43 protein-coding genes, 3 tRNA genes, 3 rRNA genes and 1 other annotated feature (2 of these 50 only partly in view) are annotated in these 57,671 nt (G+C 44.2%); of the genes, 24 read left to right on the top strand and 25 right to left on the bottom strand.

Going from position 1 to position 57,671, the window contains the following annotated elements; all coding sequences use genetic code 11:
* Positions 1–1,166, top strand: partial view of a HAMP domain-containing methyl-accepting chemotaxis protein gene (locus tag AC3CH4_RS02760; RefSeq protein WP_065206953.1) — the 3' portion only. Its footprint begins 775 nt before the window's first position; the window shows 1,166 of its 1,941 coding nt (coding positions 776–1,941); the start codon falls outside the window, past its left edge; the stop codon is at positions 1,164–1,166.
* A gap of 111 nt (positions 1,167–1,277) precedes the next feature.
* On the opposite strand, the gene AC3CH4_RS02755 is transcribed toward AC3CH4_RS02760, so the two are convergent.
* A complete protein-coding gene (locus AC3CH4_RS02755) occupies positions 1,278–2,183 on the bottom strand; it encodes a hydrogen peroxide-inducible genes activator (RefSeq protein WP_004735078.1) in 906 nt (301 codons plus the stop codon).
* 209 nt (positions 2,184–2,392) lie between these two features.
* On the opposite strand from AC3CH4_RS02755, the gene AC3CH4_RS02750 reads away from it, so the two are divergent.
* The 5 genes from AC3CH4_RS02750 (at position 2,393) to AC3CH4_RS02730 (ending at position 6,426) form a co-directional block, all read left to right on the top strand.
* Positions 2,393–3,001: a peroxiredoxin C gene (locus AC3CH4_RS02750; protein WP_004735077.1), complete on the top strand. Its 609-nt coding sequence runs from the start codon at positions 2,393–2,395 to the stop codon at positions 2,999–3,001.
* Between the two features lie 305 nt (positions 3,002–3,306).
* Positions 3,307–4,059: a copper homeostasis protein CutC gene (locus AC3CH4_RS02745; RefSeq protein ID WP_488543612.1), complete on the top strand. Its 753-nt coding sequence runs from the start codon at positions 3,307–3,309 to the stop codon at positions 4,057–4,059.
* A 92-nt stretch (positions 4,060–4,151) separates the two neighbouring features.
* Positions 4,152–5,081 (top strand): LysR family transcriptional regulator, encoded by a 930-nt coding sequence (locus tag AC3CH4_RS02740; RefSeq protein WP_488526914.1) that lies wholly within the window; start codon positions 4,152–4,154, stop codon positions 5,079–5,081.
* Positions 5,082–5,205: 124 nt separating this feature from the next.
* Positions 5,206–5,769: a porin family protein gene (locus tag AC3CH4_RS02735; protein ID WP_488543258.1), complete on the top strand. Its 564-nt coding sequence runs from the start codon at positions 5,206–5,208 to the stop codon at positions 5,767–5,769.
* A 165-nt stretch (positions 5,770–5,934) separates the two neighbouring features.
* The gene (locus AC3CH4_RS02730) at positions 5,935–6,426 is read left to right on the top strand and encodes a hypothetical protein (protein WP_488543257.1); all 492 of its coding nucleotides are present in this window, start codon (positions 5,935–5,937) and stop codon (positions 6,424–6,426) included.
* Positions 6,427–6,435: 9 nt separating this feature from the next.
* On the opposite strand, the gene phoU is transcribed toward AC3CH4_RS02730, so the two are convergent.
* The 4 genes from phoU to AC3CH4_RS02710 form a co-directional block, all read right to left on the bottom strand.
* Positions 6,436–7,134, bottom strand: coding sequence for a phosphate signaling complex protein PhoU (gene phoU, locus AC3CH4_RS02725; protein WP_004735072.1), 699 nt, complete (start codon positions 7,132–7,134; stop codon positions 6,436–6,438).
* Between the two features lie 88 nt (positions 7,135–7,222).
* The gene (pstB, locus tag AC3CH4_RS02720) at positions 7,223–8,041 is read right to left on the bottom strand and encodes a phosphate ABC transporter ATP-binding protein PstB (protein ID WP_004735071.1); all 819 of its coding nucleotides are present in this window, start codon (positions 8,039–8,041) and stop codon (positions 7,223–7,225) included.
* The gene (gene pstA / locus AC3CH4_RS02715; protein WP_488543611.1) at positions 8,042–9,751 is read right to left on the bottom strand and encodes a phosphate ABC transporter permease PstA; all 1,710 of its coding nucleotides are present in this window, start codon (positions 9,749–9,751) and stop codon (positions 8,042–8,044) included.
* Positions 9,752–9,861: 110 nt separating this feature from the next.
* Positions 9,862–12,078, bottom strand: coding sequence for an ABC transporter permease subunit (locus tag AC3CH4_RS02710; protein ID WP_488543256.1), 2,217 nt, complete (start codon positions 12,076–12,078; stop codon positions 9,862–9,864).
* A 200-nt stretch (positions 12,079–12,278) separates the two neighbouring features.
* Between AC3CH4_RS02710 and ppk1 the strand changes: the two genes are divergently transcribed.
* A complete protein-coding gene (gene ppk1 / locus AC3CH4_RS02705) occupies positions 12,279–14,375 on the top strand; it encodes a polyphosphate kinase 1 (RefSeq protein WP_488543255.1) in 2,097 nt (698 codons plus the stop codon).
* Entirely contained in the window at positions 14,366–15,877 is a 1,512-nt protein-coding gene (gene ppx / locus AC3CH4_RS02700; RefSeq protein WP_171329535.1) for an exopolyphosphatase, read from the top strand. Before ppk1 ends, ppx begins: the two co-directional genes overlap by 10 nt.
* 89 nt (positions 15,878–15,966) lie before the next feature.
* Here ppx and AC3CH4_RS02695 read toward each other — a convergent pair whose 3' ends face one another.
* The 3 genes from AC3CH4_RS02695 to phoB are packed head-to-tail and all read right to left on the bottom strand — an operon-like array spanning position 15,967 to position 18,962.
* Positions 15,967–16,944 carry a PstS family phosphate ABC transporter substrate-binding protein gene (locus tag AC3CH4_RS02695; RefSeq protein WP_171309463.1) on the bottom strand — a complete coding sequence of 326 codons (978 nt, stop codon included), beginning with the start codon at positions 16,942–16,944 and terminating at the stop codon, positions 15,967–15,969.
* Positions 16,941–18,239 (bottom strand): phosphate regulon sensor histidine kinase PhoR, encoded by a 1,299-nt coding sequence (gene phoR, locus AC3CH4_RS02690; RefSeq protein ID WP_017106503.1) that lies wholly within the window; start codon positions 18,237–18,239, stop codon positions 16,941–16,943. Before phoR ends, AC3CH4_RS02695 begins: the two co-directional genes overlap by 4 nt.
* 33 nt (positions 18,240–18,272) lie before the next feature.
* On the bottom strand, positions 18,273–18,962 hold the full coding sequence (gene phoB, locus AC3CH4_RS02685) for a phosphate regulon transcriptional regulator PhoB (RefSeq protein WP_004735064.1): 690 nt from the start codon (positions 18,960–18,962) through the stop codon (positions 18,273–18,275).
* A gap of 193 nt (positions 18,963–19,155) precedes the next feature.
* Here phoB and rdgC point away from each other — a divergent pair, with 193 nt between their 5' ends.
* From rdgC to AC3CH4_RS02670, 3 genes are all read left to right on the top strand, one after another.
* Entirely contained in the window at positions 19,156–20,070 is a 915-nt protein-coding gene (gene rdgC / locus AC3CH4_RS02680; protein ID WP_171317036.1) for a recombination-associated protein RdgC, read from the top strand.
* A 206-nt stretch (positions 20,071–20,276) separates the two neighbouring features.
* On the top strand, positions 20,277–21,695 hold the full coding sequence (gene trhP, locus AC3CH4_RS02675; protein WP_017087856.1) for a prephenate-dependent tRNA uridine(34) hydroxylase TrhP: 1,419 nt from the start codon (positions 20,277–20,279) through the stop codon (positions 21,693–21,695).
* Between the two features lie 32 nt (positions 21,696–21,727).
* Entirely contained in the window at positions 21,728–21,982 is a 255-nt protein-coding gene (locus tag AC3CH4_RS02670; RefSeq protein WP_004735061.1) for a YfhL family 4Fe-4S dicluster ferredoxin, read from the top strand.
* A gap of 41 nt (positions 21,983–22,023) precedes the next feature.
* On the opposite strand, the gene AC3CH4_RS02665 is transcribed toward AC3CH4_RS02670, so the two are convergent.
* From AC3CH4_RS02665 to rluD, 11 genes are all read right to left on the bottom strand, one after another.
* On the bottom strand, positions 22,024–22,332 hold the full coding sequence (locus AC3CH4_RS02665) for a hypothetical protein (RefSeq protein WP_054548116.1): 309 nt from the start codon (positions 22,330–22,332) through the stop codon (positions 22,024–22,026).
* Positions 22,333–22,603: 271 nt separating this feature from the next.
* Positions 22,604–23,443, bottom strand: coding sequence for a penicillin-insensitive murein endopeptidase (gene mepA / locus AC3CH4_RS02660; RefSeq protein ID WP_171317038.1), 840 nt, complete (start codon positions 23,441–23,443; stop codon positions 22,604–22,606).
* Between the two features lie 582 nt (positions 23,444–24,025).
* Positions 24,026–24,102 (bottom strand) — tRNA-Trp (locus AC3CH4_RS02655).
* 34 nt (positions 24,103–24,136) lie between these two features.
* Positions 24,137–24,213, bottom strand: a tRNA-Asp gene (locus tag AC3CH4_RS02650).
* A gap of 67 nt (positions 24,214–24,280) precedes the next feature.
* Positions 24,281–24,396: ribosomal RNA gene (gene rrf, locus AC3CH4_RS02645) — 5S ribosomal RNA — on the bottom strand.
* A gap of 98 nt (positions 24,397–24,494) precedes the next feature.
* Positions 24,495–27,387, bottom strand: a 23S ribosomal RNA gene (locus AC3CH4_RS02640).
* A 375-nt stretch (positions 27,388–27,762) separates the two neighbouring features.
* Positions 27,763–27,838: transfer RNA gene (locus tag AC3CH4_RS02635), tRNA-Ala, on the bottom strand.
* 77 nt (positions 27,839–27,915) lie between these two features.
* Positions 27,916–29,470: ribosomal RNA gene (locus AC3CH4_RS02630) — 16S ribosomal RNA — on the bottom strand.
* Together the 16S, 23S and 5S rRNA genes with 3 tRNA genes alongside form the textbook arrangement of a ribosomal RNA operon.
* Before the next feature lie 647 nt (positions 29,471–30,117).
* Positions 30,118–32,691 (bottom strand): ATP-dependent chaperone ClpB, encoded by a 2,574-nt coding sequence (gene clpB, locus AC3CH4_RS02625; protein ID WP_017077748.1) that lies wholly within the window; start codon positions 32,689–32,691, stop codon positions 30,118–30,120.
* A 142-nt stretch (positions 32,692–32,833) separates the two neighbouring features.
* Positions 32,834–33,568, bottom strand: a complete 735-nt coding sequence (pgeF, locus tag AC3CH4_RS02620; RefSeq protein WP_054548365.1) for a peptidoglycan editing factor PgeF — start codon at positions 33,566–33,568, stop codon at positions 32,834–32,836.
* An 8-nt stretch (positions 33,569–33,576) separates the two neighbouring features.
* Entirely contained in the window at positions 33,577–34,551 is a 975-nt protein-coding gene (rluD, locus tag AC3CH4_RS02615) for a 23S rRNA pseudouridine(1911/1915/1917) synthase RluD (RefSeq protein WP_054548366.1), read from the bottom strand.
* Between the two features lie 137 nt (positions 34,552–34,688).
* Between rluD and AC3CH4_RS02610 the strand changes: the two genes are divergently transcribed.
* The 6 genes from AC3CH4_RS02610 (at position 34,689) to yjjX (ending at position 42,422) form a co-directional block, all read left to right on the top strand.
* On the top strand, positions 34,689–35,417 hold the full coding sequence (locus AC3CH4_RS02610) for an outer membrane protein assembly factor BamD (RefSeq protein WP_004735032.1): 729 nt from the start codon (positions 34,689–34,691) through the stop codon (positions 35,415–35,417).
* A gap of 137 nt (positions 35,418–35,554) precedes the next feature.
* Positions 35,555–36,979 carry an MltF family protein gene (locus AC3CH4_RS02605; RefSeq protein WP_488543254.1) on the top strand — a complete coding sequence of 475 codons (1,425 nt, stop codon included), beginning with the start codon at positions 35,555–35,557 and terminating at the stop codon, positions 36,977–36,979.
* A 456-nt stretch (positions 36,980–37,435) separates the two neighbouring features.
* Positions 37,436–37,771, top strand: a complete 336-nt coding sequence (gene hpf, locus AC3CH4_RS02600) for a ribosome hibernation-promoting factor, HPF/YfiA family (protein WP_004735034.1) — start codon at positions 37,436–37,438, stop codon at positions 37,769–37,771.
* A 110-nt stretch (positions 37,772–37,881) separates the two neighbouring features.
* Positions 37,882–38,003, top strand: a sequence feature (Phe leader region).
* 12 nt (positions 38,004–38,015) lie between these two features.
* Positions 38,016–39,191, top strand: coding sequence for a prephenate dehydratase (gene pheA, locus AC3CH4_RS02595; protein ID WP_004735035.1), 1,176 nt, complete (start codon positions 38,016–38,018; stop codon positions 39,189–39,191).
* 368 nt (positions 39,192–39,559) lie between these two features.
* Positions 39,560–41,938 carry a putative bifunctional diguanylate cyclase/phosphodiesterase gene (locus AC3CH4_RS02590; protein ID WP_488543253.1) on the top strand — a complete coding sequence of 793 codons (2,379 nt, stop codon included), beginning with the start codon at positions 39,560–39,562 and terminating at the stop codon, positions 41,936–41,938.
* Positions 41,901–42,422 (top strand): inosine/xanthosine triphosphatase, encoded by a 522-nt coding sequence (gene yjjX / locus AC3CH4_RS02585; protein WP_488543252.1) that lies wholly within the window; start codon positions 41,901–41,903, stop codon positions 42,420–42,422. Before AC3CH4_RS02590 ends, yjjX begins: the two co-directional genes overlap by 38 nt.
* Before the next feature lie 124 nt (positions 42,423–42,546).
* On the opposite strand, the gene trpR is transcribed toward yjjX, so the two are convergent.
* Both trpR and sltY read right to left on the bottom strand, forming a co-directional pair.
* Positions 42,547–42,840 carry a trp operon repressor gene (gene trpR, locus AC3CH4_RS02580; RefSeq protein WP_017084809.1) on the bottom strand — a complete coding sequence of 98 codons (294 nt, stop codon included), beginning with the start codon at positions 42,838–42,840 and terminating at the stop codon, positions 42,547–42,549.
* A 172-nt stretch (positions 42,841–43,012) separates the two neighbouring features.
* Positions 43,013–44,962: a murein transglycosylase gene (gene sltY, locus AC3CH4_RS02575; RefSeq protein WP_488543251.1), complete on the bottom strand. Its 1,950-nt coding sequence runs from the start codon at positions 44,960–44,962 to the stop codon at positions 43,013–43,015.
* 264 nt (positions 44,963–45,226) lie between these two features.
* Between sltY and ettA the strand changes: the two genes are divergently transcribed.
* From ettA to AC3CH4_RS02560, 3 genes are all read left to right on the top strand, one after another.
* Positions 45,227–46,894, top strand: coding sequence for an energy-dependent translational throttle protein EttA (gene ettA, locus AC3CH4_RS02570; protein WP_488543250.1), 1,668 nt, complete (start codon positions 45,227–45,229; stop codon positions 46,892–46,894).
* A gap of 90 nt (positions 46,895–46,984) precedes the next feature.
* On the top strand, positions 46,985–47,353 hold the full coding sequence (locus AC3CH4_RS02565; protein WP_280533184.1) for a PilZ domain-containing protein: 369 nt from the start codon (positions 46,985–46,987) through the stop codon (positions 47,351–47,353).
* Between the two features lie 50 nt (positions 47,354–47,403).
* Positions 47,404–48,414: a M23 family metallopeptidase gene (locus AC3CH4_RS02560; protein ID WP_237300706.1), complete on the top strand. Its 1,011-nt coding sequence runs from the start codon at positions 47,404–47,406 to the stop codon at positions 48,412–48,414.
* A 164-nt stretch (positions 48,415–48,578) separates the two neighbouring features.
* On the opposite strand, the gene tyrA is transcribed toward AC3CH4_RS02560, so the two are convergent.
* The 3 genes from tyrA to nagZ all read right to left on the bottom strand — a co-directional run bounded on the left by tyrA (position 48,579) and on the right by nagZ (position 52,133).
* On the bottom strand, positions 48,579–49,706 hold the full coding sequence (gene tyrA, locus AC3CH4_RS02555) for a bifunctional chorismate mutase/prephenate dehydrogenase (protein ID WP_017072892.1): 1,128 nt from the start codon (positions 49,704–49,706) through the stop codon (positions 48,579–48,581).
* Between the two features lie 117 nt (positions 49,707–49,823).
* The gene (locus AC3CH4_RS02550; protein ID WP_237291130.1) at positions 49,824–50,897 is read right to left on the bottom strand and encodes a 3-deoxy-7-phosphoheptulonate synthase; all 1,074 of its coding nucleotides are present in this window, start codon (positions 50,895–50,897) and stop codon (positions 49,824–49,826) included.
* A 246-nt stretch (positions 50,898–51,143) separates the two neighbouring features.
* A complete protein-coding gene (gene nagZ, locus AC3CH4_RS02545; protein WP_171308534.1) occupies positions 51,144–52,133 on the bottom strand; it encodes a beta-N-acetylhexosaminidase in 990 nt (329 codons plus the stop codon).
* Between the two features lie 121 nt (positions 52,134–52,254).
* Here nagZ and AC3CH4_RS02540 point away from each other — a divergent pair, with 121 nt between their 5' ends.
* On the top strand, positions 52,255–53,370 hold the full coding sequence (locus AC3CH4_RS02540) for an anhydro-N-acetylmuramic acid kinase (protein WP_488543249.1): 1,116 nt from the start codon (positions 52,255–52,257) through the stop codon (positions 53,368–53,370).
* An 83-nt stretch (positions 53,371–53,453) separates the two neighbouring features.
* Complete coding sequence (gene murQ, locus AC3CH4_RS02535) at positions 53,454–54,374, top strand: N-acetylmuramic acid 6-phosphate etherase (RefSeq protein ID WP_065207256.1); 921 nt, start codon at positions 53,454–53,456, stop codon at positions 54,372–54,374.
* Positions 54,375–54,483: 109 nt separating this feature from the next.
* Here the strand turns inward: murQ and AC3CH4_RS02530 are convergent, their stop codons facing one another.
* Positions 54,484–54,834, bottom strand: coding sequence for a DUF2799 domain-containing protein (locus tag AC3CH4_RS02530; protein WP_017091341.1), 351 nt, complete (start codon positions 54,832–54,834; stop codon positions 54,484–54,486).
* 252 nt (positions 54,835–55,086) lie between these two features.
* On the opposite strand from AC3CH4_RS02530, the gene AC3CH4_RS02525 reads away from it, so the two are divergent.
* Both AC3CH4_RS02525 and AC3CH4_RS02520 read left to right on the top strand, forming a co-directional pair.
* The gene (locus AC3CH4_RS02525) at positions 55,087–56,577 is read left to right on the top strand and encodes a carbon starvation CstA family protein (RefSeq protein WP_171328922.1); all 1,491 of its coding nucleotides are present in this window, start codon (positions 55,087–55,089) and stop codon (positions 56,575–56,577) included.
* A gap of 284 nt (positions 56,578–56,861) precedes the next feature.
* Positions 56,862–57,671: the 5' end (the start) of a sensor histidine kinase gene (locus AC3CH4_RS02520; RefSeq protein ID WP_114632993.1), read on the top strand. It continues 861 nt past the right edge of the window; only the first 810 of its 1,671 coding nucleotides appear in the window; its start codon is at positions 56,862–56,864; the stop codon falls past the right edge of the window.

Here is a 57,671-nt window from a genome sequence, read left to right as displayed (position 1 = left end):
GTAGCAATGCGGCGAAAACAATTGAAGAAATAAAGCTATCTACCAAGTCAAAACAAGACTCTGTCGGACCAAGCATGGTTGAACGATTTTCAAACGCTCAATTTATCTTAGGTGTGCTTTCAATTATTGTTATCGCGATTGCCCTTGGCATTGCCATCTCGATTTATCGTAGCGTCTGGAAAGTCGTAGGGGGAGAGCCTAGCGACATTCAAGCCATTGTAGAGGAAGTCGCTTCCGGTGACCTTTCAAAACAGATTCCAATAACAGGCAAAGAAACGGGTATATACGCAAACATTTTAGAGATGCGCCAAGAACTACGTCGTATCATCGATGGCTTCCACCAAATTTCAGACAATGTTTCAGCGGCTTCAGTCGAGTTAACGGCCGTGATGAGTCAAACAGAAGGGAACGCTCAACAAGAACTGAGCCAAATGGAGCAAATAGCAACGGCCATCAATGAGCTTTCTAGTACTGCGAATGAGGTTAGCCATAATGCAGCTAGTGCTGAGAACGCGGCAACTGGTGCTACTTCCAATGTTAAAAAGGGCGGCGTTTCACTTGATGCCTCAGATGATATATCTCGCAAGGTTGAAGATTCAATCGAAGAGACATCAAATATCGTCAATCAACTGCAAGAGTACTCGGTAGAGATCGGTACTGTTATTGAAGTGATCAACTCCATCTCTGAGCAAACGAACTTGCTAGCACTCAACGCAGCCATTGAGGCTGCACGAGCTGGTGAGCAAGGGCGTGGTTTTGCTGTCGTTGCTGATGAAGTTCGTTCTCTGGCGGCTAAAACACAACAATCAACTGTCGATATTCAAGAGATAATCTCTCGACTTCAAGCACAAGCAAAAGATGCCAACCAGTTCATGCAATCTAACCTATCGTTAGCCGTAGAGTCGCGTCATTACAGCGAACAGCTTAGAACGGCATTCGCATCAATAACGGAGTCTGTTGGCCTGATTTCAGATATGAATACACAAGTAGCAACAGCATCTGAAGAGCAATCAGGAGTCACACAGGATATTTCACAAAATGTTTCTTTGACCTTTGATATCGTTCACCAAAATGTTTCAGGAATTGAGCAGAGCAAACAAGCGAGTGAAGAGCTATCTTCATTAGCGGTGAAACAAAAAGACTTACTGAGCTTTTTCAAAATCTAACGCTATTGATAAATTTCCAACGCCACATTTTGTGGCGTTTTTCTTCTCAAATGAACAAACAAAAAGAGCGGCTAAAATGGCCGCTCTTTTTGTTTTGATGTTCTAGATTTTTTATAACAACTCAGAAACCACATCCGCTAATTGATGGAATGTCTCGAGACGCGAAGAGCTCGGGCGCCACACCAGACCAATATCTCGGTACGCCTGTTGGCCTGGAGGATCGATCACCACTAGGTTTTGATTTTCCAGCAAACCATGATCGATCGCCATTTGTGGAATAAAGGTAGTTCCTAAACCATTCGCCACCATTTGTACCAATGTATGTAGGCTTGTGGCGGTGAACGGGTTTATCTTCTCTTTGTCGGTTAGCTTACAGGCTGATACCGCGTGCTCGGTTAAGCAGTGCTCGTTCTCCAACAAAAATACAGACTCATCTGGCAGGTCATCGTATTTAATCGGAACACGAATGCCATCAGCTTGATTACGACTGATCACCATTCTAAAAGGATCTTGCCCAACAACTTTACTCTCCATGTTGTCGATATCGACAGGCAGAGCCAGAATCAACACATCTAACTCACCATGACGTAATGCAGCCAATAAGTTAGTCGTCGTGTCTTCACGTAACAGTAAGTTCAACTGAGGAAAACGATGATTGGCTTCTTGAACCAAATCACACAGAAGGAATGGCGCTATGGTAGGGATACACCCGACTCTTAGCTGCCCTTGCATCGCGTCTCCATTACATAGATTTCCAAGTTCGACAAGATCTTGCCCTTTCGCCAATAGCTCTCGACCGTGCTTAACCACCAGCTCACCCGCTTGCGTAAATACTAATGGGCTCTTTTTATCTTTCTTCTCATAGAGAGGACAACCAATCAGCTCTTCGAGATTTTGAATACCTTTACTTAGCGTGGATTGGCTGACGAAACAGCGATCAGCAGCATCGCTAAAGTGACGGGTTTCGTGAAGGGTAACAAGATAATGAAGCTGCTTTAGACTTGGCCATTTATTCATGAAATTACTTTGTAATATGAGTAGGATAAGTTACGTAAAGGTCAGTAGACCTAAAGACTGGGCAAAGATTAAGCTCATCGCTTTTTTCGATTAACTTAATCTATTTAATTCGCTTTTTTCTATAGTACCGATTGTACTATAGTTTGTCCCGTAGAAACGGAGCCCAAACAAAGATGTGTTGGGCCAACTAATTTTTTAGGAGATTCCAAATGGTACTAGTAGGTCGTCAAGCCCCTGACTTTACTGCAGCAGCTGTTCTAGGTAACGGCGAGATCGTTGATAACTTCAACTTCGCAGAATTCACTAAAGGTAAGAAAGCGGTAGTTTTCTTCTACCCACTAGACTTCACTTTCGTTTGTCCTTCAGAGCTAATCGCTTTCGACAACCGTCTAGAAGATTTCCAAGCTAAAGGCGTTGAAGTAATTGGTGTTTCTATCGATTCACAATTCTCTCACAACGCATGGCGTAACACTGCTATCGCTGATGGCGGTATCGGTCAAGTTAAATACCCTCTAATTGCTGACGTTAAGCACGAGATCTGCAAAGCATACGATGTTGAGCACCCAGAAGCAGGCGTTGCTTTCCGTGGTTCTTTCCTAATCGACGCTGACGGCCTTGTACGTCACCAAGTAGTTAACGATCTTCCACTAGGTCGTAACATCGACGAAATGCTACGCATGGTAGACGCACTAAACTTCCACGAGAAGAACGGTGAAGTTTGTCCTGCACAATGGGAAGAAGGCAAAGCAGGTATGGACGCATCACCAACAGGTGTTGCTGCGTTCCTATCTGAGCACGCTGACGACCTAAGCAAGTAATTACCTCTTAAGCCTGAACTCAACGCGGGTTAATGGTTGGAAGACTCTCTATAAAGAGAAATAAAGCATAAGCTAATAGCGCAAAGCGCACCGCCAATCAGTTAAGAAGTAAAGTCCTATTAAAAGCCCGAAGTTAACGCTTCGGGCTTTTTGTTTTTACACGACCTCACCACTCCCCTACCTGAAAGTGAATTGGGGTAGCGACAAAGCAAAAGTTTACCCCTATTTCCCTCTGCTAACACCTATTCAAAATCATACCTAGATTGCTATTATTTAGTCAGTATCTCTTTAAATGAGTAAACATGATGAACATCGAAATTGAAGTCTGTATCGATAACTTAGAATCTCTACACAACGCGCTGTCTGGCGGCGCGAATCGAATTGAGCTTTGCTCTTCATTGGCACTTGGCGGGTTAACTCCAAGCTTCGGAATGATGAAACAAGCGGCAAAAATTTCGTCCGTTCCTGTCTACGCGATGATACGACCAAGACAAGGCGACTTCATTTTCGATAATGACGATATGCTATGTATGCTTGAAGATATTGAAGCTTGTGCAAGTGCTGGGTTGGATGGAGTCGTACTTGGTGTATTAGCGCCGAACGGAAGTATTGATATGCCAAAAATGCATCAACTGGCTGACAAAGCGCACTCATTGAATCTTGGAATGACGTTTCATAGAGCCATAGATCAATGTACCGATTACCAAGTTGCTTTAGAACAGGTCATAGCGCTCGGCTGTGAACGGATCCTAACGTCAGGGATTGCTGCCAATGCAGAGCAAGGAATCCATGTATTAGCAGATATGGTCAAACAAGCCGATGGAAGAATCGACATCATGGCTGGGGCTGGCGTCAACGCAACGAATGCTAAGATGATTCGAAGCAATACCCAAGTGCCTGCACTTCATCTTTCAGGTAAATCGACAAGACCAAGTCTAATGGAAAGCAACTCAAGTGCTCAAATGGGCAGTGATGATATTGATGATTATCAGATCCCCGTGACGGATGCGAATAAGATATCCGATGTAAGAGCTGCCCTCACCGCTTTAGGACAATAGTCGCTACCAAAAATCGAAGAGAACCACACTGACTAATCTAACTGACTGACGTATATTAGATTAAATAGCACAGAAAATTTTCATGGATAGATATGGCTAAAGACTTATTCAGCTCTCTTGATTTAAACCTGTTACGAACATTTCTTATTGTTTATCAAGAAAAAAACACCAGAAAGGCTGCGGAACGTTTATTCGTTTCTCAGCCAGCGGTTAGCCAAGCCCTACAAAAGCTAAGACACCACTTCAATGACGACCTTTTCGTAAAGGTTCATGGAGGCTTACAACCTACGGCATTTTCAGAGCAGCTCACGAATCAAATCAAACCGTTCATGGACGGTCTATCTATCGCGATTAATACATCGAACGCTTTTGACCCGAAAGAGATTGATTACACGTTGAAAATCGCCCTATCTCCAGTGGTGCTTTCTTGTCTGTCTGGCTCACTTTTTAAAGATATAAGAGCACAAGCACCAAACGCTAAATTAAAGCTTGTTCCATGGTCAAACTCGTCTGTCTCAGATATACAAAAAGATGAGGTTTTGATGGGAGTAAGCTACCTGGGAGAAAAGACAAGTAAAGAAGTCTATACAAGGCAGCTCATTGAATTAACAGGACGTATATTTGTTAGGAAAGAGCACCCTTTAAAGCAAGACACCATAACTCCATATGACATGGCAGGGTACGAAATCGCATCATTAGTAACACCAGGTTGGAATGACAATTTTAGCTTGGCGTCTCAGATTTTAACTGACCTCTCCATCGAGCATAGTATCGGTTTTCGCAGTGAGTTGGTCATGGCTCTGATCGACGTCATTCAACATACTGATATGTACATGCCCCACTCCAACCTTTTCCCAGTAGAAAACTATCCGACATTACGCGGGATAGATGTCTCAGTCGACGGAAAAACGCTGAAGACTCCGGTCTACAGTTATTTGCACGCAAAGAATCGAAACTCACCTTTAACCAACTGGCTGTTTGACATCATACAGCGAGCTCTATTGGCTCAGAATAATAAGTAAAAATTATCAGTGAAATAAAAACAGCTACTTAGCCTAAAAGTAAAACACGGTTTAATATTAGCTCTATCAAAACGGATACTGAACTACGAAGGATCGTGCAGTTAAACCCTAAATAGAGACTAATATGAAAATTGCACTTACTACCCTTATTTCAGCTTCACTTCTTTCTGTTCCTGCTCTTGCTCTTGCTCTTGCAAACAACTTTGACAGCCAACACCGTGTTGGTATCGGTTACAACAAAACTCAAGTTGCCGACTGGCTAACAGACGACACTGTTGATTGGGGTAACGGCATCAAACTTGAATATGGTTATGAGTTTAACCGTATCGTAGGTATTAACGTTTCTTACGCAACTAACAGTGACGATGAAAGCGTTGAAGGTTTCAAAGCTGAAGTCGATGGTTACAAGTTCCAAGTTGACGCTGACATCGGTTATAAATTTGAATTAGATGGCTTCTCTTTGAAACCTTATGGTGTCCTTGGCCTAGCACGTCAAAGCGAAGATAATTCAATTAGCATCGTTGATCACAAGTGGACTGAATCATACAACGATACCAGCTTTGTTATTGGTTTAGGTGGTCGAGCTGAATTCGGACAACACCTATACACTGACATGCGCTTTGAATTCGCGAGTTACGATGACGTAGATTACGACACATTCTCATGGACTGTCGGTTACCGTTTCTAATTAATAGAAAAAGCTAGCGTCTACGCTGGCTTTTTATGATCAATCATTTCCTTGGTTTAACACCTTATCCAGGCTTTGACCGCCTTCGAGCGAAAGTTCTAAAGCCAATCTATTCAAATCAAAATTCATTGCAGCCAAGGACGGCTAATTTCTCTAGGTATTTTTATGAAGATAAAGTCTCCCCTGCTTTTAATTACCGTCCTTTCTACTTCCGTTTCAGCAAGTGGTCTTCACTTATCTCCTGAACTAAAGATTGGTTCTTATCATGGCTTTGGAATACAAGCAGGTATTACTGACGTTGCAAATCTAGGCGCCATTTACCTAAGCTACTCTCATCTTTGGTATGACAGCGACCGATACGATGAAACTGTCGATGCGTACCGCATTGGTATTCAAAATATGTTTGGAAGAAACCAGAACCATGGCTTTCAGGCGGAGATTGGTGTAGCGAGTTATGACGGTACAAAAACGCGCTCAGGCGAAGTTGAAGAGAAGACTGCACATGGTTTAAGCCTAGGCGGTGCCTACGTGTACCAAGCGACACCAATGCTTGGGCTACGTGCTGGTGTTGATATGAATATTTTTGATCACAATAAGACCTTCGTGCCTTACGACACAACAATCAACCTTAACCTTGGTGCAATAATTCGCTTCTAAAGTTCATGCCTACTTCAGTGCGTCATCTAGGCTTTGATCACCAAGATGGCGTACATCTTTGCCCTTCACAAAATAAATAATGTATTCACAGATATTTTGGCAACGATCTCCCACTCGCTCAATCGCGCGAGCTGACCACATCACTTGCAGAATGTTGGGGATGTTCTTAGGATCTTCCATCATATACGTCATTAACTGACGAATCACAGCTTCATATTCCGCATCCAGCTTATCATCAAGTTTATGTACTTCTGCCGCCGCATCTACATCCATACGAGCAAAAGCATCTAACACTTGATGCAGCATAGTAATTGCCTGACGACACAATGGCTCTAACGAGACGTGAAACTTTTGCTCTTTCGTTGAAGGGATCTCAATCGCACCTTGTGCGATTTTAGAAGCCACATCGCCAATACGTTCTAGATCAGTAATGGTTTTGATGATCGCCATAATCAAACGCAGATCTTTGGCAGTCGGCTGACGCTTCGCGATAATACGAGTACATGCTTCATCGATCGAAACTTCCATCGCATTCACTTTATGGTCGTCACGAATTACTTTTTTGGCCAGCTCCGCGTCATCTTTATGAAGCGCTTGCATCGCAAATGACAACTGCTGCTCTACCAATCCACCCATAGTTAATACGTGTGTACGGATAGATTCTAATTCGACATTAAACTGTCCTGAGATGTGGCGACCAAAATGCATGTCAGCTCCTTAAAAGAAATGAATAAAGTCGTTTATTTCAGAGTGACTTAGCTCTAGATAGCGCGAACTTAAACGTTAGCCGTACCTGTTAACCATACCGACCTGTTATGTAGTCTTCTGTTTGATTTTTCAATGGCGACGTAAAGATTGAGTCAGTATCTGAGTACTCGATCAATTTTCCCATATGGATAAATGCGGTGTGGTCACTCACGCGAGCTGCCTGCTGCATGTTATGAGTAACAATAACAACAGTGTATTGGGTTTTAAGTTCGTTGATCAACTCTTCAATCGTCAATGTCGAAATCGGATCGAGTGCCGATGTTGGCTCATCCAATAACAACACTTCAGGTTCGATGGCAACCGCACGAGCGATAACCAAACGCTGCTGTTGACCACCCGATAAACCAAAAGCGTTTTCATGCAAACGGTCTTTCACTTCATCCCACAACGCCGCGGCGCGCAGAGAGCGTTCAACTGCATCATCAAGATCTCGGCTGTTGCTCACACCTTGCAACCTCAATCCATAAACCACATTCTCATAGATAGATTTAGGGAAAGGGTTTGGGCGTTGAAACACCATGCCGACACGACGTCGTAAAGTCGCGACATCCACCTTAGGGTGATAGACGTTCTTGCCATGAAGCTTCACTTTCCCGGAAACCTTACAGCCTTCAACAAGATCATTCATGCGATTAATGCAGCGCAAAAGGGTCGACTTACCGCACCCTGACGGACCGATAAAAGCCGTCACCTGCCCCTTGGGGATCTGCATCGAGATATCATCAAGTGCTTGGCTCTCTTTATAATAAAGATTCAGCCCTTCAATCGAGATAGCAATTTGCTCATCCTTCAGGTTGTGAACATCAAGTGGTGCTTGGTAACCCAAGGTTTCATTAATCGAGAACATCTAATCTTGTCCTAAGGTTCGGTATTTTTCACGCAAGTTATTACGGATATTGATGGCTGTTAAATTCAGTCCAACGATAACCGTAACCAATAAAAATGAAGTCGCATACACTAAAGGGCGCGCCGCTTCGATATTAGATGTTTGAAAACCAACATCGTAGATATGGAAGCCTAAGTGCATGAACTTTCTCTCTAAGTGTAGATATGGGAACTGACCATCTACAGGCAGGCTTGATGCTAGCTTCACAACACCGACCAGCATTAATGGAGCCACTTCCCCTGCAGCTCTCGCAATTGCCAATATCAACCCCGTGATAATCGCAGGGCTCGCCATTGGTAAAACAATGCGCCAAAGCGTCTCAAATTGAGTGGCGCCAAGCGCCAATGAACCATGTCTTACCGAGCTAGGGATACGCGTTAAGCCCTCTTCCGTTGTGACAATAACAACGGGCAATGTTAATACCGCTAAGGTCAATGCGGACCATAACAGGCCTGGAGTACCAAATGTCGGAGCTGGCAATCGCTCTGCATAAAACAAAGAATCGATAGAACCACCGATGGTATACACAAAGAAACCTAAGCCGAATACGCCATACACAATCGACGGTACACCCGCTAAGTTAATTACAGCAATACGGATCAAACGTGTCAGTGTGTTGTTTTTTGCATATTCATGGAGATAAATAGCAGCAACGACACCAAGTGGCATCACTACGATAGACATGAGAATAACCAGCAACACAGTGCCGAAGATCGCAGGAAACACCCCTCCTTCAGAGTTTGAATCTCGTGGATTCTCTGATAAGAACTTCCAAACTTGTTTGCCCCAATGCCCAACCTTTTCAAGATAAGACATATTATTCGGGTACCAATAATCCAAGATATGACTGAGCGAAATTTCAACCTGCTCTCCTGTCATATCTTCCACCAACAAGCTTTCGACATTGAGCTGTGTTCTAAGATGCTCAAGCTTTACTTCTGCTTCCGCTAACTGGCGATTTAGTTCCAGTTTAGTTTGAGTATAGGTTTTAAGATATTCGTCGCTCACTGACTCATTGAGTTCAAGCTTACGTTTTTCTAAGCGCAGATTTTCCAATTGCCAACTGATATTGCGGATTTCTTGGTTCACAACACGCGACGTTTCTTTACGTAAAGTATCAGCGAACGCCAAGCCTTGTTCGAGTTTTTGGTCTATGTTCGAATCAAAGGTGCCAGAAGCGGTTTTAAAACCCACCGGCTTACCAAAGAAATAACCACCTCGACTTCGTTCAATCACAATCCAATCAAGCGGAGTTGTTGGTTCTCGTAAGTTAACATCCAGAATAGAAACAAAGTCCGCAGGGTACAGTTCTCTGTTGGCGACTTTGATACTCAAGCGCTGAATTAGTCCCGTCGACAGGTTTTGAGGCGACAAGAGGTCGTGTACTTGCGGAACTTGCTCTATCGGGATGTATTTACGTTCATACAACTGACCAATCAATACATCTTGCTTTGATACCGTTTCGTCCAGATCAACCACTAACGATAAGTCTTTGGAGTCAACTTGCCATTGATACAAAGGAGCTGGCCAAAAATAGGTTAAACCCTTCCAGCCAATCAACAGCATTAGGCCAAGAACAGAAAGCATACTTATGCTCACCGCCCCGCCCGTAAGCCAAATCCACGGAGAGCCTGATTTAATCCAAGACAATAATGACTTCAGTTTATTCATCATGAACGACCTTGCTCTGACGTGCTGAACCCAAGAAAGAGCCAAGTTCGTGAGATACGCTAATCAAACAGCTAACAGCCATTGATAGAGATTGAGGTGAACCTTTAAAACTACAGCGCACGATATTTATCTCTCAGTCTTTGTCTAACCCACTCAGCAACTGAGTTCACCGCGAATGTAAAGATAAACAGCAAGAGTGCAGCCAAGAACAGCAAGCGGAAATGAGAACCGCCCACCTCAGATTCTGGTAATTCAACAGCAATCGTTGCCGATAACGTTCTCATCCCTTCCAAAATATTCCAGTCAAGAATTGGGGTGTTACCTGTAGCCATCAAAACGATCATGGTTTCGCCAACCGCTCTCCCAAGTCCCATCATAACTGCTGAAAAAATACCTGGGCTAGCCGTTAATAACACCACATAGATAAGTGTCTGCCACGCCGTCGCTCCCAAAGCCAGTGAGCCATCGGATAAATGTTTTGGCACAGAGAAAATAGCGTCTTCTGCAATCGTGAAAATGGTAGGGATGACAGCGAAGCCCATAGCGAAACCAACCACCAGCGCATTACGTTGATCAAAGTCGATGCCATAGCTAGCTAAGAAGGTACGAATATCACCGTCAAACAACAAGGCTTCAATGCTGTTTCCACCAGCAAATACAGCGACCACGGTAATCATCAATACCGGAATCAATATCAAGGCGTGCCAACCATTAGCGAAGCGACTCGTCATCACCTTCGGCAAACAGTACCAAACAAGTCCAGTCAACAATGTACTTAACGGTAATAACACCATTAATGAGAAGACTGCCGTTAAATGCGTTTCGACAATTGGAGCAAACCAAAGCCCAGCCAAGAACCCTATGATAACGGTTGGAAGAGCTTCCATCAGTTCTATCGACGGCTTCACGACTCTTCGCATTCGTGGAGACATGAAGTATGCGGTGTAAATGGCCCCGAGCACAGCAACCGGCACGGCAAACATCATCGCAAACAGAGCGGCTTTGATAGTACCGAATGTGATAGGTACTAAACTGAATTTTTCTTCAAAGTCATCGTTCGCCGACGTTGATTGCCAAACGTATTGCGGCTCTGGGTAGCTTTCGTACCAGACTTTTTGCCAAAGCGATGAGAATGATATTTGCGGGTATTCATTATCGACCTTAGCCACACTGATGGCGCCATCAATCAACGTAGCCAGATGCAGTTCGTTGGCAGACATAGCCGCTAATTGTGGTGACTTATCAAATGCGCGCTCGAACAGCGACAGCTTTTCACTGGTCGTATAGTGGCTTTGTAATGTGCCATTCTTATAGAAACTATAAAAACCCTTTCTATAAGTATCGGGCAAAATAAATTGCACTTGTTCAGCAAGTTGGAAGTCTCGAATATGGGTCAGGCTACGCTTTTCATCTTTGAGTACATCGAACCACTGAGAAACCTGTCCGTCCTCATGCGTAACCAACAGCGAATAGGCCCCAGATAGTAAATCGATACTTTTCACCGAGTGCTTCGCATCATTCAAGCTAAGATCAATCACTTCACGAACATCAAAACCGTTATCTGATAACTTCAATACCACTAAATCCGATTGTGCTCGAAGATATAAGGTTTGACCATCAGGTGTGACTAACAACTGTTGCTGTAAACCCAACTTATCCGACAGCCATTGACTCTTCTGAAAAACATACTGACCAGTAACATCACTCTGGTACCACTTGACCAAAACTCGTTGATCGCTTAGCTGAGCGGCAACCGTGATACCACGTCCATTCTTAGAGAACGCGAATTTTTCGATTGTTGCTCCGTTTGATGATTCATCATTTAAAAATGGTTCAGGGAGATCGATTTGCTCAATTTTAGGTTCGGCTTCACTGCCCTTTTGCAGCACGGGCGCACTATACTCAGGGTAGAAAAAGGTAAGGTTGCTTGCGCTATCGGCAAAGGCAAACCAGTTTTCAGATGGGGTATTTCGAGAAAAAGCGATGGGGTTAGCTAAAACATTACGCTCAAAGTAAGAATGTGTATTTTGAGACTCTAAATCCCAAAACTGAACCAAACCGGATTTTTCGATAGTAAACGCATGCTGACCGTATTCATCTACGGATAAGGCGATAGGCTTTTCTACAGCAACGGTCTTCACGGCTTGGTCAGTCTCTAAACCAGTATCAGAAAATACCGGTAAAATGACCATCGCCAAGTAAACAAAGATCAGCACCAGAGCAGCTAGAACACTGACTGCACCACATGTCACCGAAAAACGGACGAGACGATCTTTCAACCATCTTTTTTTGTCGCGCTCTTTCAATGAAAATTGGGCTGAAGCCATCTGTTTATCTACCTTTTTTTAGCTACTGACATAATATGTACGTTAGATGACAATTATATTACAAGTTACGTTAAACAACTGAAACTAATAACAAGTTTGTTGACCATATTTCTTAAAGTAAGATCATAGATTTTGTGAATTTTGTCATTCTAAATTAAAGTAATCAGCTCTATAGCCAGCACTCAAGGATTATCATCTCGATGGAAAAAGACTATGTCACAAAAGAACTTAGCTGGTTATCTTTCAACGAAAGAGTACTCCAAGAAGCGGCCGACAAGTCAGTTCCCTTAATCGAAAGAGTTCGTTTTTTAGGTATTTACTCGAAAAACCTCGATGAGTTTTACAAAGTCCGATTTGCTGATGTGAAACGAAAGATCTTACTTCAAGAGCCTCAATTACCTGCCAACTCGCAGAAAACCCTGCTAACTAAAATGCAGAGCAAAGCAAGTAAGCTCGATGTTCAATTCCATGAACTGTATAGCGACTTACTATTGGAACTGGCACGCAATCGTATTTTTTTGGTCAACGAACAACAAATCAGCGAAGAACAGAGTGAGTGGATCAAAAAGTACTTTAAGAAAAAAGTGCTGCCACATTTAACTCCGTTTCTCTTGAACGAAGATAGCCAGTTACTCAATATTATCAAAGATGAACAAAGCTACTTGGCGATCGACATTGAGCAAGAGACATCTTCTCAATATGTCTTACTCGAAATCCCATCTGAAGCTCTCCCTCGATTTGTTAAGTTACCAGACACTTCGGGTTCACAGCGTACGACTTTGATCTTATTAGATAATATAGTTCGATTTTGTTTAGATGACTTGCTTAAAGGATTCTTTGAGTATGACTCCGTGCGTTGCTTTGCTATAAAAATGACTCGTGATGCCGATTATGACCTTCAAGAGAGCAATGAAAATAGTCTACTAGAATCTATGTCGTTGGGTTTAGAACAGCGCTTGACGGCACTACCGATACGCCTTATCTATGAGTCAGAAATGCCTGCTGAAATGCTCCACTTCTTACAAGTCAGACTTAAGCTGTCTGACTATGACAGTGTCATTGCGGGTGGACGCTATCATAACTTCAAACATTTCTCTGAGTTCCCAAGCCTTAATCGACGTGATTTAGTTAATCGTCCACTACCCGTGATTAAGTGCGCCCATTTTAGCCACCACCCAAACTATTTCGAAGCGATCAAAGCTCATGACATCTTGTTGCATTACCCTTATCACACCTTTAATCACATTACTGAACTCGTGAGGCAGGCTTCCTTTGACCCGAAGGTAACCTCCATAAAAATAAACGTTTACCGTGTTGCAGAAGGATCAAAACTCCTTAGCTCGATCATCGATGCGGCACACAATGGTAAAAAAGTAACTGTCGTCGTTGAGCTGCAAGCCCGCTTTGATGAGCAAGCCAATATTCAATGGACCAAGAAACTTCAAGAAGCTGGTATAAAAGTCATCCATGGCATCCCAAGTTTGAAAATCCACTCCAAACTGCTGCTCATTAAACGGAAAGAAGGCAAGCATACGGCGCATTACGCTCATATTGGCACCGGTAACTTTCATGAAGTAACAGCGCGCGTGTATACCGATTTTTCTCTGCTCACTGCGAATGAAGATTTGACTCAAGAGGTGAGACAAGTCTTTAAGTATATTGAAAACCCTTATCAAAAATCACAGTTCAAGCAACTGATTGTGTCACCAAAGAATACAAGAAAACGCCTGTATCAATTGATAGAGAATGAAATACAAAACGCGATAGAGAACAAGCCAGCAAGCATCACTCTAAAACTCAACAATTTGGTCGACCGAGAGATCATTGAGAAGCTCTATCAGGCCAGCCAAGCCAATGTAAAAGTGAGAATGGTCATTCGTGGTATGTGCTCTCTCGTACTAGGAGTCCCCAACATCAGCGAGCAGATTGAGATTGTTAGTGTGGTCGATCGTTTTCTCGAACACCCAAGAGTGATGATCTTTGGTAACGCTGGAAATCCAAAAGTCTATATCTCCTCTGCCGACTGGATGACACGAAACTTTGATCATCGCATCGAAGTTGCAGCCCCAATTTTAGATCCAAAGATCAAGCAAACCATTATCGATATCACCGAGTTTCATTTCGATGACAGCAACAAAGCCCGAGTGCTAGAGCAATCGATGAGCAACCCTTACATACAACCACCAGCAAACCCACTTGATTACCCGACGTCACAACTCTCCACTTACCACTATATTAAACGTATGGAGAAACTTGCTCGCAAGAAGTACAAACAAGAGAAGAAGTCATGCCGCTAATTGATAACAAACATTCTCGATGTATTGCCGCTATCGATTTAGGTTCGAACAGCTTTCATATGGTGGTTGCCCGAGTATTCGAACAACACCTGCAATTAGTCAGCAGACATAAACAAAAAGTGAGGTTAGGCGATGGGTTGGATGAGCGTAACTTCTTATCCGAAAGCGCTATCGAACGGGGATTGGAGTGCCTCAAGGTATTCGCAGAACGACTAGCGGATTTTGAACTTGATGATGTCAGAGTCGTCGCGACTCATACCCTAAGAAAGGCTAAAAATACCAAAGACTTCTTAGAGCAAGCTAAACCATTGTTTCCTTTTCCAATAGAGATCATCTCAGGTCAAGAAGAAGCTCGAATTATCTATAACGGCGTAGAGCACACTCAAACCGCTTCCGAGTCCAAATTAGTTATTGATATCGGTGGCGGGAGTACCGAAATCGTCGCAGGGCAAGGCTTTACACCCCAAATAATGCGTAGCTTACCGATGGGATGCGTCAGTTTTACTCAGCGCTTCTTTGCCGATGGAGGACTGACATCACAGCACTTCTCCGATGCTTATGTCTCTGCTACTCGCCTGTTGATGCCATTAATTGAAGAATATAAACAAATCTCTTGGGAAGTTGCCTTTGGCTCATCAGGGACGGCTAAATCAATAAAAGAGGTACTCATTGGCCTAGGGTTCACCGATGGTCTCATTACGCCGCAACGCCTATCCTATTTGAAGAACCACTTATGTGAATTTCCATCATCTAAGGGATTAGACCTTTCAGGTTTAAGTGATGAAAGAAAGCCGGTGTTTGCCGCTGGCGTCACCATTCTTTCAGCAGTTATGGATATGCTCAACATCAATGAATTGCATTTCTCCGATAGTGCCTTAAGAGAAGGGGTTCTTTATGACATGGAAGATCGGTTTAAAGATATTGATGTTCGAACAAGAACCGCCGAAACGCTTGTCTCTCGATACCATGTTGACGTAGTTCATGGCCAGAAAGTCAAAGCACTCGCCCTTTCATTACTGAAACAAGCGCAACCTCAGGTGAGTACTGCGGTAAATAATGAACTTTATGATCTAATTGGATGGGCTGCATTGCTTCATGAAGTTGGACAAAGTATCGCATTCCAAGGTTATCACCGTCATTCAGCTTATCTACTTAAACATACGACTATGCCCGGTTTCAATACTGAGCAGCAGCGTCTGATCTCAACATTAGTTCGCTATCAAAGAAAAGCGATTAAGCTTAGTTACTTACCGGATCTCACGCTATTCAATACAGGGCAGGTAGCGTTGTTAATTCGAATACTGAGGATAGCAATCCTGCTCAATCGACAGCGAAGCCAATCGCCAATACCGAATGTAAAATTAACCATTGAGCAAGATGAGAATTGGTGTTTAGAAGGAGATACCATCGACTGGTTAGCTGAAAATCAACTGCTTGATTATGAACTCCAAGAAGAACAACGACGCTGGCAAGATGTTGGGTGGTCGTTGAAGCTTGAATGATACGCCGACAAAATAAAAACAGCCTGCGGCTAGCAAGCTGTTTCTACGTTAGGTTTCTACGTTAAGTTTCGACGTTCATAGTACCTAAATCAGAGTCCAATTTTTGCCAACTCTTGCTCAGCAAACTCTGACGGTATCGCTAAATAGCCATCTTTCTCTACCAGTTCTTGCCCTTGCTTTGAGAACACAAAAGTGAGGAACTCTCTTTCAACAGGAGAAAGTGGTTTATCTGGGTGCTTATTCACATACACATAAAGAAAGCGAGATAGAGGGTAATCACCGCTCAAGATATTCGTTCGAGTCGGCTCTACATAATCAGAACCATACTCTGCGATAGGAATCAACTTAACACCGGCCACTCGATAACCAATACCTGAGTACCCTATCCCGCTGATTGATGAAGCGACCGACTGTACAACCGACGCAGATCCTGGCTGTTCATTAACTCGGTTCTTAAAGTCACCGCCGCATAATGCGTTTTGTTTGAAATAACCGTAGGTTCCCGAAACGGAATTACGACCAAATAGTTGGAATCTATGTTTTGCCCACGGTTGGTCGATGCCCAAATCTTGCCAATTATTTAGCGGCTTAGTCGCGCCGCAGCGCAATGTCTCTGAAAATATGCTGTCAATTTCGCGAAAATTAAGCCCCTCGATAGGATTATCACGATGTACAAAAAGACCAATCGCGTCGATAGCAACTCGAAGCGCCGTCGGCTTATAGCCATGCTCCCTTTCGAACGCTTCCACTTCTCGTAGGCGCATTGGACGACTCATCGGCCCAAGGTGAGCAGTACCTTCCGTTAATGCAGGAGGTGCAGTGGATGATCCAGAAGCCTGAACTTGAGCATTCACGTTCGGGTAGTAAGACTTAAACTCTTCAACCCATAACGTAGTCATTCCCGCTAAAGTATCCGAACCGACAGACAACAAGCTGCCAGAAATACCCGGTACCTTAGAATAATCAGGAAGAGAATCTACACCTTGCTCGGCATGTACAGGGGTAACCAAAGCTAATGCTAATAATGAACTGATGGGGAAACGCATCCTGCGTATTAAAGAACTCATGACACTGTCAGTCGGCTAGGCAGCGTGAAATGGAATCGGCTACCAACACCCACTTCACTTTGAATTTCCAAATGTGAATCATGATGACTCAACGCATGTTTAACAATCGCGAGTCCAAGACCACTACCGCCCGTATCTCGTGAGCGGGCTTTATCAACACGATAGAAACGCTCTGTAAGTCGATGCAAGTGTTGTGGTTCGATACCGTCTCCAGTGTCTGACACATCCAAACACGCGCCTTGACTGGTTTGGTACCAACGAACCTTTACGGTCGCACCAGGCGGCGTGTATTTCACTGCATTGTAAACTAGATTCGATATTGCACTTCTTAACTGATCTTCATCAGCTAATACGCGTAAGCTCTTATCAATATCAAATTCCAGCTTGTGTTCTCGCTCTCCACTGAGACTAGCGGCTTCTTTTTCAAGAACTTCCAACATCGCCGGAACGTTAACTACTTCATCCAATTCATGCATTGGCGCCGCTTCTATCTTAGAAAGAGTAAGAAGCTGATTGACCAAACTGTTCATGCGATTCAATTGCTCAGTCATCACACCATGAGCCTTAGGCCACATAGGCCCAACGACCATGTCTGGATCTTCCGTCATTTCAAGATAGCCCTGAAGTACGGTCATTGGAGTGCGTAGCTCGTGAGAAACGTTAGCGAAAAAGTTACGACGCATGCCTTCCAGTTGTTTTAGCTGAGTAACATCACGCACGACCATGAGGTGTTCGCCCTCGGTATACGGTACGATACGCAGCTCAAGCATGCGCTCCACGTTAAGTGGCGAAGGCATCTCTAACGGTTCTGAAAAGTCTTGTTTATTAAGATACTTGATGAAGTCCGGCGTGCGGATCAAGTTAGAAATCGGTTGACCTGAATCGTCTGGCCAGCGAAAACCCAGTAAATACTGAGCAAGCTTGTTACACCAAACTATATTGCCTTCACCGCGAAACACCACAACGGCATCGGGAAGGGATTCAGCACCGTTTCTGAAACGGCGAATAAGGTTGGTCAATTCTTTGCGCTTACGACGCTGTCTCTGCTGCATACGATAGATACCGTTAAACAGAGACTCCCAGTTTCCAGAGCCTGAAGGGGGTGTTAACCGCTTTTCATCCCACAACCAAGCAGACAAACGCATTTGATAGTGTAGATGCCATGCTAACTGTAATACTGTTGCAGCCAGCAATAACCAAGGTAAATAACCGAATATCCATCCGACTATAATCCAAGGTGCGTAAAAAAAAGCCAGCTCCCAAGCTAGCTTTTTCCAGGTTAACTTCTCAACCATTCAGGACTCCATAAACTGGGCAGTGAAGCCACATTAAGCCTTTGTAGAAAAACGGTAGCCTGCGCCGCGAACCGTTTGAATTAATTTGTCATGACCAGCAGATTCAAGTGCTTTGCGTAAACGTCGAATATGAACATCTACCGTACGATCTTCAACGTAAACGTTGGTACCCCAAACGTTGTTCAGTAGTTGCTCTCGACTGTATACACGCTCTTGGTGAGTCATAAAGAAATGCAGCATTTTGAATTCGGTTGGGCCCATATCAACTGGACCTTCACTTGCGGTAACGCGGTGAGATACAGGGTCTAGCTTAAGGCCTTGTACATCAATCACATCTTCTAGTGCAGTAGGCGTTACACGGCGGATAACCGCTTTCAGGCGAGCCACGAGCTCTTTTGGTGAAAATGGCTTGGTGATGTAATCATCAGCGCCCACTTCTAAACCACGCACCTTATCTTCTTCTTCGCCACGAGCCGTCAGCATCACCACTGGGATGTTGCGAGTTAACTCTTCACGCTTCATGTGCTTGATAAAGTTTATCCCGCTACCACCAGGTAGCATCCAATCTAGTAATACTAGATCTGGGAAAGGTTCACATAGCTTGTTTACCGCTGTATCGTAATCTTCAGCCTCTACTGCTTGGTAGCCTTTTTGCTCAAGTACAAAACACAACATCTCACGAATAGGTGCTTCATCTTCAACGACCAGAATCCTTCTCGACATAATTGAATAGCCTTAGTATTTAATCAACGCATTGCATTATCTGGTTTAATTATGACACTTTTGTGACCTTTGAAAACAAATTTTCATATAACTGTCTCAAACATTTCACTTTTAATTTTTATTGCAGGTATAAGACAAATGGATCGAAATCTCCTATGATGAGCGTCTTCAGATAAAGGTATGAGAAATATTTATGTGGTTTAAGAATTGCCTCGTCTATCGCTTTAATCGTGATATAGACTTCAACGCAGATCAGCTAGAGAAACAACTTGAAGAGTTCCGTTTTACCCCTTGTGGTAGCCAAGACAAACAGAAGTTTGGTTGGGTAAATGCGATGGGTAGACACGGCGATATGATGACGCACGTATCAGAAAACCGCATTCTCATCTGTGCAAAGAAAGAAGAGAAAATGCTTCCAGCTTCTGTGATCAAAGATTCATTGAATGCAAAAGTAGAAACGCTTGAAGCGGAGTCTGGTACTCCTCTGAAAAAGAAAGAGAAAGACAGCCTAAAAGAAGACATCATCATCGATCTTCTTCCTCGTGCTTTCAGCCGCAGTAACTTCACTTACGCACTGATCATGCCGAAAGAAGGCTTTATTGTAGTTGATGCTAGTAGCTACAAAAAAGCAGAAGATGTATTGGCATTGCTACGTAAGACAATGGGCAGCCTGCCAGTAGTACCTGCAATTCCAGAGCAAGCGATTGAAACAACGTTAACTGAGTGGGTTAAATCAGGTGATACGCCTCAAGGTATCACTATGCTTGATGAAGCAGAGCTTAAATCAATCCAAGAAGACGGCGGTATTGTTCGAGTTAAGAAACAAGAACTAGAAGTTGATGAGATTAAGAACCACATTGAAGCCAACAAAGTTGTGACTAAGCTTCTGATCAACTGGCAAGATCGCATTGAGTTCATTCTTGCTGAAGATGGCAGCATCAAGCGCCTGAAATTCAGTGATGAACTAAAAGATGAGAACGATGATATTCCTCGTGAAGATCAAGCTGCACGTTTTGATGCAGACTTCTCTCTACTTTGTGGTGAGTTCAGTGTTTTCCTACCAAACCTATTTGAATCATTAGGCGGGTTAACTCAACCTAACGCCTAATTTTTCCGATTTGATGCTCAGGTATCGACGATACCTGAGCTTATTTTCTTTCCTACTCCCGCTTATCAATACCTATCAACTCGCTTCTTAATACCATTGTTATCTTTAGGGCTATCAACCAAACTCATTTTAGCGTAAAATTTGCGCCCCTTTGATATCACTTGGTGGTATCAACCTGACTTGAGATCAGATTAGAGAACGAAGCAATGACTACACAAAAACCATTTGTACCTGAACTATTATCACCGGCAGGAAGCCTTAAAAACATGCGTTACGCATTCGCCTACGGCGCAGATGCAGTATACGCAGGCCAGCCACGTTACAGCCTTCGCGTTCGTAACAACGAGTTCAATCACGAAAACCTACAAATCGGTATCGATGAAGCTCATGCTCAAGGCAAAAAGTTATATGTTGTATGTAACATTCAGCCACACAACTCTAAATTAAAAACATTCATTCGCGACCTTAAGCCTGTTGTTGAGATGGGCCCAGATGCACTTATCATGTCAGACCCTGGCCTTATCATGATGGTACGTGAGTCGTTCCCTGAAATGCCGATCCACCTTTCCGTTCAAGCAAATGCTGTAAACTGGGCAACCGTAAAATTCTGGTCTACTCAAGGCGTTGAACGTGTGATCCTATCTCGTGAACTATCACTGGAAGAGATCGAAGAGATTCGCGAACACTGCCCAGAAACAGAGCTAGAGATCTTTGTTCATGGTGCACTATGCATGGCTTACTCAGGTCGTTGCCTACTTTCTGGTTACATGAACAAACGCGATCCAAACCAAGGTACTTGTACTAACGCTTGTCGTTGGGAATACAAGACAGAAGCTGCGAAAGAAGACGAAAACGGTCAGATCGTTGAAGCAAACCCAACAGGTGTTGCAATTCAAGAAGTAGAAACTCAGGGTATTGAAGTTCAAGACGAACGTCCAGATAACACTCTAGGCCTTGGCAAGCCAACTGATGAAGTCGTGTTGCTTTCTGAGTCACACAAACCTGAAGAGAAAATGGCAGCGTTTGAAGATGAGCATGGTACTTACATCATGAACTCAAAAGATCTTCGCGCAATCCAACACGTAGAGCGCTTAACTAAGATGGGTGTTCACTCATTGAAGATTGAAGGCCGCACTAAGTCTTTCTACTACTGTGCACGTACAGCACAGGTCTACCGTAAAGCTATCGATGATGCGGTAGCTGGCAAACCATTTGATGAAAGCCTTATGGGTACGCTAGAGAGCCTAGCTCACCGTGGCTACACTGAAGGCTTCTTGCGTCGCCACACTCACGACACATACCAAAACTACGAATACGGTTACTCAATCTCAGATACTCAACAATTCGTAGGTGAATTCACTGGCAACCGCCGTGGTGACTTAGCGGAAGTCGAAGTGAAGAACAAGTTCCTCGTTGGCGATAGCTTAGAAATGATGACACCAAAAGGTAACATCGTTTTCAAGTTAGAAGTTATGGAGAACCGTAAATCTCAGCCAGTAGATGACGCAAAAGGTAACGGTCACTTTGTATTTATTCCAGTACCGGCTGACCTTGACCTAGAATTTGGTTTGTTAATGCGTAACTTGAGCGCAGGCCAAGATACACGTAACGCTTCAGGTAAATAACTTTACCTCGAAACTCTACTGAGAAGAAAGTAATGGCTCTGTTAATAACTGACAAGTGCATAAACTGCGATATGTGTGACCCAGAATGCCCAAATGGCGCAATCACGATGGGTGACAGTATCTTCGAAATCGATCCTGATTTATGTACTGAGTGTAAAGGTCACTATGAGAAGCCAACATGTCAGTCAGTGTGCCCTATTACAAAGTGCATAATCACTGACCCAAACCATATTGAAACTGACGATGAGCTACTAGAGAAGTTTGTTATCATTCAAGGCTTGACCTAAAAAAGAAAAGGTTCAACTTAACCATAAGTTGAACCTTTTTTTTATCCCGATTTACCAATTGGATAAATATTGCAGAAGAGCTCTTTTTCAAATTGATATTCGAGTCGCTCTCGCCAATTTATCGCTTGCGCTATAGGAACAAGATAAAAATTTTCCCTACTGGTGTCTGTTACAAATGCCATTCCATACTGCATTAATTCATAGTGCACATCATTGACGAAACTAGGGTCTAATCGTTGTCTACCGGTCAGTTGATTAATATCATCTCTTGAGATAGAAATACCTGAGTTTTCCGTACTGAACCTATGTCGTAACCATTCTGAAAATTCCTTTGCACAAATCATAGTCATAGTCTTATCCTTGAATTATCTATCGACGGGTATCAGACTCTGATTTCACAACTGCACATAAGCCGTATCTTTCACCCCAAAACTCTCCATCCCTGACCAAACGTTATCAAATTCGCCATTGTTCCTACTGTTGTCGTTGTTGTTTTTTTAATATCAAACGATGTTCTTAATTACGTGTTTATAAACTCTAGACAAAAGTGTGACATTTCTCCAGTTTTAAAGTCGAGAAAACCAGTGGCATTACCACTGTAAAAAGCCTCGATAAACTCGATTAATTATTCGATATCAAAGCCAAACACTGGCTAGGCATCACTTTAACTTTCTTTTTTTTCTTACTGTTAGCCACTTTTTTAGGTGGAGGAACTGGAATGGTCTGCGGAGCCCAACTTGCAAGTTCATCTCCACAACCATCACCTTTTGGCGGGTTTGCTTGAGCGATACAGTTATAACTGCCTTTAGGGCATTTTAAGCGAACATGAAAATGGGAATGATGCCCCCACCAAGGTCTGATTTTGCCTAACCAGGTTCTATCATTGGCATCAGGATCTTCTTGTTCACAAAGAGCTTGTTTAATCACTGGATGGACAAAAATACGCACCACTTTTTCATCTTTGGCGGCATAGCGAATGACTTGGAAATGATCATCAGTCCAATTCGATTTGCGCAATTTGTAGTTGGTAAGATCGACAACGCTGATTGGCTTAGGAACAGCGAGTTCATTTTCGGACAGCCTCTTATCAGTGAGCCTTAACCATATATCAATATCCAAGCCAGTCTGGTGACTTGAATGACCAGACGAAAAGCGCCCTCCTCGAGGTAGAGAAATATCACCAACCAATAAATTAGTGTTGAGCTGTTCGCTCGTGGTCACACCTAGCCTTTCAATAAACTGAATGGCCTCTGTATGTCCATAGTAGCGCTCTCTCTGAGGACGAATTACTTGGTAACCTTGACCGTCAATTGGCAAAGCCTGCGCACCGTCTAGACAGCCATTGGCATAACTTCCGATTGATGAGGTTGAGTGTCTTGTCGGGCTCTTTTCTTTTTCCCATGAGGTTGCCGATACGTAAAACGAACAAAAGATAAGAGCTGATGTACAAAATAACCTCATAACAATTCCAAATAAATGATCTCTATTTTCATACTAGTCGTCATTAGGAAATAGGTGCATATCGAGGATGATATTTTGAAGATAAAGAGGGATTTTTATTTGGAGAGGGGGTAATGTCCAAATCATAGAAAGCAAAAAGGCTCGAGCATTTCTGCCGGGGCGCGCAGTCTAGAGCCTTAAATATGGCAGGGGTGGAGAGGTTCGAACTCCCAACACGCGCTGTTTTGGTAAGTAGGAGAATCAGCTGCTCTGCTAATGGCGTATGTTAGATTCAGAAAGCAAAAAGGCCCTAGCATTTCTGCTAGAGCCTTAAATATGGCAGGGGTGGAGAGATTCGAACTCCCAACACGCGCTGTTTTGGTAAGTCGGGGAATCCGCTGCTTTGCTGATTGCGTATATTAGATTCAGAAAGCAAAAAGGCTCTAGCATTTCTGCTAGAGCCTTAAATATGGCAGGGGTGGAGAGATTCGAACTCCCAACACGCGCTGTTTTGGTAAGTCGGGGAATCCGCTGCTTTGCTAATTGCGTATATTAGATTCAGAAAACAAAAAGGCTCTAGCATTTCTGCTAGAGCCTTAAATATGGCAGGGGTGGAGAGATTCGAACTCCCAACACGCGGATTTGGAATCCGCTGCTCTGCCAATTGGAGCTACACCCCTATTTCAGTTTTAAAGAGCTGAACCTCTGAATAAGTGGCGGAGTGGACGGGACTCGAACCCGCGACCCCCGGCGTGACAGGCCGGTATTCTAACCAACTGAACTACCACTCCGCAGTGGTCAACTCACTAAGTGAGCGTCCATATCTCCAGGTCGGTCAACCTAAAGATTTAATTTAAAGCCTGGCGATGTCCTACTCTCACATGGGGAAACCCCACACTACCATCGGCGCTATTGTGTTTCACTTCTGAGTTCGGCATGGAATCAGGTGGGTCCACAATGCTATGGTCGCCAAGCAAATTTTAAAATTCGGAAAGCTTATCTAAAAGTTATTTCTCTTCAAACGCATTCAAGGTCTGGTACTTCTGAGTCCACAAAACCCCTTGGGTGTTGTATGGTTAAGCCTCACGGGCAATTAGTACAGGTTAGCTCAATGCCTCGCAGCACTTACACACCCTGCCTATCAACGTCGTAGTCTACGACAACCCTTTAGGACACTTATAGTGCCAGGGAAAACTCATCTCAAGGCTCGCTTCCCGCTTAGATGCTTTCAGCGGTTATCGATTCCGAACTTAGCTACCGGGCAATGCCATTGGCATGACAACCCGAACACCAGAGGTTCGTCCACTCCGGTCCTCTCGTACTAGGAGCAGCCCCTTTCAATTTTCCAACGCCCACGGCAGATAGGGACCGAACTGTCTCACGACGTTCTAAACCCAGCTCGCGTACCACTTTAAATGGCGAACAGCCATACCCTTGGGACCGACTTCAGCCCCAGGATGTGATGAGCCGACATCGAGGTGCCAAACACCGCCGTCGATATGAACTCTTGGGCGGTATCAGCCTGTTATCCCCGGAGTACCTTTTATCCGTTGAGCGATGGCCCTTCCATTCAGAACCACCGGATCACTATGACCTGCTTTCGCACCTGCTCGAATTGTCATTCTCGCAGTCAAGCGGGCTTATGCCATTGCACTAACCACACGATGTCCAACCGTGTTTAGCCCACCTTCGTGCTCCTCCGTTACTCTTTGGGAGGAGACCGCCCCAGTCAAACTACCCACCAGGCACTGTCCGTAATCCCGATTCAGGGACCAACGTTAGAACATCAAAACTACAAGGGTGGTATTTCAAGGACGACTCCATCACATCTAGCGACGCAATTTCATAGTCTCCCACCTATCCTACACATGTAGGTTCAATGTTCAGTGCCAAGCTGTAGTAAAGGTTCACGGGGTCTTTCCGTCTAGCCGCGGGTACACTGCATCTTCACAGCGATTTCAATTTCACTGAGTCTCGGGTGGAGACAGCGTGGCCATCATTACGCCATTCGTGCAGGTCGGAACTTACCCGACAAGGAATTTCGCTACCTTAGGACCGTTATAGTTACGGCCGCCGTTTACCGGGGCTTCGATCAAGAGCTTCGACCGAAGTCTAACCCCATCAATTAACCTTCCGGCACCGGGCAGGCGTCACACCGTATACGTCATCTTACGATTTTGCACAGTGCTGTGTTTTTAATAAACAGTTGCAGCCACCTGGTATCTGCGACTCTCGTCTGCTCCATCCGCAAGGGACTTCACTGATAAGAGCGTACCTTCTCCCGAAGTTACGGTACCATTTTGCCTAGTTCCTTCACCCGAGTTCTCTCAAGCGCCTTGGTATTCTCTACCCGACCACCTGTGTCGGTTTGGGGTACGATTCCTTACAATCTGAAGCTTAGAGGCTTTTCCTGGAAGCATGGCATCAATGACTTCACTACCGTAGTAGCTCGACATCGTATCTCAGCGTTAAGAAAGTCCGGATTTACCTAAACTTTCCGCCTACGTACTTGAACCTGGACAACCGTCGCCAGGCCCACCTAGCCTTCTCCGTCCCCCCATCGCAATTGTAAGAAGTACGGGAATATTAACCCGTTTCCCATCGACTACGCCTTTCGGCCTCGCCTTAGGAGTCGACTTACCCTGCCCCGATTAACGTTGGACAGGAACCCTTGGTCTTCCGGCGAGGGAGTTTTTCACTCCCTTTATCGTTACTCATGTCAGCATTCGCACTTCTGATACCTCCAGCATGCCTTACAGCACACCTTCAACGGCTTACAGAACGCTCCCCTACCCCACATACCCTAAGGTACGTAGCCGCAGCTTCGGTGTATAGCTTAGCCCCGTTACATCTTCCGCGCAGGCCGACTCGACCAGTGAGCTATTACGCTTTCTTTAAATGATGGCTGCTTCTAAGCCAACATCCTGGCTGTCTGAGCCTTCCCACATCGTTTCCCACTTAGCTATACTTTGGGACCTTAGCTGGCGGTCTGGGTTGTTTCCCTCTCCACGACGGACGTTAGCACCCGCCGTGTGTCTCCCGGATAGTACTTACTGGTATTCGGAGTTTGCAAAGGGTTGGTAAGTCGGGATGACCCCCTAGCCTTAACAGTGCTCTACCCCCAGTAGTATTCGTCCGAGGCGCTACCTAAATAGCTTTCGGGGAGAACCAGCTATCTCCAGGTTTGATTGGCCTTTCACCCCTAGCCACAAGTCATCCGCTAATTTTTCAACATTAGTCGGTTCGGTCCTCCAGTTGATGTTACTCAACCTTCAACCTGCCCATGGCTAGATCACCTGGTTTCGGGTCTAATCCTAGCAACTGTACGCCCAGTTAAGACTCGGTTTCCCTACGGCTCCCCTAAACGGTTAACCTTGCTACTAAAATTAAGTCGCTGACCCATTATACAAAAGGTACGCAGTCACACCACGAAGGTGCTCCTACTGCTTGTACGTACACGGTTTCAGGTTCTATTTCACTCCCCTCACAGGGGTTCTTTTCGCCTTTCCCTCACGGTACTGGTTCACTATCGGTCAGTCAGTAGTATTTAGCCTTGGAGGATGGTCCCCCCATATTCAGACAGGATATCACGTGTCCCGCCCTACTCGTTTTCACTGATTATGAGATGTCGACTACGGGGCTATCACCCTTTACTGCGGCACTTTCCAGAGCCTTCGTCTGTCTCATTAAAAGCTTAAGGGCTAATCCAATTTCGCTCGCCGCTACTTTCGGAATCTCGGTTGATTTCTCTTCCTCGGGGTACTTAGATGTTTCAGTTCCCCCGGTTTGCCTCCTGTTGCTATGTATTCACAACAGGATACTTGCTTATGCAAGTGGGTTTCCCCATTCAGGAATCCCAGACTCAAAAGGTTATTACTACCTAATCTGGGCTTATCGCAAGTTATTACGCCTTTCATCGCCTCTGACTGCCAAGGCATCCACCGTGTACGCTTAGTCACTTAACCATACAACCCGAAAGGGTTTCTATTTGCTTTCACTTTAAAAAGTGAAGACAAATAAGCGTATGGCAACTAACCAAGGTTTTTGGTTGTCATCAAGAAGGGTTAATTCTTGATAACTGTTTGCCGGACTCAATTGTGAATCAAATAAATTTGATTCGAATACAAGACACTTGAATGTGTTTGTTGTGTTTATCTAATGAAAGATAAACATTGAGAACTTTTAAATTTGATTAACTTAATCACAGCCTTGGCCGTTTTGTTTTACTTTTTAAAAAGTAAAAATAATTAAGCTAATCAGTCAGCTTTCCAAATTGTTAAAGAGCTTGATTCAAACTAATGAACCATTTTTAAATATTTTCAAAGAAAAACACTTAAAGATGGTGGAGCTATGCGGGATCGAACCGCAGACCTCCTCGCTGCCAGCGAGGCGCTCTCCCAGCTGAGCTATAGCCCCATCTGGAAAAGTATTTCTACTCTTAAACTTTCTAAACCTAATCAATCTGTGTGGACACTCATCGTGGTATCTTCGTATAAGGAGGTGATCCAGCCCCAGGTTCCCCTAGGGCTACCTTGTTACGACTTCACCCCAGTCATGAACCACAAAGTGGTGAGCGTCCTCCCCGAAAGGTTAAACTACCCACTTCTTTTGCAGCCCACTCCCATGGTGTGACGGGCGGTGTGTACAAGGCCCGGGAACGTATTCACCGTGACATTCTGATTCACGATTACTAGCGATTCCGACTTCATGGAGTCGAGTTGCAGACTCCAATCCGGACTACGACGCACTTTTTGGGATTCGCTCACTATCGCTAGCTTGCTGCCCTCTGTATGCGCCATTGTAGCACGTGTGTAGCCCTACTCGTAAGGGCCATGATGACTTGACGTCGTCCCCACCTTCCTCCGGTTTATCACCGGCAGTCTCCCTGGAGTTCCCGACATTACTCGCTGGCAAACAAGGATAAGGGTTGCGCTCGTTGCGGGACTTAACCCAACATTTCACAACACGAGCTGACGACAGCCATGCAGCACCTGTCTCAGAGTTCCCGAAGGCACACCTGCGTCTCCGCTGGCTTCTCTGGATGTCAAGAGTAGGTAAGGTTCTTCGCGTTGCATCGAATTAAACCACATGCTCCACCGCTTGTGCGGGCCCCCGTCAATTCATTTGAGTTTTAATCTTGCGACCGTACTCCCCAGGCGGTCTACTTAACGCGTTAGCTCCGAAAGCCACGGCTCAAGGCCACAACCTCCAAGTAGACATCGTTTACGGCGTGGACTACCAGGGTATCTAATCCTGTTTGCTCCCCACGCTTTCGCATCTGAGTGTCAGTGTCTGTCCAGGGGGCCGCCTTCGCCACTGGTATTCCTTCAGATCTCTACGCATTTCACCGCTACACCTGAAATTCTACCCCCCTCTACAGCACTCTAGTTCACCAGTTTCAAATGCAGTTCCGAGGTTGAGCCCCGGGCTTTCACATCTGACTTAATGAACCACCTGCATGCGCTTTACGCCCAGTAATTCCGATTAACGCTCGCACCCTCCGTATTACCGCGGCTGCTGGCACGGAGTTAGCCGGTGCTTCTTCTGTTGCTAACGTCAAGATGCGCAGCTATTAACTACACACCCTTCCTCACAACTGAAAGTACTTTACAACCCGAAGGCCTTCTTCATACACGCGGCATGGCTGCATCAGGCTTTCGCCCATTGTGCAATATTCCCCACTGCTGCCTCCCGTAGGAGTCTGGACCGTGTCTCAGTTCCAGTGTGGCTGATCATCCTCTCAGACCAGCTAGGGATCGTCGCCTTGGTGAGCCATTACCTCACCAACTAGCTAATCCCACCTAGGCATATCTTGACGCGAGAGGCCCGAAGGTCCCCCTCTTTGGCCCGTAGGCATTATGCGGTATTAGCCATCGTTTCCAATGGTTATCCCCCACATCAAGGCAATTTCCTAGGCATTACTCACCCGTCCGCCGCTCGACGCCCATTAACGCACCCGAAGGATTGTTAGTGTCGTTTCCGCTCGACTTGCATGTGTTAGGCCTGCCGCCAGCGTTCAATCTGAGCCATGATCAAACTCTTCAATTTAAGATTTTGTCGGCTCAATGAATACTGACTTCAAAACTAATATTCATTCGCCTATTCGAAAATAAACAAAGAACATGTAATTCTAAAGCTATTACCCCTCTCTTCTTAAATAAATAGGAACAGAATGGTAATGAATTGACTGTGCCAAATACTTTCTTTCTACAAGAGAAAGTAGTTATTCGTATTGGTCACTCAGTTCATTGAAACCAAAGTTGATTCCGAGGAATCTGTTTTACTTCTCTTAATAAAAAGGGAAGATAAAACGTTTTGATATTCATCAACGAGTGCCCACACAGATTGATAGGTTTAAATTGTTAAAGAGCTTTACTTATTGAGCGTTCCTTTTAGTAAGGAGCCTCTCTAAGTGGACGGCCATTCTAGCGAATTGGATTCCAGTGTCAAACACTTTTTCCAGCTAATTTTTCAAAGCATCTTAAATGCTTAATGTCGTCTCGTTACTTAGTTCAAACCGCTTAGTTATCCCTGGCAACGGAGGCGCATTATAGAGAGAATCCCCCTTTGCACAAGGCCAAAAACGAAAAAAGACCGCAGCAGGCGATCGTTCGGACACTATTTACACAAAGCGTTCAAAATAGGTACGATTACGTCTTAATTTCGACTAATCGTACCTATCGTTCTTACCTTGATTATTGGTGAGCAATAATTCGGTCGTTATTCACTAATAGCTGCACTTTCTTATCCGGATTGATTTTCCCTGCAAGTATCGCTTTCGCTAATGGGTTCTCAACACTCTGCTGAATTGCTCTTTTAAGAGGCCTCGCACCATAGACAGGATCAAAACCGACTTGAGAGATCAACTTCAGTGCTTTGTCCGAAACTTCAAGCTCATAGCCGTTGTCTTCCATTCGTTTCTTCAAATGCTCAAGCTGAATAGCGGCTATTGACTCGATGTGAGCTTGGCCTAATGGATGGAACACGACACTTTCATCAACACGGTTCAAAAACTCAGGGCGGAAATGCTTACCTACCACTTCCATCACTTCATTCTTTATTCCTTGGTAATCGAGCGTATTGAAGTTTTCTTGAATTCTCGAAGAGCCAAGATTAGATGTCATGATCACTACGGTATTTCTGAAATCGACCGTGCGACCTTGTCCATCGGTTAATCGTCCATCATCTAAAACCTGCAATAGAATATTGAAAACATCAGGGTGCGCTTTCTCTACCTCATCAAGCAGAATCACAGAATAAGGTTTTCGACGAACAGCTTCAGTTAAGTAACCACCTTCTTCATACCCAACGTAACCTGGAGGAGCACCAACCAAACGAGCCACTGAGTGTTTCTCCATAAACTCAGACATATCGATACGAACCATGGCATCGTCACTATCAAACATGAAGTTAGCCAATGTTTTACACAGTTCGGTTTTACCTACGCCCGTTGGACCAAGAAATAAGAAAGAACCAATCGGCTTATTTGGATCGGATAAACCAGCACGACTACGACGAATCGCATTCGATACCACTTCTACCGCTTCGGCTTGCCCAATAACCCGCTTATGCAGAACACCTTCCATTTTCAGAAGCTTCTCTTTTTCTGCCTCTAGCATTTTAGAAACCGGAATGCCGGTTTGCTTTGAAAGAACATCGGCAATTTCAGCGTCAGTTACCTTATTACGTAATAAGGTCATTTCTTGCATTTCAGCTTGAGTCGCGAGGTCTAACTGCTTCTCTAACTCTGGGATTCGACCATATTGCAATTCAGACATTCGGTTAAGATCGCCAGCACGCCTTGCAAAGTCCATATCCATACGAGCTTGTTCTAACTCTGATTTGATATGTTGCGTCCCGGAAAGCGCCGCTTTTTCAGCGTTCCAAACTTCTTCAAGCTCTGCAAAATCCCGCTCCTTCTCAGAAAGTTCACTTTGCAGCGTGCGAAGCCTCTTTTCACTGGCTTCATCATTTTCATTAGTGAGAGCTTGCTGTTCGATCTTCAATTGAATGATTTTACGCTCGAGCTTATCTAGCGACTCAGGTTTTGAATCGATCTGCATACGAATGCTCGAAGCCGCTTCATCAATGAGATCAATCGCCTTATCTGGTAACTGACGATCTGAAACGTATCGATGAGATAACGTTGCCGCCGCTACGATAGCTGGGTCAGTAATTTCTACATGATGGTGAAGTTCATAGCGCTCTTTCAAACCACGAAGAATCGCAACTGTGTCTTCAACGGTTGGCTCATCGACTATCACTTTTTGGAATCGACGCTCTAATGCAGGATCTTTCTCTATATACTGACGATGTTCATCGAGTGTCGTTGCGCCTACACAATGCAGCTCACCACGAGCCAATGCTGGTTTCAGCATATTACCGGCGTCCATAGAGCCTTCGCCTTTACCTGCTCCTACCATGGTGTGAATTTCATCGATGAAGAGAATAATGTTGCCCTCTTCTTTCGATAATTCGTTGAGAACCGATTTCAAGCGCTCTTCAAATTCACCACGATATTTAGCACCTGCAATCAAAGAGCCCATGTCTAATGAAAGAACTCGTCGCCCTCTCAAGCCTTCCGGTACTTCATTATTGATAATGCGCTGCGCCAAACCTTCAACGATTGCCGTTTTTCCGACACCAGGTTCACCAATAATAACGGGGTTATTCTTAGTACGGCGTTGAAGTACTTGGATAGTACGACGGATTTCATCGTCTCGACCAATCACAGGATCTAGTTTGCCTTGCTCTGCTCTTTCAGTCAGATCAATGGTGAACTTCTCTAATGCTTGGCGTCTATCTTCCGCATTCGGGTCATCGACTTTTTGACCACCACGAACTTGCTCGATAGCTTGAGATAGTTTTTGCTCAGTAAGGCCTAACTCTTTAAGTAAGTTCCCTAAAGGACCTTTGTCTTCAATTGCAGCGAGTAGGAATACTTCTGAAGATATGTAACTGTCTTGGCGCTTTTGCGCGACCTTGTCACATAGGTTGAACAACGTTCCCATGGCATTCGAAAGCTGAACATCACCACCAATACCACTTACTTTTGGCACTCGGTCTAATATTTCGCTCAATTTAGAACGCAATTGAACAACATCAATGTTCAGCATAGTAAGCAATGGACGAATCGCACTGCCATCTTGATTAAGCAAAGACACCATTAGGTGTACAGGTTCTATATATTGGTGATCACGACCTAATGCGAGCGACTGAGCATCAGATATCGCAATTTGGAATTTACTAGTGAACCGATCGAGACGCATGCCAACCTTCCTACTCTTAGATATGTTTATCTTATGGTTAGAAGATGGATACGGTAACGCGGATTTTCAAGGGATAAGAGTAAAGAATAGAGCTTATATGAAAATATAAATGAGCTGGATGAGTGGTTGTGCTAGCCAGAGATTACTCTAACCAAATAAATGTAGCCTGACGTCCAGTAATGCCATCACGGCGATAAGAATAGAAAGCATCTGAATCTGCGTATGTACATAGATTCGAGTCTGTCACTGAAGTCACGCCAACTTTCATTAATCGTTGAGTCGCGAGTTGAGACATGTTTGCCAGCCATTTGCCAGATTCAGCTTTGGTTTGAAATGCTAATCTCGCTTGAGTGTCAAAACGAACAAAAGCTTCCAACACATCGTTGCCAACCTCAAATGCATCTTTGCCAATTGCTGGGCCAAGCCAAGCCATGATCTGATTATCTGAATCTAGATTTGAAAACTTTGCGACGGCATTTTCAAGAATGCCACCAGCAAGACCACGCCAACCCGCATGAACAGCCGCGACTTGAGTGCCTTTGGTATCGGTAAGAAGTACTGGCAAGCAATCAGCCGTCATCGCTGAACACACGACACCTTTTGCAGAGGTAAATGCACCATCAGCATCAAGAACATTCGTCACCGGTTCTAAAACCGTAACGACATCCGTTGAGTGAGTTTGATTTAGCCATACTGGAGCTGTGGGCATCTTAGATTGTTGCTTTAGCCATATTCGATTGCTTTCAACAAACGAAGTATCATCCCCAACGTGCATACCGAGGTTTAACCCTTGATAAGCACCTGTAGAACAACCATCGAAACGAGTCGAAGCAAATGCTTTCACGTTTTTTGGTGCGTTCCAGTCAGGGATGATCATTGACACGATTAAATGTCGTCTTCTATGTTTTCGCGAGCATCAACACGTAATGCTTCTGCCATCACAACCATGTCATTTGGAACAGGTGCGTGGAACTCAACTTCTTCGCCAGTAATAGGGTGAACAAATTTAAGCATTACAGCATGCAGCGCTTGGCGATCAAAAGAACGAATCATTGTCGTCAGCTCTTCAGATGCACCTTTTGGAATACGTGCACGACCACCGTATGCAATATCACCTAATAGAGGATGCTGAAGGTATGACATGTGAACACGGATTTGGTGAGTACGACCTGTTTCTAGGCGTAGACGAATACGAGTATGTTCGCGGAAATGCTCCGCAACACGGTAGTGAGTTACCGCAGGCTTACCTAATTCATTCACGTCCATTAAAGTACGTTTAGTTGCATGACGGCTAATGCCTTTCTCAACCACACCACCCGCGGTCATTTTACCAATAGCAATTGCTTCATATTCACGAGTAATACGACGTTTAGCAAGTGCACGTACAAGGCGAGTTTGAGCTGGAACCGTCTTAGCCACAACCATAAGACCGGTTGTGTCTTTATCAAGACGGTGCACAATACCCGCACGAGGTACTTCTGCAATCTGAGGGTAATGGAAAAGCAATGCGTTTAGTATGGTTCCATCCGGCGTACCTGCACCTGGGTGTACAACCAGATCGCGAGGCTTATTGATAACCAATAAATCATCATCTTCATAGACAATGTTTAACGGAATATCTTGTGCTTCCCAGCGCTCTTCATCTGCAAGCTCCGCTTGTAGGATGATCGCTTCACCGCCCAAAACTATGGTGCGCGGTTTAGTGATAACTTCGCCATCCACTTGGATTTTGCCGTCAAGAAGCCACTCTTTAATACGAGAGCGAGAAAAATCGGTAAATAGTTCAGCGACAGCTTGGTCTAAACGTTGACCTAACTGGCTGCTTTTTACTGTGTCTGTTAATGTTATCTGCTGAGCCATATCGAACTTTTTTAAAAACCGTGAGACTAATACCCATTAGTATGGATAAAATAGAATAATTGCATCATTGTATCTGTTACTGGTTAGAAAGTAACGGAAGCTTACGAAATATTTAATTCAAGGAATCGACGCCTGACATGAAACACCTTACTTTATCGGGTCTATTAGCCGTATCACTCTTAGTTGGCTGTTCAAGTACTGAAGAAATAGTACCGGATGTACCACCATCGGTTCTTTACTCTGACGCTCAAGAGTCCCTGCAGAGCGGTAGCTGGCTTTCTGCAATCGAAAAGCTAGAAGCTTTAGATTCTCGTTACCCATTCGGCGCCTATTCGGAACAAGTACAGCTAGATCTGATTTATGCGTACTACAAAAATGATGACTTGGCGTTAGGCCTTGCCACCATTTCTCGATTCCTACGCTTAAACCCGACTCATGAAAAACAAGACTGGGTGCTTTACATGCGCGGCCTAACGCACATGGCACAAGACCGTAACTTCATGCACGACATTTTTAATATCGACCGTAGTGACCGAGATCCAGAGCCAGTGAAACTCGCGTTTGCTGACTTCAAACGACTACTGGAACGCTTCCCTAGCAGCCCTTATGCGGAAGATGCGCAAAAACGCATGTTCGCACTTAAGAACCGCCTCGCAGAGTATGACTTAGCAACCGCTGATTTCTACCTACGCCGTGAAGCTTGGATTGCAGCTGTAAACCGAACACAAGAGCTGCAGAAGACTTACCCAGACACCATTGCTGCACGTAAGTCTTTGGATATTCAGTTAGAAGCTTATAAACAACTAGGTTTAGAAGACGCAGCTTCAAGAACAGAAAAATTGATTGAGTTAAACCCACTGCCTTAATCAACGTTGTCATATTTATTCGAAAACGCGCTAATTTATTAGCGCGTTTTTTTTGAACTTAATTTCGTAAACTTGATGAATCGCATAATACACGGTATCTTCAAAAGATAACTTTTAACAAAACATCAACATGGAGTGTGGATGTGAGTAGGTTGTTATTATTTATCTGGATATCGCTATTTAGCCAATTATCCTACGCATTAGAACTGTCCCCGTTAAGCAACAAGCCTTACATGGGTGACTTAGATGAGCTCAAAGCCAAAGGGACGGTTAGAGTGCTCGTGTCTGCTGATCTTGGTTTTTATTATATCGAGGATGGCAAACCAAAAGGCATCGTGGCTGAAATGCTCTACCACTTTGAGAAGAGCCTTCGTAAGAAGCATCCCTACCTCAATGTTCAAATTATCCCAGTGCAGCGAGATGATCTACTTCCCTCATTAGAATCTGGTTATGGCGACGTCGCTGTCGCGAACCTGACGATCACCGACAAGCGATTGCGAATCATCGATTTTTCCGACCCAATGATTAAAGATGGAAAAGAACTGATTATCACAGGAAAGAACTCAGCTCCTATCACCGAAATCAAGCAACTGAGCGGTAAAGAGGTTTGGATCCGTGCAAGTTCGAGTTACTTCGAGAGTGTACAAAGAGTCAATAAAGAACTGAATGAATTAGACTTACCACCGCTGCATGTCCACTTTATTGAGGAGTCATTGCAAGACTACGAGCTGATAGAGTTGGTCAACCAAGGCTATATACAAGGCACAATCCTAGATAACCATAAAGCAAAGTTATGGACTGACGTAATGGAAAACATTCAGGTCCATCACGATTTACCCTTACGTGAAAATGGCCAAATAGCGTGGGCATTAAGAAAAAATAGCCCTCAACTAAAAAAAGAGATCAACAAATACGTCAAGACGGCACGAACAGGTACCCTACTTGGAAATGTTATCTATCAGAAATACATCGACAACACTCGCTGGTTAGGTAGAGCGCTCAACCCAAATAAAATAGACCGAGTGGCTAAGCTGTCAGATGTTTTTGAAAAGTATTCGAGTAAATACGAATTCGACCCTTTGATGATGTCTGCACAAGGTTTCCAAGAGTCAGGACTGGATCAAAGCCGGGTTTCTCACCGTGGAGCTATTGGTGTGATGCAGGTGTTGCCAAGTACCGCCAAAGACAAAAACGTCAACATCAAAAACATACATAAGGTGGATAACAACATCCATGCGGGCGTGAAATACATGCGTTTCATTAAGGACAGGTATTTTGACGACCCTGCCATTACGCCAGATAATCAAATCTACTTCACTTTGGCTTCTTACAACGCTGGTCCTGCTAAGATCAGAAAGATGAGGCGCATTGCCAAGCAGAAAGGTTACAACCCAAACATCTGGTTTAAAAACGTAGAAATCATCACTCGTAAATACGTGAGCAAAGAACCGGTGACCTATGTCGCCAACATCAACCGTTACTTTGTAATCTATAAGCAGTTACAAGCTATCAATGCTATCCGAGAAAATGGGACAGCGAGACTACTAAAAACCAACGATTAGTTTGTCTTAAACCCTAAGAGCCAGGGGAACTAAGGTGCTAAGGTGCTAAGGTGCTAAGGTGCTAAGGTGCTAAGGAAAATTAAAAACACAAAAGCCGCATAAGAAAACTTATGCGGCTTTTGCTTATCAAATTCAGAGAAAGCTTACATAGTGATATATATCACGAGATCTACATCACAAAACACTATTGAGTAAATTTCAATCAAACACTTTCAATAAGCTGTAAGGCGCCCCTAAAAACTGGTTTAATTTTTAGCGAAGCCTTGCCTCCAAGTTATCGTTTTTCATAGAGATAACAAGCATTTTTCGCCAAAAAGATACTAAGACTTGCGTGAGATCACATTTGATTTTAATGCTTATCCCACCCAACCAAAACAAGATCTAGATCACATTCTTTATTCCTGAAAGTCGTAATCTGAAGTTAACCCATGAGGGATACAACAGAGGAAAACTTCTATGAAAATGAACATCACTGGTAAAAACATCGACATTACCTCTGCAATCCGTGATCACATAGAAAGCAAATTTAAAAAGCTGGATAAATGGCAAGTAGACATCATTGGCTGCCAAGCGAGCTTTAGCGAAGAACCAAACAAGAAGAAAAAATTTGAAGCGGTTCTAACCGTACCAAAAGGCCAACTTGTTGCTTCATCAATCCATGACGACCTCTACGTAGCTATCAACGAAGTAGAACAAAAACTAGAGCGTCAACTCAACAAGCTACGCCATAAACCTGAAGCGCGCCGCGCTGAAAAGCCTGAAATCGAAGAGCTAGAAGCTGAAGTAGAATAAGGAAAGAGAACAGATTAAAAAATAGCGCCTCAGGGCGCTATTTTTTTGCTTGACGCTCGTAGCTCGCTTGCTTATTGTGTTTAAACATTCATAAAACAATCACTTTTTATGCACACTCAATCTTTGTTTATTTTTGACTTCTTTTTTCTTCCGTAAATCGGAGGCTGAGTCGTTTTAGAAAAACAAGTCAAAAACGAACAAGAAGCCTCCCACACTAGGGAGGCTTTTTTATAAGGACACATTTATGACTGACCGTTCAATTTCACTGGATGATATCCGCCTTCGTCTTAATGATTTAGATGACGAACTGCTGAGTTTACTTTCCGAACGTCGCAAACTCAGTATCGAAGTTGCGAAAAGCAAGGTAGAAACATCAAAACCTGTACGCGATGCCGTTCGTGAGCAGCAGCTTCTGGTTAAGCTGATTAACAACGGCAAAGATAAATATGAGCTTGATGCGCAGTACATTACTAAACTGTTTCACACCATCATCGAAGATTCGGTTTTACTACAGCAGTCATACTTACAAAACCTAGCGAACCCGCAAAGCCGTAAACCTCTGGCTCGAGTTGCATTCTTAGGTTCTAAAGGTTCATATTCTCATCTTGCTAGCCGTGAATATTTCAGCCGCAAGAATATGGAATTGATAGAGCTTAACTGCAATCACTTCAAAGAAGTAGCATCGACGGTGGAATCTGGTCATGCAGATTACGGTGTGCTGCCGATTGAGAACACCAGTTCAGGTTCAATTAACGAGGTCTACGACCTACTGCAACACACAACGCTTTATATCGTTGGTGAACTGTCTCAACCAATTGAACACTGCTTGGTTGCGAAAAATGATATTCGTTTAGAAGACATCAAAACCCTCTATTCACACCCACAACCTCACCAACAGTGCAGTGAGTTTTTGAGTCGTCTTAAAGGTGTTAGCCTTGAGTCTTGCGCAAGTACGGCCGACGCAATGAAGAAGGTTAAAGATCTGGAGGGCGATGATGTGGCAGCAATTGGCAATGCATCGAGCGGCAAGCTTTATGGGCTTCAGCCAATCCAAGGCAACATTGCAAACCAAACTGAGAACCACACTCGTTTCATCGTTGTGGCGCGTAAGCCGGTAGAAGTATCAACTCAAATCCCAGCTAAAACGACACTGATCATGTCGACTTCTCAAGAGGCGGGTTCTTTGGTAGAAACTCTACTAATCCTACAACGCTTGGGTATCAACATGACTAAGCTGGAATCTCGTCCTATCATGGGTAACCCATGGGAAGAGATGTTCTACGTTGATTTAGAAGCACACTTGGATGCAGATAATATGCAGCAAGCGATAACAGAACTAACTGCCATTACTCGTCACCTTAAAGTGTTGGGTTGTTATCCAAGTGAAAACATCAAAGCGACGCAGGTTAAGTTGTCATAGCTTTCAACGAACATAAGCTCTTAACAAACATAAATTTTTAACGAACAAACGTTAAAGCTGGCATAAGTTTAAATCTGCTATAAGTATTTGGCCTACAGTAGGCCAAATGCTAAAACCTGCGGCTAGTGGAATACTCACACTACGTATTCCTAAGACATGACTCGATTATTTCACTGGCTGTACATGCCTTCTAACCCACACCATTCAACACCTTCTTAACAAAAAACTCATTAGTGGCTTTTTTATCAATAAAGACAAAACCTTACCCCCTTCACAGGAAATCATCGAACTACGTGTAATTAATAGCGAGTAAGTATTAAGTAACATAAACTTACGCGCTTAAATTATAAATAGTGTTGTCATTAACTATGAAGCTAAGTACTAAAATCTTACTACTGATAACCCCTGTGATACTGATCAGTACCGCAGCTTCTAGCTATATTATTTATTCAACGCAGAAAAGCAGTTTTATCAAACGCGAAGACAACGCACTTCAGCTAAACATGGAAAAGTTGGCAGGATATTTTCGACAGTCTCGCTCGTTCCTAAATAGCTACTCTTACACCTTGACCCAAAGTGACATGGTGAAGCGTTACTTTCTCACTGAACAAAACCTATCTCGCGATCTTGAACTGGTTAGTAACCTTCGAGAAGCCATACACTTCTTGCAAGATGACGATGAAAGCTATACCGGGTTAGCGCTTCTCAATAGTCAGCGAAAGTTGAGTTATTACGCCGATAATAACATCGACTCACGCACTCAGATTGACAGCAAAATATTGGATTTTGTGGATCAGTACTATCAAGACACCTTAGCAGCATCAAGTACCAACTATATTCAAAACTCTCAAGGTGAAGGGATGTTGGTTCACTACGAAAAGGTAGACAAAAAAACGATTTTCCCAACCGCAAACAATCACCCCGACGATGTGTTCTTTGTTGTTGTGTCAGTCTCTCTCGATAAATTTAATGCGCTGAGAAAACAGATAGAGTTCGACTACCAAACCAGCTTATTCTTCACATCTATAGCGGTTTCTCTGGGAAATGATGTCACCCACTCAGTCAAGCTTGCGCCAGAACTATACGCCACAGTTGACCCGGCGCCATTCCTATTGGAAAACAAGCTCGAATCAATTTGGAATAAGCTGAGTTTGTCCTTTGCACTATCCGCGTTTGTGACGGTTGCTCTGCTACTCATGCTTTTGTCTCGTAGTGTGATATCCCCGATAACACGACTCGACCGACAACTGCAGCAAGTCGAAAAAAAACAACGTAAGAACATCGAACGCTTAGGCACTCGTGATGAGCTTGGCCGCCTATCACAGCGTTTTTATGACATGTACCAAGAGTTAGATAACACCTACCAACAGACCAAGCTATTGGCCGAGAATGATCAATTAACCCAAATAGCCAATAGGCATCAATTTCAAACCTTCGTTCAGCAATCATTACCCAAGCCTAGCTCGAATACCAAAACCTGGGTTCTCTACTTTGACCTAGATAACTTCAAGTTTGTGAACGACAAATATGGACATCAAATCGGCGACTCCATTCTAGTCAGTTTTGCTCAGCGTATTTCAGATATTTGTAGCCACTATAAAACAGAGTTTGACGCTCATTGTATGCCAGCCCGACTTTCTGGAGACGAGTTCGTTGTGTACATTAACGCGCCTACTCGCCAAGGGAATATCGCGCATAGATTCTCTGATAGCTTACTGACGCCACTACAAAAAGGTTTTATCACAGAATCAGGGAGCTTTCCGATCACGGTCAGTATTGGTATTGCTACCTACCCCAATGATGGCCACTCCATCGAAAAGCTACTGTCGAACGCTGATACCGCGATGTACCAAGCCAAACGCGCAGGTAAAAACCAATTTGCTGACTATTCACGAGATTTAGACAAAGCGATTCAACGCCAAGCAAACATTGAACGCGCACTCAGAGACAAGAACTTTGATGATGAATTTAGGCTCGTTTATATGCCGTACATGGATTCAACAGGAACCCATGTTATTGGTGTTGAGGTGTTATTACGTTGGAATTCGGAGCAACTAGGCTTGGTTCCACCTGATGAATTCATTCCAATTGCCGAGCAAACAGGATTATTCGATCAGGTTGATCAGTGGGTCATTCAGAATGCATTTGCTTCTTTTCATCGACTTCAGGCTCAGTTTGATCACGCAATTCAGTTGTCGATTAACTTATCTTCTGCTGGGATTGAAACGACCGATCTTGCCGACTTCATCAAAGAGCACGCCGATTTAAATCGAATTCCGCCAAGTTTGATTGATTTTGAAATTACCGAAACCTTTTATTCAAACTCTGAAGGTTTTCCGCTGCTTAACGAACTCTCTGATATGGGCTATCGATTAGCCATTGATGACTTTGGATCTGGCTACACCTCCATCACTCAACTGGTGCAGTATCCAACTCAAAAAATTAAGCTCGATAAAGCCTTTTTAGACACCTTAATTGAGACCGATAATCAGAACATAGTAAAACCGGTTATCGGGTTATGTCATGCTCAGGGTAAGAAGGTCACAGCCGAGGGCATCGAAACTGAAAGCATGCATCAGTGGTTGCAAGAAGCACAGTGCGATATGCTACAAGGCTATTACTTCGGTAAACCTATGCCATTAGAAGAACTGAGTGATTGGTACCGACAGCATCAACTCAATTTAATCGATAACAAAAAGAATCCAATACATGAAATCTGTAATCATCGCATCGCTGAACCCAGCTAAAATTAACGCCGTTAAAAGTGCATTCTTATCTGCTTTTCCTAATACTGAATTGGATTTCAAAGGCATCAGCGTCCCTAGCGGTGTCGCCGATCAACCGATGAGCAACGACGAAACCTATCAAGGTGCGGTAAATCGCGTTCACAACGCAACTCAAGCTCAACCTGATGCGGATTTTTATGTTGGATTAGAGTCAGGAATAGAAGGAAAGGTTACATTTGCTTGGATGGTCGTTGAAGCAAACGGTCAGCGCGGAGAATCTCGGTCAGCAAGCTTGATGCTACCACCCGTTGTGCTTGATAAACTCCAGCATGCGAATGAGCTAGGTGATGTGATGGATGAAGTATTCGGCACCGACAACATAAAGCAAAAAGGCGGTGCGATTGGCTTATTAACACATAACCAACTATCTCGCAGTTCTGTATATAGCCAGGCTTTAATACTAGCGCTGATCCCATTTGTTAACCCTAAGCACTTCCCTGCTTAGTCTTGTTTAAGAAACACGATATTTCGCCTCTCTAGAGGTAATAACATTAAGCGGGATAAAAACAAAAAACGCTAACCTATGGTTAGCGTTTTTATCAAGTTCTTAAGGCTTACTGTTTAAATGCTTACTTGAGTAACAGCTCTGCAATTGCCGCTTTCTCTTGCTCAGATTTAGCCTTTAGCTCATTAGAGCCTCGCGTGATCGTAGCCACACCCACACCTAACATTTGGCTCACCTGTCTTTGTGACATGTCCCCTTTCATGAGTTCACAAAGAATATTCACTCGAGCGACCAAAGCATCTCGCTCATCAGGTGTCATCATCATGGTCAACAACAGTTCATGCTGATCTTTCTCAGCCGCTGTTTTTACCAAATCCATTAGTTGTTGCCAATTCTCATATTCAGGTTGTGATGCCATATCTCTACACTTACTTTTAAATTTTGGCTTGAAGTAGCCGCTTAATGATTGAAAGCGTTTAACACTTTATACCGAAACACTTGCTTTGATCCAATGTAAAAAGGCAGCAAGTGGAACTGGTTCGCACTCACTGCCTTTAATATTACTCAGTTTCGGAGAAAGTACCGACCCCCTAGTATTTCGTTTCGGCCTCATGGGGCGCTAAAAACACCCCTTTCTCGCCCAAGATATCTCGATAGTAGGTCTCAAACATCAAGATATTCTGAACGTAACCACGAGTCTCTTTGAATGGAATCATTTCGATAAAAGCAAATGCATCGAGCTTTTCATCGCTGCGTGAACGCCATTGTTTCACACGACTCGGGCCTGCATTATAAGCAGCAAATGCAAAAATACGGTTGTTATCATATTGAGCTAATAGGCCATCTAGATAGTGGCTACCAATCTCAATGTTCTTGCCGACATCATAAAGATCATCGCTGTCCTGGTACTTAATCTTATGTTTTTTAGCCGTATATTGAGCCGTCTTTGGCATAATTTGCATGATGCCACGCGCGCCAACTGGAGAGCGAGCCTCTGAATCCATCGCACTCTCTTGCCTCGCTAAAGACATTAAGGTAATCGGGTCTATATCGTGCTTTTCTGCATAGAAGTTAAACCACCACTTATGAGCAACAGGGAAGCGTAAAGCGATGTTGTCCCACATCTTCGCAGAGATGCTCGCAGTCACTGTAAAGTGGTTCCAACGCTGCGTCGCAGCATGAGCGGCAAGCATTGATTTCTGATCTTTATCAGCATTGGTTAACAACCAACGCCATTCACTCTTCGCTGCCGCAATTTTATCTCGGTCAATCAGCTCGCCGATTCGAACCAAAGAAGTCTCAAATGGCTTTACTGTTTCAGCGTTGTATTTGAGTGTCGATGTTGGGTACTGAACTGGCTTACCTAACTGCTTAGCCGCAGCCACACTGTAGAAATTACGCTGACCCAAGATATCTGACAGTCGTTTGTTACCCTTAGCAGTATCACCGAGTGCTATCTCTGCTCTACCCTGCCAATACTGCCAGCGAAGCGAAGCCTGATGCTTATCATCTAAGCGCGCTATCCACTCTTTCAAGCCAGTCCAATCTGCATGCTGAATAGCTAAACGAGCACGTCTTTCCAACAAGACTTGCTTTGATGAACTCTCGAGCATTTTGTCTCGCCACGCCATCAACTCTTCAGAGTCGGTATTGATCAATCGGAACGTTAGGTAGTCCGCTAGCTCTTGGGATTTTTCTTTCGAAAACTTTTGAGCTTTCACAACATCATCAAAAACCTCTTGAGCGCTGCTTGCTGATTTCCTTGCTAGCTTCTCGAAACCAAATTCGGTTTGAGCTTGGTAGAATTCATTCGCTGGGTGCTTCTTAGCAAACGCGAGTACATTTTCAGGCTTGTTGTACAACGCCTTCATCTGCTTAGCTTGAGCAATTGACTCATCATGATCTAATTGCTTGATCAGATAGGTCATTAACTTGCCGTTTCGTTTATCAAACGCCAATAGCATTCGCTGTAATATCAGCTCATCCGTTCTTAAACCCGCTTCATCCCAACTTTCGAAGAGCGGGTCACAGGCGTCATCAACACCATTACCACTTAGCCAAAGCTGTTTCGCACCTTTGAAGGCAAGCTCTTGATTGCCTTGCTCATAATGTGCTCGGTAATAGATACACTGGTATTTTTCACCAGTCGGCTCTTGGGTTTGAAACTCAAGGATCGTCTTCCACTGTTTTTGAGCCGCCAATAAATCTAAATAAGGCGCACGCATACGATTCGAAAATGGTAGGGCTTTATTCTCTTCAATAAAGGCATCCACTTCAGTAGGTGTGCGATCACCTAAGCCTAATAAGAAGGCTCGATAATCAGTGTAAGGCGTTAACGGATATGTTTGAATTTTGTTACGTAGCGCAGAGTAAGCTTCTAGATCACGGTTGTCTAAAACCTCTTGCGCTCTGTCATAAACATCACGCTGCATTTCAAGCTCGGAGGCATTGCTAGCCATAACCATCGGAGCCAGTGAAAATGAAGACAAAATTGCCGATGCAGCCACAGCAATTTTCGTATTACCAATGCGGAAAAACATTCGCTCTTTCCTTAGTGCGTGTATGAATACGTGAAGTCTATTTACGCCCGACATCACATCAAATGTAAAGAGTTTGAGTGTAAATATTATTAATATTTAACACTTCGCCTCAGAAGCTTATTAAATATAGTTTTAATGACCAATGTGACAATAATAGGTAAGGATTAGTTCAAGAATGGCTTTTCTGTCCTAGGAGTAACATCTTTGGGGATATTGGTATAAAATAGACGACAATTTTGAACAATAAATTAGGATCGATCGGCAATGGCTGAATACGTATATACCATGTCTCGGGTGAGCAAAACTGTTCCACCTAAGCGTCAAATTCTTAAAGACATTTCTCTTAGCTTTTTTCCTGGCGCTAAAATCGGTGTTTTGGGTCTAAATGGTTCAGGTAAATCTACCCTACTACGTATCATGGCTGGTATTGATACTGATATTGATGGTGAAGCTCGTGCACAACAAGGTCTTAAGGTCGGTTACCTACCGCAAGAGCCTATACTAGACGAATCAAAAACAGTGCGTGAAATCGTAGAAGAAGCGGTTTCTGATGTTGCAGACGCACTTAAGCGTATCGATGCAGTATATGCAGCTTACGCTGAACCAGATGCAGATTTTGACGCTCTTGCTAAAGAACAAGGCGAGCTTGAAGCTCTGATCCAAGCGAAAGACGGCCACAACCTAGAGACAGCTCTAGAGCGCGCAGCTGACGCACTTCGTCTTCCTGAGTGGGATGCGAAAATCGAATTCCTATCAGGTGGTGAACGTCGTCGTGTTGCGATCTGTCGTCTACTTCTAGAAAAGCCAGACATGCTGCTTCTTGATGAACCAACCAACCACTTGGATGCAGAATCAGTGGCTTGGCTTGAGCACTTCCTTGTTGATTACAGCGGTACTGTTGTGGCTATTACCCACGACCGTTACTTCCTAGACAACGCTGCTGGCTGGATTCTAGAACTTGACCGTGGTGAAGGTATTCCATGGGAAGGTAACTACACATCTTGGCTAGAGCAGAAAGATGAGCGTCTGAAACAAGAAAAATCAGGCGAAAGCGCACGTCAAAAGACAATCGAGAAAGAACTTGAGTGGGTTCGTCAAAACCCTAAAGGCCGTCAAGCGAAGTCTAAAGCTCGTATGGCTCGTTTTGAAGAACTAACGACTGGCCAATACCAGAAGCGTAACGAAACCAACGAACTGTTCATCCCGCCGGGTGAGCGTTTAGGTGACAAGGTACTTGAAGTTAAGAACCTAACGAAGTCATTTGGTGATCGCGTTCTTATCGACGACCTATCGTTCAGCATGCCTAAAGGCGCTATTGTGGGTATCGTAGGTGCCAACGGTGCAGGTAAATCAACACTATTCAAGATGCTAAGCGGCGCAGAACAGCCAGATTCAGGTTCAGTTGAATTAGGCGAAACGGTTAAGCTTGCTTCTGTTGATCAGTTCCGTGACAGCATGGACGACACCAAAACAGTATTCCAAGAGATCTCTGAAGGCGCTGATATCATTAAGATCAACAACTTCGAAATCCCTGCACGTGCTTACTGTTCTCGTTTCAACTTCAAAGGCAACGACCAACAGAAAATCATCGGTCAGCTTTCTGGTGGTGAACGTAACCGTGTTCACCTTGCTAAACTGCTGAAAGCGGGCGGCAACGTACTGCTACTCGATGAACCAACCAATGACCTTGATGTCGAAACTCTGCGTGCACTTGAAGAAGCGCTGCTTGAGTTCCCTGGCTGTGCAATGGTTATCTCGCATGACCGTTGGTTCCTTGACCGTATTGCGACCCATATCTTAGACTACCGTGATGAAGGTCAAGTTAACTTCTACGAAGGTAACTATACTGAATACACAGAGTGGCTGAAAAAGACTCTGGGCGCACAAGCGGCTGAACCGCACCGTATCAAGTACAAGCGTATTGCGAAGTAAATTAGCTTGTATTTTGAACAAAGGCCGCGATAATAGCGGCCTTTGATATATCTGGCTTACTATTTACCTATTGATATAGAGAAATTACCTATGCTTGAAAGACGTCAATTTTCACGAGTTATTTATCAAGTCCCGACTGAGATCTCACAAGGACAAGTAAATGTATCAGGCTCAGTGCAAGACTTATCTCTCCATGGTTTACTCATTCAATGTGATAAATGGCAGCAACTCAGCCACGATGCTCCTGTTCAAGTCAGCTTTAAGCTCACCAACAGTGATATCAATATTCAGTTAGAAGCAATGATAGTCTCTACCATCAATACCTCAATGCGTTTACGCATAGAGCATTTAGATATTGATAGTATTAGCCACCTTAAGCGCCTTGTTGAGCTTAATGTCGGCGACGATGAACTGCTTTATAGAGAGATTGAACACCTTACCGATTTGGGTAAAGAATAATATCTCCATTACCCTTTTTTCTATTAGAAGCATTTAGTTAATACAGAACCATGTCTAAAAAAATTTCCATTACTATTCCCTCTAACCAAGGGGAACAGACGTTTTACTTCGGCCGAAAAGCCGTGCTCATGTGCACCACTGCCATTTTTTCAGTGCCACTGTTAATTGGCGGAGCTGCATACATGCACTTCGAAGGTAAACAAGAGCTCGCGATGCAAGCAGGCGATGCACAACAGTTGATTGAAACGCTGATTGTTGAAAAAGAGCAAACCGAGTTTCTTTACGCTGAGCAGGTAGAAACCAATCACTCGTTATCGCAAACACTGACAGAAAAAGAAGGCACCATTCAACTGCTTGGTAAGCGTGTATTTGATGTGGAATCCGTGCTGGGTCTTGCTGATGAAGAACTGCTTACCGATGATATCTCTTTAGAAGATCGCATTGATGCTGCGGCGGTAGATTCAGCAGTAAGAGCGACGATGTTCCGTTTGATTCCAAACGACAGTCCTATGGCTTATCAACGTATCTCTTCTTCTTATGGTAGCCGTACTAATCCTATTTCAGGAAAACGCCATGTACATACTGGTATCGATCTAACGTGTAAGCGTGGTGAAGATATTGTCGCGCCCGCAGATGGCGTTATTGAAACGGTACGGCCAAGTAAAAAAGGCTTCGGTAACTTTATTACTATGCGTCATTCGTTCGGCTTCATGAGTTCTTACGCACATCTACAAAAATTCAAAGTTCGCAGCGGTCAGTTTGTTAGTAAAGGTGATGTGATTGCGAGTTGTGGTAACTCAGGTAACTCAACCGGGCCACACCTGCATTATGAAGTACGCTTTCTTGGTCGCTCCCTAAATCCGCAATACTTAATGGATTGGACACCGGAAAACTTCAACTACGTGTTCGAGAAAGAGAAAAAGGTTAAGTGGGGTCCACTGGTTCAACTGATTGATAATGTGGTTCGCTTGCAGATCAACCTGACGAATGTGCCTTACATTAGCTCGACTATCGACACGGTATCAAGTGAAGATACTAAAAAGCCTATCGCGACTAACTAGTTATTAGCTGTTGGTTATTAGCTATTGATTATTAGGGCCAGTTGGTTTGGCCTATGATGATCTAATTGCTTTTAGCCTACTGTAGGCCAACTACTTTTAGTCCTGAATTAGATAAAAAAAGAGCGACCATCAGGTCGCTCTTTTTTTATAATTTCAAATAGTGATTAGCCACGATGAATAGAGTCATGTGCTTGTTTTAAAAGGTTTTGGCTCTCTTGCAAGAACTGTTGCGAGTAATCTCCAAACCAATCACTGACTTGATTAAAGCTATCAACAAACTTGGCTTTATCTTTCCCATCCAAGATTTCTAATGCTTCACCGAAACGACTGTGGAAGCGTCGAATCATCTCAATATTCTCATCCGAAGAAAGAATGATATCACCGTACAAGTTCGGGTCTTGAGCAAACAGACGGCCAACCATCGCAATTTCAAGTCGGTAGATTGGTGAGCTTAGCTTCAGAAGCTGATCAATGTTCGGGTTCTCTTTACTCAGGTGCAATCCGTAAGCAAAAGAGGTGAAGTGGCGAAGTGCTTGAATCAAGGTCATGCCGTGGTCGTGTTCAGCAGCATCCATTTGGCACAGGCTCGCGCCCCAAATACCAAATTGATTCAGCAACCATTGGTAGCTTTCAGAACCACGTCCATCACTGTAAACAATCACTTGTTTCGCAAGGCTTGGAACATCAGGACCAAACATTGGGTGTAATCCAACCACTGGGCCTTGGTGCATGTTCATCATGGCTTGTAGAGGTTTTGATTTAATCGACGTCAAATCACAAAGAATACAATCGCTTGGTAGGTTACCCAGCTTCGCAATAACACCTTCAGTTAGATGAATTGGAACCGTTACAACCACAAGGCCAGCATTATCTAAGATCTCATCGGCTTTATCCCAATCTTGGCTGCCGAGAATTTTCACTTCGTAACCAGAAAGCTTGAACATACGTCCAAACAAACCGCCAAGCTGACCATTACCACCAACGATAACCACTGAACGCAACTCGGGGTTAAGGCACTTAAAGCCAGAGTCTTTCTCACTGGCATAAGACTCACGCATAGTACGACGCAAAATATCTTCGATTAACTGCGGTGGAACCCCTATTTTCTCGGCTTCTTGACGACGAGATGCCAGCATCGCAGCTTCGCGCTCTGGTACATAAATAGGTAAACCATGTTCGCTTTTCACTTCGCCTACTTTCTCTACTAGAGCAAGACGTTGAGCCAGTAAATCCAACATTTGTTTATCGACAGCATCGATTTGGTCGCGTAATTCGTTCAGTTCAACGGCCATTTTATTCCTTACTCATCTATAAGCCCGTGCTAATCTTTAAGCCCACCTGGCGCAGGTTCGTTAGCAACAGATCTTAAAATGCCCCATTAGATGAGGCACTTAAATTTTAAACCCTGACTAACCTTTCAAGCGGTTCTCTAAGAACGGGACTAATTCCGTATGTGCATGCTTCAATAGTGCCTCAGTTGACTCCCAATTGATACACGCGTCCGTGATAGATACCCCGTATTTCATCTCATTGAGAGGTATATCTGAAGATTGGTTTCCTTCGTTAATATGGCTCTCAATCATCAGGCCGATAATCGACTTATTACCTTCACGAATCTGATGGATGACATCTTCAGCCACCAGCGGTTGGCGACGGAAATCTTTACGAGAGTTCGCATGGCTACAGTCAACCATTAGTGCCGCCTCTAAGCCAGACTTACCCAGCTCTTGCTCACATTCGTGTACAGATACTGAATCGTAGTTCGTCTGCTTACCGCCACGTAAAATTACGTGACCATTTGGGTTACCTTGCGTCGTGAGTAGTGCGACTTGACCTTCACGGCTGATACCCATGAAACGGTGGCTAGAAGAAGCCGCCTGCATTGCATTGATTGCAGTACCTAGATTGCCATCCGTACCATTCTTAAAGCCGATTGGCATTGAAAGACCACTCGCCATTTCGCGGTGGGTTTGTGACTCAGTCGTACGTGCGCCGATTGCTGCCCAGCTGAATGTATCTGCTAGGTATTGTGGGCTGATTGGGTCTAGCGCTTCGGTCGCTAGTGGGATTTCCATCTCAGCTAACTCAACTAAAAGCTCACGACCAACATGCAGACCATGCTCAATATCGAACGTACCATCTAGATGTGGGTCATTGATCAAGCCTTTCCAACCAACAGTGGTACGAGGCTTTTCAAAGTAAACACGCATAACAATATACAGTTGGTCGCTCAGTTCTTCAGAAAGTGCTTTGAGGCGTTTCGCGTACTCTTTCGCAGCTTCAATATCATGGATAGAACATGGGCCACATACTACAAGCATGCGATGATCTTTCTTATGAATGATATTTGCTATAGTTTCACGAGACTCTTGAATGAAACGACGAGCATTATCACTCAAAGGCAGTTTTGCTTTTAACTCCTCTGGAGTAATCAGTACCTGTTCGTCGATGATATTGACATTGCTTAATTCACTTTTCTGCATAACTCAACCTGTATATTTATTTTTACACCCAACATTTACATTTGGGCTAACAATCTTTAAAAACACAATAACAGCTACAAAAACGATTGCAAGTGTAAACAATAAAAAACATTTACTGTAAATTTAAATTTACACACTCTCTTTAGTTCACTCTGATACACAAACCAGTTTAAACCGCGCCCCACACATACAAAAAAGGCGATATTTCTCATATCGCCTTCTTCAAACTTATAGAGTGTTTATTTATCACCCAGCGTTTAACATTCGCTTAATTTGCTCTGAGGCCTTTTTCCATCGACTATCTGAGTGAAGCGTCGATAAATCAAAGCTGTGCTTTTTAAGCAATGAGTTGGCTAAAAGCACCTCTTGAATCGCTAAGTGATCAAGAGCCTCAATTTGTGCATCTCGCTTATTACACATCAGCACCATGTCACACCCTGCATTCAGAGCAGCCTTCGCTCTATCGGCTGGCCCACCCATAATCGCAGCACCTTCCATAGTTAGGTCATCAGAGAACACCAAGCCTTTAAATCCAAGCTGTTGCTTCAATACTTTCTGCAACCAATACTCAGAGCCACTCGCTGGCTGATCATCATAGTGCGAAAAAACCACGTGCGCAGGCATCATCGCATCTAATATTCCAGCTTCAATTTGAGCCTTGAAGATGGCCATGTCGGTTTCAAAGATGTCGTCTCTAGGATCGTAAGGCGTTTCAAGATGCGAATCAGCAATCACACCGCCGTGTCCTGGGAAGTGCTTGCCTGTTGTCGCCATGCCAACCGATTTCATGCCCTTAATAAAAGCACTACTGTGGCGAACGATAGTATCAATATCTTCACCAAACGCTCGGCTACCAATCGCTTTACACTCATGGCCTTTGTCTAATACAGGCGCAAAGCTCAGATCGATATCATGGGCAATCAATTCCGCCGCCATCAACCAACCGGCTTGTTCTGCTAACTGCTCACCATTATTCTTAGTCGCGAATTCTTGAGCGGCAGGGATAATTGAAAATCCATCGCGGAAGCGCTGAACTCGGCCACCTTCTTGGTCAACACCAATCAAAATAGGACGTTTCGCTACCTTGCGGATCTCTTTGTTTAACGCCGAAAGCTGTTTGCTATCGTGGTAGTTTCGAGCAAATAAGATGAGACCACCAACGGTTGGATGCTCTAAAATTTCTCTGTCTTCAGCTGTTAGCTCATAGCCCGCAACATCTACCCACAACGGTCCCATATTTATCCCTTATTAAACCTAATTTCATAAACTTCCCGAGATTATTCTCTTTAAATTTGCTTTACAATGTTTTTAAACCAATCTGTGGAAGACTTTAAGAATGCAGGGCAAGAGCTTAGGAATGGATCATAAAGAACTGTATATAGGTGTGATGTCGGGGACGAGTATGGACGGTGTTGATACAGCGTTAGTCTCGATTGAAGACGATAGCATTACATTGCTTGCTCATGATGAGTTCCCAATGCCTGATGACCTCAAAGCGCGCCTACTTGAGGTTTGTATTGGTCAGAAAACCGATTTGATTACCATTGGCGAACTCGACCACCAGCTTGGCCATTTATTTGCTGATGCGGTTCTGCAACTTCTCGACAAGTCAGTTACACCTGCATCCTCTGTGAGTGCGATTGGTAATCATGGCCAAACTGTATTCCACCAGCCAACGGGTGATTCGCCATTTACCATGCAGTTGGGTGATGCCAATATCATTGCCGCTAAAACACAGATTAAAACAGTCGCTGATTTCCGACGAAAAGACATGGCACTAGGCGGGCAAGGGGCTCCTCTAGTACCCGCCTTCCACCATACTATTTTTCACCCGCAAGACAGCTCTGTCGTGGTCTTGAATATTGGTGGTATCTCTAACATTTCAGTGCTGAGACCGAATCAACCAACACTTGGCTACGATACAGGCCCGGGCAATATGTTGATGGACGCTTGGGTTGATAAACACACTGGCGAACAGTTTGACCGCGATGCGCAATTCGCACTTAAAGGCCAACTAAACCATGGCTTGCTCAAACAACTGTTAGATGAATCTTATCTATCTCAAATGCCACCGAAAAGTACTGGTAGAGAACTGTTCAACCTACCTTGGCTAGAACAACAGTTAACAGAATTTAAAGATCTTGCGGCAGAAGATGTTCAGCGCACGCTTTGTGAATACACCGCATTAACGATAGCCAATGAAGTAGAAACTTATCGCTTGGGTAACCAACCTGCACTGTATGTGTGTGGCGGTGGTACGAGAAATCCATTGTTGATGAAGAGACTGTCTGAACTGCTTCTTAGCTGGGAGGTTGAGTCGACGACCAGTAAAGGCGTTGATGCCGATTACATGGAAGCCATGGCCTTTGCGTGGCTTGCTCAACGTCATATTCATCAACTGCCAAGCAATTTACCGGAAGTGACTGGCGCAAGCAGAGCGGCCTCTCTAGGCGTTCTATATCGTGCAGATTAACTTGATAGCCGTGCTGACTTAGTAACAATACTGACTTCGCGGTGCTGTCTAAACAATTTTAGAACCATCATTTAAGGATCACTATGAGTAACGACGCTCTCATATCAGCGCTCTCGCACCTCGTTTCGGAGGGGAGAAACCCTGATACTATGGATATTGATCTGCTCACCTCTCTCGAAGTGGTTGAAAAGATTAATCAACAAGATAAGCAAGTCCCACTGGCAATCGAAGTAGAGCTGCCACAGATAGCTCAAGCCGTTGATAAAATCGCTCACGCCTTTCAACATGGTGGCCGATTGATTTACATGGGCGCAGGAACCAGTGGTCGATTGGGCGTGTTAGATGCCTCAGAATGCCCTCCGACTTTCGGCGTTTCAGACAAGATGGTTATCGGTCTCATCGCTGGCGGACCAGAGGCGATTTTAAAAGCCAAAGAAGGTGCGGAAGACTCGCTGACTCTCGGAATTGAAGATCTCAAAGCGATTCAGTTTTCAGAAAATGATGTCGTGGTAGGCATCGCTGCTAGTGGCCGTACACCTTACGTAATTGGTGCACTCAACTACGCAAATCAAATAGGAGCAGTAACGGTTGCGCTGTCTTGTAATCCTGGCTCTCCGATTGCTGAGATTGCTCAAATCGCGATAAGCCCAGTGGTTGGCCCGGAAGCATTGACTGGCTCAACACGCCTCAAATCAGGTACGGCGCAAAAATTAGTGCTAAATATGCTAACGACTGCCAGCATGATTCGTATCGGTAAGAGCTACCAAAATCTGATGGTCGACGTAAAAGCAACCAATGAAAAATTGGTTGCCCGCGCTGCTCGTATCGTTATCCAAGCGACGGAGTGTGATAAAGCCCTTGCTGTTTCGACACTTAAAACCACCGATTATGATGTGAAACTGTCTATTTTGATGATTCTGACAGGGCTGGGGTTAGAACCAGCTAAGGCTCAACTTGATCAACAAAATGGTTTCTTGAGAAAAGCGGTCGAGAATAATCAGTAATCTTAATTTGGTTTGTAGCTTCTCATTTAGACAGCTACTTTAACGACATACAAAAAGACCAGTACACATGCGGCACTGGTCTTTTTATTTTCTAATCGCTAGTTTGAGCTTAGTAGTCGTTAGAAAACTCATCCCAGCCGCGCTGCCATTCCATACGGAAACGTTGAGCGTCTTCCGTACCTGAACAAACGCCTTCATAAACCTGGCCAGATAAGCCAATTTGATAAGCATGGTTTGGGTTGCAGTATTCAGCAACACCTAAATAGTAACCTTTGCTGTAGCTTGATTGGTCTACCGTTCCAAGCTTAGTCATCTCTTGGTAAGAACGTTGAGTGTTACCTTTGATACCGTCACGATAGCCAATCTCTTGCCAATTGCCTTCGGCCGCTAAATCTTGAACATTGGCGCTGCATCCTGCAAGGCTAAATGCCACGGCGAATAGTGCTATTATTTTTTTCATTTCAATCCTTTATATTGTTACTTCACCACTTCCTGACGAAGCGCTGCCTTTGTGGCGATTCTCCGCTGGACACGTACTGATGTCCACTCATTGTCTGTTGTTGTCCTCTTAAGCAAGAGAACAAACCGCTCAATCAGTTATAACACCACTTAATTAGCTATTCGACCACTCACTCTCATAGCGGAAGTTTCTTCTCATACACTCCTTTAATATACACCCTGACTTAATTAATACATTCAGGGATAACAAATTATGATGTGGTTTCTTACCTGTGTTGCAGCACTCATTGGTGGCTACTTTATTTACGGTGCCTTTATCGAGAAGATTTTCGGTATCAATGAAAAGCGTCAAACACCCGCTCACACCAAGCAAGACGGCGTGGACTTCGTTCCAATGTCGACGCCAAAGGTTTACCTAGTTCAACTGCTTAACATTGCAGGTGTAGGTCCAATCTTCGGCCCTATCATGGGTGCCCTTTACGGCCCAGCAGCAATGCTTTGGATCGTGCTAGGTTGTATCTTCGCTGGTGCCGTACACGACTACTTCTCAGGTATGTTATCTATCCGCAATGGTGGCGCTTCGGTTCCAACCATCACTGGACGTTACCTAGGCAATGGCGCAAAACACTTTATGAACATCTTTGCCATTGTTCTACTGCTTCTTGTTGGTGTGGTATTCGTTTCAGCTCCAGCAGGCATGATCACTAACCTAGTGAACGACCAAACTGATTTCGTAATGTCTACGAGCACCATGGTTGTCATCATCTTTGCTTACTACATCATCGCAACGATTGTCCCTGTCGATAAAATCATTGGTCGCTTCTACCCACTGTTTGGTGCACTGCTTATCTTTATGTCTGTTGGCCTAATCACTGCGATTGGTCTATCTGACGAGCACCAAATCATGGGTGGCTTCGAGATGAAAGACATGTTCACTAACATGAACCCTAACGATCTACCGCTTTGGCCTGCTCTATTCATCACCATCGCTTGTGGTGCTATCTCTGGCTTCCACGCAACTCAGTCTCCACTAATGGCGCGTTGCATGGAAAACGAGAAAAATGGTCGCTTCGTATTCTACGGTGCAATGATTGGTGAAGGCATCATCGCTCTAATCTGGTGTGCGCTTGCTCTGTCATTCTTCGGTTCAGTTGAGTCTTTGTCTGACGCGATTGCAAACGGCGGCCCTGGTAACGTGGTATACAGCGCTTCATTTGGCCTACTGGGTGTATTTGGCGGGATCCTTGCTTTCCTTGGCGTGGTTATCCTACCTATCACTTCTGGTGATACAGCGTTCCGTTCAAGCCGTCTTATCCTTGCTGAATACTTCAACATGGAACAGAAGACACTGCGTAACCGCCTACTGATGGCTCTACCACTGTTCGTTATCGGTGGCGTCCTGACTCAAGTAGACTTCGGCATCATCTGGCGCTACTTCGGTTTTGCTAACCAATCAACAGCAGTCATGATGCTATGGACAGCTTCGGCTTACCTACTTCGTCACAATAAACTGCACTGGGTAACAACGGTTCCAGCTGTGTTCATGACATCTGTATGTATCACATTCATCCTGAACAACAGCCAACTGGGCTTCGGTCTACCAATGCAGCTTTCAACTATCATCGGCGTGGTGAGTGCATTCGGAATTGCTGCTTACGTTATCAAAATTTCAAAAGGCAAAGGCGATATCGACCTTGCTGATGAAGAAGAAAAAGAAGCAAAAGGCGTCACCAAAACCGCCTAGTTCTTTCAGACTCCTGAGAACAAGAGACACGTCTTCATAGAGAGACGAAAAAACAAGCCAAACACACTTCGCTTGCTCCCGTAATCACCCAGTGATTCGTGGAAATTATGACTAAAGCCCGTCCTCTGTGATGGGCTTTACTGTATCTCAGCATTAGTACATCAATATTGGTATCTCCGCCTGACAAGCAATCGTCACTCGATATAACCAACGAAAACACAAGCAAAGCTACCGTTACCACGCAATGAGCTTTACACTTAACCAGCGTCTCAATAGGTGAAAATATGGAACTCATTCTCTCTCTGCTGCAACAAACCTGTGTTTACTTAGTAATTGCTTACATGCTAAGTAAAACTCCACTGATTCTCCCTTTGTTGAGCATCTCTTCACGCTTAAGTCATAAAGTCAGCTGTTATGTTCTGTTTTCTCTGTTCTGTATTATGGGCACCTATTTTGGACTGCAGATTAATGACGCGATAGCCAATACGCGCGCGATGGGTGCGGTCATGGGTGGTCTATTTGGCGGCCCTGTCGTTGGCTTTGCCGTCGGCTTTACTGGCGGTATTCACCGTTACTCATTAGGCGGCTTCACAGACTTGGCTTGTGCTATTTCCACCACAGCTGAAGGCTTGATTGGCGGCCTATTGCACGTTTATCTCGTCAGAAAGAACAAAGCCAGCCAGCTGTTTAATCCATTGGTGGTTTTCTCTGTTACCTTGTTTGCAGAGATTATTCAGATGCTAATTCTGTTAGCGGTCGCGAAACCATTCGAGCAGTCCTACGCTCTGGTTTCTGATATTGCCGCGCCAATGATCATTGCTAACTCAGTGGGTGCGGCGCTGTTCATGAGCATCATCCAAGATCGGAAAACCATCTTCGAGAAGTATTCGGCAACTTTCTCACGCCGCGCATTAACCATCGCCGAGCGTTCAGTGGGTATTTTGCATGGTGGATTCAATTCGGATAATGCGCAAAAAATCGTGCGTATCATTTACGAAGAGACTAACGTTGGTGCGGTGGCGATCACCGACCGAGAAAAAATCCTAGCGTTCATCGGGATTGGTGATGAACACCATATTCCGAACACCCCTATT

This window comes from Vibrio sp. QJM3NY_26 (assembly GCF_057786005.1).
Note: the sequence above shows the minus strand (reverse complement) of the source record. Positions and strands in the feature narration are given on the sequence as shown.

Excerpts from the sequence above, each read along its gene's own strand:
- AC3CH4_RS02550 (WP_237291130.1), bottom strand. The coding sequence starts at position 50,897 with ATGCAGAAAAGTGAATTAAGCAATGTCAATATCATCGACGAACAGGTA.
- ppx (WP_171329535.1), top strand. The coding sequence starts at position 14,366 with ATGCCGCTAATTGATAACAAACATTCTCGATGTATTGCCGCTATCGAT.
- murQ (WP_065207256.1), top strand. The coding sequence starts at position 53,454 with ATGAGTAACGACGCTCTCATATCAGCGCTCTCGCACCTCGTTTCGGAG.
- AC3CH4_RS02590 (WP_488543253.1), top strand. The coding sequence starts at position 39,560 with ATGAAGCTAAGTACTAAAATCTTACTACTGATAACCCCTGTGATACTG.
- phoB (WP_004735064.1), bottom strand. The coding sequence starts at position 18,962 with ATGTCGAGAAGGATTCTGGTCGTTGAAGATGAAGCACCTATTCGTGAG.
- AC3CH4_RS02695 (WP_171309463.1), bottom strand. The coding sequence starts at position 16,944 with ATGAGTTCTTTAATACGCAGGATGCGTTTCCCCATCAGTTCATTATTA.
- rdgC (WP_171317036.1), top strand. The coding sequence starts at position 19,156 with ATGTGGTTTAAGAATTGCCTCGTCTATCGCTTTAATCGTGATATAGAC.
- AC3CH4_RS02565 (WP_280533184.1), top strand. The coding sequence starts at position 46,985 with ATGCTTGAAAGACGTCAATTTTCACGAGTTATTTATCAAGTCCCGACT.
- AC3CH4_RS02750 (WP_004735077.1), top strand. The coding sequence starts at position 2,393 with ATGGTACTAGTAGGTCGTCAAGCCCCTGACTTTACTGCAGCAGCTGTT.
- clpB (WP_017077748.1), bottom strand. The coding sequence starts at position 32,691 with ATGCGTCTCGATCGGTTCACTAGTAAATTCCAAATTGCGATATCTGAT.
- AC3CH4_RS02530 (WP_017091341.1), bottom strand. The coding sequence starts at position 54,834 with ATGAAAAAAATAATAGCACTATTCGCCGTGGCATTTAGCCTTGCAGGA.
- rluD (WP_054548366.1), bottom strand. The coding sequence starts at position 34,551 with ATGGCTCAGCAGATAACATTAACAGACACAGTAAAAAGCAGCCAGTTA.
- AC3CH4_RS02610 (WP_004735032.1), top strand. The coding sequence starts at position 34,689 with ATGAAACACCTTACTTTATCGGGTCTATTAGCCGTATCACTCTTAGTT.
- ppk1 (WP_488543255.1), top strand. The coding sequence starts at position 12,279 with ATGGAAAAAGACTATGTCACAAAAGAACTTAGCTGGTTATCTTTCAAC.
- ettA (WP_488543250.1), top strand. The coding sequence starts at position 45,227 with ATGGCTGAATACGTATATACCATGTCTCGGGTGAGCAAAACTGTTCCA.
- AC3CH4_RS02670 (WP_004735061.1), top strand. The coding sequence starts at position 21,728 with ATGGCTCTGTTAATAACTGACAAGTGCATAAACTGCGATATGTGTGAC.
- phoU (WP_004735072.1), bottom strand. The coding sequence starts at position 7,134 with ATGCATTTTGGTCGCCACATCTCAGGACAGTTTAATGTCGAATTAGAA.
- tyrA (WP_017072892.1), bottom strand. The coding sequence starts at position 49,706 with ATGGCCGTTGAACTGAACGAATTACGCGACCAAATCGATGCTGTCGAT.
- AC3CH4_RS02710 (WP_488543256.1), bottom strand. The coding sequence starts at position 12,078 with ATGGCTTCAGCCCAATTTTCATTGAAAGAGCGCGACAAAAAAAGATGG.
- AC3CH4_RS02730 (WP_488543257.1), top strand. The coding sequence starts at position 5,935 with ATGAAGATAAAGTCTCCCCTGCTTTTAATTACCGTCCTTTCTACTTCC.
- AC3CH4_RS02525 (WP_171328922.1), top strand. The coding sequence starts at position 55,087 with ATGATGTGGTTTCTTACCTGTGTTGCAGCACTCATTGGTGGCTACTTT.
- yjjX (WP_488543252.1), top strand. The coding sequence starts at position 41,901 with ATGAAATCTGTAATCATCGCATCGCTGAACCCAGCTAAAATTAACGCC.
- trpR (WP_017084809.1), bottom strand. The coding sequence starts at position 42,840 with ATGGCATCACAACCTGAATATGAGAATTGGCAACAACTAATGGATTTG.
- pstB (WP_004735071.1), bottom strand. The coding sequence starts at position 8,041 with ATGTTCTCGATTAATGAAACCTTGGGTTACCAAGCACCACTTGATGTT.
- sltY (WP_488543251.1), bottom strand. The coding sequence starts at position 44,962 with ATGTTTTTCCGCATTGGTAATACGAAAATTGCTGTGGCTGCATCGGCA.
- phoR (WP_017106503.1), bottom strand. The coding sequence starts at position 18,239 with ATGGTTGAGAAGTTAACCTGGAAAAAGCTAGCTTGGGAGCTGGCTTTT.
- AC3CH4_RS02735 (WP_488543258.1), top strand. The coding sequence starts at position 5,206 with ATGAAAATTGCACTTACTACCCTTATTTCAGCTTCACTTCTTTCTGTT.
- AC3CH4_RS02740 (WP_488526914.1), top strand. The coding sequence starts at position 4,152 with ATGGCTAAAGACTTATTCAGCTCTCTTGATTTAAACCTGTTACGAACA.
- AC3CH4_RS02560 (WP_237300706.1), top strand. The coding sequence starts at position 47,404 with ATGTCTAAAAAAATTTCCATTACTATTCCCTCTAACCAAGGGGAACAG.
- mepA (WP_171317038.1), bottom strand. The coding sequence starts at position 23,443 with ATGAGGTTATTTTGTACATCAGCTCTTATCTTTTGTTCGTTTTACGTA.
- pheA (WP_004735035.1), top strand. The coding sequence starts at position 38,016 with ATGACTGACCGTTCAATTTCACTGGATGATATCCGCCTTCGTCTTAAT.
- AC3CH4_RS02745 (WP_488543612.1), top strand. The coding sequence starts at position 3,307 with ATGAACATCGAAATTGAAGTCTGTATCGATAACTTAGAATCTCTACAC.
- trhP (WP_017087856.1), top strand. The coding sequence starts at position 20,277 with ATGACTACACAAAAACCATTTGTACCTGAACTATTATCACCGGCAGGA.
- hpf (WP_004735034.1), top strand. The coding sequence starts at position 37,436 with ATGAAAATGAACATCACTGGTAAAAACATCGACATTACCTCTGCAATC.
- AC3CH4_RS02665 (WP_054548116.1), bottom strand. The coding sequence starts at position 22,332 with ATGACTATGATTTGTGCAAAGGAATTTTCAGAATGGTTACGACATAGG.
- pgeF (WP_054548365.1), bottom strand. The coding sequence starts at position 33,568 with ATGATCATCCCTGACTGGAACGCACCAAAAAACGTGAAAGCATTTGCT.
- nagZ (WP_171308534.1), bottom strand. The coding sequence starts at position 52,133 with ATGGGACCGTTGTGGGTAGATGTTGCGGGCTATGAGCTAACAGCTGAA.
- pstA (WP_488543611.1), bottom strand. The coding sequence starts at position 9,751 with ATGAATAAACTGAAGTCATTATTGTCTTGGATTAAATCAGGCTCTCCG.
- AC3CH4_RS02755 (WP_004735078.1), bottom strand. The coding sequence starts at position 2,183 with ATGAATAAATGGCCAAGTCTAAAGCAGCTTCATTATCTTGTTACCCTT.
- AC3CH4_RS02540 (WP_488543249.1), top strand. The coding sequence starts at position 52,255 with ATGGATCATAAAGAACTGTATATAGGTGTGATGTCGGGGACGAGTATG.